This window comes from Mordavella massiliensis, from assembly GCF_016901695.1.
Lineage (GTDB): Bacteria > Bacillota > Clostridia > Lachnospirales > Lachnospiraceae > Claveliimonas > Claveliimonas massiliensis_A.
Map to the genome: position 1 here is coordinate 115344 of NZ_JACJKS010000003.1, position 57671 is coordinate 173014.

The window sequence follows — 57671 nt, forward strand, 5'->3', positions numbered from 1 at the left end:
AAGGCTGCACAGTCCGCCCGGAATACCGGGAGCGATTTGAGGCGCTGCCGGAAGAGTACTCCCACCTGTATCTCGCCATTGAAAAGGAACTTGTCGCGGTGATCTGCATCGAAGATCCGCTGCGGGAAGAGGCGGCGGATATGATCCTTGCGCTGAGAGCCCACGGGGTACAGAAAACGGTCATGATGACCGGGGACAGTGAGAAGACCGCGGCCGCTGTCGCCCGCCGGGTCGGCGTGGACGAGTATTATGCGGAGGTGCTGCCGGAAGAAAAGGCAGGATTTGTGGAGCGGGAGAAAGCGCTGGGACACAAGGTCATCATGATCGGGGACGGGATCAATGATTCGCCTGCCCTGTCTGCCGCTGACGCCGGCATTGCCATCAGCGACGGCGCAGAGCTTGCAAGAGAGATCGCCGACATCACCATTGCGGCAGAAGATCTGGCGGAACTGGTCGTGCTGAAGCGTCTTGCTAACGGGATGATGAAACGGATCGGGAAAAATTATCACCAGATCATCGGGATCAACGCAGGACTGATCGTGTCTGGCATTGCCGGCGTGCTCCAGCCGACGACTTCGGCGCTGCTCCACAACACATCCACTCTGCTGATCAGTTTAAGAAGCATGAGGAATCTTCTGACAGAAGAATAGCGGGCCGGTTAAAAATTTTTGACTGATGTTTTCCGTGACGATTTGTTGCAGAAAACATCAGTTTTTTGCTTTTGAGAAAAAATATCAATAAAATTTGCGAAGGGTTATTGAATGCTAACTATAGTTAGCGTATACTAATCAATGGAATAAAAGGAACAGGACGGAGGGATAGTGATGAGTGACGTGATTATCATGATCGTGATCCTGATCGTTCTCATCTTTGCGGTGAAGGGGTCATGGAAGCATTTCAAAGGAGAGGGGGCATGCTGCGGTGGCGGATCCGGCAGCGTGAAACCGAAAAAGCCGAAAAAGAAAACGCTTGACGGTCCTGTGATCGGACGCCGCACGATCCGCATTTCAGGCATGCACTGCCAGAACTGTGTGAACAGCGTGACCAGTGCGCTTAACGCGATAGACGGGGTTTCCGCAAAAGTAAACCTGAAAGATAACAGTGCGGAAGTTTCCTATGACCGGCCGGTGGATGTAGCTGACCTGAAGCGGGCGGTGGAAAGAGCGGGTTTTAAAGTGGACGGTATTTTGCAGGAATAAGGCGGGGATAACGTGAGCAGGAAAGATGCGATCATTGAGAGATTAAAAGAAAACGGATGCAGGATTACAAAGCAGAGGAAGATCCTGATCGATATTATCCTGGAAAACGACTGCACAAGCTGTAAAGACATCTTTTATAAAGCATCGCGGGAGGACAAAAAGATCGGTGTCGCGACTGTCTACCGGATGATCAATGCGCTGGAGGAAATCGGGGCGATCAGCCGGAAGAACATGTACCGGGTCGCATGCGGGGAAGAATGTGAGAATGAAGATGGATGCGAGATCATCCTGGAGGACGATACGGTTTTCCGGATGCCAAAGGCGAAGCTGGATCAAATCGTTCAGGATGGTGCCAGGCAGAGAGGGTATCTGTCTGCAGGCAAGAAAATAGCAAAGATTATTTATCATGACAGGCAGACATAGCTGACGGAGCGGTATATGGGATGAAAAAAATTGACAATAAGCATAAACCTTCCTATAATATATTACATAAACAGTAAACATATGAGGGGGGGGTGAAGATGCCGTTGTTTTATGAAAAACTGAAAGAAAGAGCAAAAGAACTGGGAATGGCCCGGGAAGAGTTCGCCTTATACGCGGCAAAAAGACAGGGGGAGTTTACGGTGGATGATTACCGCAGACTGCCGGATGAGGTGAGGGCCGAGCTCATCGACGGGGAGCTGATCTATATGGAAGCGCCAGACTATATGCATCAGGAGCTGATCATGGAGCTGTCCGTTGCGTTTGTGAACTGTATCAGGGCGAACAAAGGGACCTGCCGGGTTGCCTTGTCCCCTCTGGATGTGCAGCTTGACTGTGACGACAGGACAATGGTGCAGCCGGATCTGGTGGTGATCTGCGACGAGAAGAAGATTGTGAGGAAAGGGATCTGCGGCGCGCCGGATCTGTGCGTGGAGGTCCTGTCGCCCTCCACCAGGAAGAAGGACTGTACGCTGAAAGTGCAGAAATATATGAACGCAGGCGTGCGGGAATACTGGATCGTAGATCCGGACAAGAAGGCGGTCCTTACGTATCGGTTTGAGGGGGAGGACAGTCCGTGCATCTCCATGTATACCTTTCAGGACAAAGTGCCTGTAGGGATCTTCGGAGGCTGTCCCGGGATAGATTTCCGGGAGATATCCGGGAGACTCCTCTTTTGAAGAAACCGCTGTTGACACAGGAGGCTCCTTTGACTATACTTGTATTATAATATTAATACAAGCGAGGAGAGGGACAGCCTATGTTGGAAGTGCAGGGACTTCGGAAAATGTACGGAAAGAACCTGGCGGTGGACCAGGTCAGCTTTTTTGTGCCGGACGGGCAGATCGGCATCCTGCTGGGGCCAAACGGCGCGGGGAAATCCACGATCATCAAGAGCATCGCAGGGCTGCTGCGGTATGAGGGGATGATACGGATCCAGGGGATCCCGTCCCGGGAGCTGGAGGCGAAGCGGATCTTCGGCTATGTCCCGGAGATCCCGGCCATGTTCGAGGCGCTGACCGTGCGGGAGCATATCACCTACATCCGCATGGCCTACAGAAGCAGCATCACAGACGGGGAAGTGGAGGAGCTTCTCGCCCGGTTCGATATGACGGACAAGGCGGACAAGCTGGGCAGCGAGCTGTCCAAGGGCATGATGCAGAAAGTGAGCATCCTCTGCGCCCTGGCGGTGAAGCCCCGCGTCATCCTCTTTGACGAGCCCATGGTAGGGCTGGATCCGCAGGCGATCCGGGAGCTCAAGGCAGTCATCCTGGAGCTGCGGGAACAGGGGGTGACAGTCCTCATAAGCACCCACATGCTGGAGATGGTAGAGGAACTGTGGGATGTGATGTTTGTGATGGAGAGGGGACGGATCAAGGCATCCCTGCGTAAGGAGGATGCAGGCGACAGGGACCTGGACGACCTGTTCTTTGAAGTGACAGGCGGTGAGAAGAGATGAGGGCGCTTTTCTATCTGACAAAGAGAACCCTGATCAACCGGGTGAAGAAGGCGGTGCGCAGACCGGCGACCTACCTGTATCTTGCGCTGGCTGTCTTCTATATCGTGAGCATCCTGGTCGCCTTCGGCTCCCTGGCCGTCGCCGGCGGCATCGCGTACAGGGAGGGGATCGTCTATGTCATGACCGTGTGGATCTACTTTCTGTTCTGCGCCAACTTTCTGTCCTACGCGAAGCTAAAAGGCGTGATCTTCCGTCCCGGACACGCCCATTTTGTCTTTACGGCGCCTGTCAGCTCCAAGCTGGTGCTGCTCCACGCAGCCTCCCTCAATTACCTGATGGCGCTTTGCGGCAGCCTGCTTTTTTCCGTGGCGGCTGCTGTGATCTTCCATGTGGAACCGCTCCGGGCGGTGCTCCTCTTTGTGTGCAGTTTCGTGATGGAGACGGCGCTGGAGACGAGCCTGATGGTCTTCCTGTATTCCGGGGAGGAGAGGTTCCGGTGGCTGATCCGGCTCCTGCGCCTTGTGATCTTTGCCATGGTGGGCGCGGTCCTTGCTGTGATCGCCTGGTATTTCATGAGCCGGGGCATCAGCGGGGACGCTGTGGTGGATTTCTTCCGCTCGCCGGCGCTGAAGCTTCTGCCGGTGGCAGGCTGGGAAGTCTCGGCGGTGAGCCTTCTCGTGATGGGACCGGATCCGTGGAATGTCACCGGAACGGTGCTGTTCGTCCTCGCCTGCGGCGGCCTGTGCCTTGTGGCGGCAAAGATCCGCTGCACGGGCGCCTACTATGAAGATGCGGCAAAATTCGCGGACGACTACGCGGAGATCCGCAGGAGGAGCAGGAAGGGGGAAAACACGATCGGATTTGGCAGAAAAAAGCTGAAGAAGGTCTCCCTGTCCGGCTGGGGCAGCGGGGCGCGCGCCATCTTCAGCCGCCAGATGCTGGAATACAAAAAGGAACGGTTCTTTATCTTTACAGGCTTTACCCTGGCAGCCCTCGTCGGGGCCGTCGTCTGCATTGCCTTTGTGGGCCGGCCGGAGGAATTCCCGCCCCGGATGGTCCTGATGGGGATCGCCGTGTACATGGTGTTCGTGGGTACGGGCTACATGGGGAAATGGGGCAAGGAGCTGGATCTCCCGTACATTTTCCTCATTCCGGAGAGCGCGGCCCGGAAACTCTGGTACGCCACCTGCACGGAGCATCTCAAGGCGCTTGTGGACGCAGTGATCTTCTTCGTGCCCGTGGGCATCGCCTGGGGGACCGCGCCCTGGCAGATCCTGAGCATTATCCTGACCTATGTGGCTTTGCAGGCAAACCGTCTCTACATCAAAGTGCTGGGGGACAGCCTTCTCGGAAATACGCTGGGGATCACGGGGAAGCAGTTCTTCCTGCTGGGCGTGCAGGGCGGGATCCTGGGGATCGGCGCCCTGGCGTGTATCCCGGCTTCCCTGCTGATAAATGCAAATTTGGTCTTTTTAATCGCGCCGGTTTATAGTATGATAATTACAGTGCTGATCGCTGCGCTTACAGTCCCGAGATTCGAGTGTATGGAGCAGTGGGAGTAGAGAAGACGGACAACATGCAAGGAGGACGAACAGATGTTGGAGCAGGAATTTGTCACGATGGAGATCGGCAAGACGAAGCATATCGCCCTGGTGGCTCACGACGGGAAAAAGCAGGAGCTGGTGGACTGGTGTGACCGGAACAAGGAGATACTGAAAGGGCATTTCCTCTGCGGGACCGGCACGACGGCCAAGCTCATCGCCGAGAAGACCGGACTCCCGGTCAAAGGGTTCTGCAGCGGCCCGCTGGGAGGAGACCAGCAGATCGGAGCTAAGATCGTGGAGGGGCAGATCGATTTTATGATCTTTCTGTGGGACCCGCTTGAGGCGCAGCCCCACGATCCGGACGTGAAGGCGCTGCTCCGCATTGCGGTGGTCTACGACATCCCCATCGCCAACAACCTGGCCACGGCGGATTTCATGCTCCATTCACGGTTCATGTCCGAGCCTTACGCGAGGAAGATCGAGAACTTTAACCTGACGATCCAGCAGCGTGTGGAGAGGATGAAATAAGTGGCGGAAGCGTACGGAAGTTTTGCGGCTGTCTACGACACCTTCATGGACAATGTGCCCTACGGGGAGTGGGCCGCGTATATCAGAAAAAAACTGTGGGAGCACGGGATCGGGGACGGCCTTGTCCTGGATCTGGGCTGCGGCACAGGCGGCATGACGGAAGAGCTGGCGGATGCCGGCTACGACATGATCGGCGTGGACGGATCCCCGGAGATGCTGGAGCAGGCCCTTGAGAAGCGGGAGAGGAGCGGGCATGACATCCTGTACCTGATGCAGGATATGCGCGCGTTTGAACTCTACGGTACGGTGCGGGCCGTGGTGAGCGTCTGCGACTGCCTGAACTATGTGACAGACCCGGAGGAGCTCGTGCAGGTGTTCCGGCTGGTCAACAACTACCTGGACCCGGACGGCCTCTTCATCTTTGACTTCAACACGGAGTACAAGTACCGGGACGTGCTGGGGGAGCAGACCATTGCCGAGGACCGGGAGGACTGCAGTTTCATCTGGGACAACTACTATGATCCGAAAGACCGGATCAACGAGTATGAGCTGACGCTGTTTATCCGGGAGGAGCAGGGGCTCTACCGGAAATACCAGGAGCAGCATTTCCAGCGGGCGTACACCCTGGAGGAGATGCGGGATCTGGCAGAGCGGGCCGGCATGCTGGTCGATGGGGCCTTCGAGGCGTACACGGATGCGCCGCCCGGGCCGGAGACGGAAAGAATAACGATGGTTTTGAGGGAGCGCGGAAAATGAGCCGCGCTCCCTTGTCAAATGTAGGGAAAAAAGTTACAATATTGCAAGAGAAAAGCAGAAAGGAATCATGGATTTATGACAGATTATATAGTAAGAGCCACGGCGGCTGACGGCCAGATCAGAGCCTTTGCGGCCACCACGAGAGACCTGGTGGAGGAGGCAAGGAGCCGCCATGCCACAAGCCCGGTGGCCACGGCGGCCCTGGGCCGGCTTCTCACGGCAGGCGTGATGATGGGGAGCATGATGAAGAACGACACCGATGTGCTGACATTGCAGATCAACGGGGACGGCCCCATCGGCGGCATCACCGTGACGGCGGACAGCAAAGGGGATGTGAAGGGCTATGTGCAGAACCCGGACGTGATCCTGCCGCCGAAGAACGGCAAGCTGGATGTGGGAGGCGCCGTGGGGATCGGCCTTCTCACGGTCATCAAGGACATGGGCCTCAAGGAGCCCTACTCGGGACAGACGATCCTTGTGACGAGCGAGATCGCGGAGGACCTGACATACTATTTCGCCAACTCGGAGCAGGTGCCCTCCTCCGTGGGACTTGGGGTTCTCATGGAGAAGGACAACACGGTGAAATGCGCCGGCGGCTTCATCGTGCAGCTGATGCCCTTTGCCCGGGAGTCCGTCATCAGCCGCCTGGAGGAGAACGTGGGGAAGATCACGTCCGTTACGAAGCTTCTGGAGGCGGGATACACGCCGGAGCAGCTCCTTGCGGATCTGACGGAAGGGCTGGATCTGGAGATCACGGACACGATGCCGGCCCGGTTTTACTGCAACTGTTCCAAGAAACGGGTGGAGCGGGCAGTGGCCAGCATCGGGGAGAAGGAGATCCGGGAGATGATCGCGGACGGGAAGGACATTGAGGTGAAATGCCACTTCTGCAACACCGCGTACACATACACGGTGGAGGAACTGCAGGAGATCTTGAAAAGAAGCAGAAGATAAAGGAGGAAGCAGATCGTGAGACATGGTTTTGTGAAGGTGGCTGCGGCCACGCCGGACATCCGCGTGGCGGATGTGGCATACAATCAGGAGCAGATCGGCCGTCTGATGGAGGAGACGGCGGCGCAGGGGGCGAAGATCGTTGTCTTCCCGGAGCTGGCCCTCACAGGGTACACGTGCGGGGATCTTTTTACCCAGGATGTGCTCCTTGCGAAGGCCGGGGAGGCCGTAAGTGCTCTCGCCAGGCTGTCGGAGACGCTGGATGCCCTGTTCTTCGTCGGGCTTCCCCTGGCGGTGGACGGGGAGCTCTACAATGTGGCGGCGGCCCTGAATCGGGGCAGGATCCTCGGATTTACAACGAAGACATTCCTCCCCAACTACGGGGAGTTCTATGAGATGCGGCAGTTCCGGGAGGGCCCGGAGACGGTGCGCCAGATCCGCTTTGGCGCAGAGTCCGTGCCCTTTGGCCCGCAGATCCTCTTTGAGGCGTGCGGCATGCCGGAACTCGTCGTCTCTGCAGAGATCTGCGAGGATGTGTGGTCCCCGGTGCCGCCCAGCATCCGTGCGGCCCGGGAGGGAGCCACCGTCATCGTCAACTGCTCTGCCAGCGATGAGACCATCGGGAAGGCGGCCTACCGGCAAAGCCTGATCGGGGGGCAGTCCGCCCGCCTGATCTGCGCCTATATCTATGCCAATGCAGGCGAGGGCGAGTCCACCACGGATCTCGTGTTCGGCGGCCACAACCTCATCGCGGAGAACGGGACGGTGCTTGCACAGGCCAGGAGGTTCCGGAACGGCGCTGTCTTTGCGGATATTGATGTGAAGCGCCTCCTTGGCGAGCGCAGGAAGAATACGACTTTTAAGACGGCATCCGGCAGATGCCTGCTCCGCGTCCCCTTCCAGGTGGAGATCGGGGAGACGGCGCTGACAAGAGCCTTCCCGTCCAGGCCCTTTGTCCCGGATGAGCGGGAGGAGAGGGACAGACGGTGCGAGGAGATCCTCACCATCCAGGCCATGGGGCTTAAGAAACGGCTGGCCCACACCCATGCAAAGAGCGCGGTGGTGGGGATATCCGGCGGCCTGGATTCCACGCTGGCCCTCCTTGTGACGGCCCGGGCCTTTGACATGCTCGGGATGGACAGAAAGCAGATCGTGGCTGTCACCATGCCCTGCTTCGGAACGACGGACCGGACTTACAGCAACGCCTGCAAGATGGCTGTGAAGCTGGGAGCCAGCCTGCGCGAGGTGCGGATCGCGGACTCCGTGGCCGCTCATTTCCGGGATATCGGACATGACATGGAGGATCACAGCGTGACGTACGAGAACGCCCAGGCAAGGGAGCGGACCCAGGTGCTCATGGACATCTCCAACCAGACCGGCGGCCTGGTCATCGGCACCGGGGACATGTCGGAGCTGGCCCTCGGCTGGGCCACCTACAACGGGGATCACATGTCCATGTACGGCGTCAACGCCTCCGTGCCAAAGACGCTGGTGCGCCATCTGGTGCAGTACTGCGCTGACACGGAGGAGGACAGGGAGCTTGGGGAGGTGCTGTGCGACGTGCTGGACACGCCGGTGAGCCCGGAGCTCCTTCCTCCCAAAGACGGGCAGATCGCCCAGAAGACGGAGGATCTGGTAGGCCCCTATGAGCTGCATGATTTTTACCTTTACTATTTCCTGCGCTTCGGGTACGAGCCGTCCAAGATCTACCGGATCGCGAAGCTGGCCTTTGCGGGCGAGTACGACAGCGGGACGATCCTGAAGTGGCTTCAGACGTTCTGCCGGCGGTTCTTCAGCCAGCAGTTCAAGCGCTCCTGCCTGCCGGACGGCCCGAAGGTGGGGACGGTGGCCCTCTCCCCGAGAGGGGACTGGCGCATGCCGAGCGACGCTTGCGCGGCTGCCTGGCTTGCGGATCTTGAGAAGGCGGCAGAGGAAGAGTAAGAGACAGAATAGACCGGAAGGAGAGATGACAGAATGACGATCGAAGAAATGGACCAGGTGGATCAAAGGGAAGTGGACCGGCGGGTGCGGAACTACCGTCTGCAGAAATATCTGGGATGGGCGGGATTCGCCCTCGTGGCGGCGCATCTTCTGTACATGCTGCTGGCCGTGGCGCCCCTGTACTACTGGGTGGGATTTTACGGGCGGACGATGACGGATATCTGCCTTCTGATCGCCCACTTTGCCCTGCTCCTTGTGCTGGCTCTCACGGCCAGGGGAGCGGACCGGTGGATCTACAGCGCGCTGCAGACAGCCTGCGACCCGTTCCTTTTTGAGGCCTGTGTCTACCACATGGGTTTTTGCGGCAACAGCAACCTGAAGCAGTTGAACCTGGCGGTCGCCCAGTACTATCAGGGCAGCTTCCGGCAGGCCATGGATACGGTCATGCACACAGATCCATCCTCCTTTAAGAAGACCAACCGGCTGAACTACTATATCATAAAGAGCGCGCTTTTCTTCCGCTTCGGGGAGAAGGAGCAGGTGAGCGGGCTGGAAAATGAGTTTCAGAGAAGGATCAGCGGCAGGGAGGATCAGAAGAACATGCGGATCCTCTGCGCAGTGAACAACTTAAAGCGGGCCAGGGAGAACGGGGACCTGGAATTCGCGTGGAAATTCTTCTGGGAGTATCTTGCCCTGGCAGACCGGGGCAGCCAGGAGCAGTGGGCCAAGGTGAGCAGGGCCTGGCAGGCGGGCCTCCTGGAGGAGGAGAGCGGCAGCGATACGGCGGCCCGGAGCGCCTACGCATATGTGGAGGCCCACGGAAACCGCCTGATGTTTGTGCGGGATGCGAGAAGATACCTGCATCCGGAGGAAGCGGTACAGGCAGAGCATCAGCCTGGCCCGCAGCCAGTACCGGATGACAGGGAGAAGGAAGGAGAGAAGAAGGATGGAGGAACTGAAGCTTCAGGAGAAGGCGAGGGCCAACTTTAACAAGATATACAACTGCTGTCAGGCTGTGGCCTGCACAGCCTGCGAACGGTACGGGGTGAGCCGGGAGGACATGTTCCGCATGACGGAGGGGTTCGGGTCCGGGATCGGAGGCCTGAAGGACACATGCGGCGCGGTCATGGGCATGTTCCTTGTCATCAGCCTGGCCAACAGCGCCGGGGACATGGGGGATCCCACCCGCACGAAGCTGGATACATACGCCAAATTCCAGGAGGCAGCCCGCCTTTTTGAGGAGAGAAGAGGGTCCCTCTACTGCCGGGACTTAAAGACGCAGGACGGGCCCCAGCCCCTGCCGTGCTGCATGGCCTGCGTGGAGGAAGCGGCGCAGATCCTGGAAGATCTTCTGAAAAAATGGGATCTTCTGCCATAATTTTGTCATAAAAGGAGAAACGGCGGCATATACATGGTCACAGGAGGATACGGATATGCTGAAGAAGGGAAAAGGATACAAAAGCCGGCTTGCCGGGCAGGCCCGGATCGTGCGGGCCAATTTTGTAAGCGCCCTTCCTGTGATCTGTTTTTTCCTGTTCCTGTTTTATACGGTCATCCTGATCTTCGGGGCACAGTACACGATGGTGGTGTCCCTTGCCACGCTGCTGTTCCAGACAAACTACCGGCAGAGGAAGTCCTGGGACAGCCTTGTGCACATGGCGCTTGTGCAGCTTGCCATCAGTGTGGCGGCCTATCTGGCCACGCTTTCTTTCCCGCTGTCTGTGGGACTTAATCTTGTTCTGCCATTTGGTCTTGTGTTCCTCCGGACAAGCCGTTTTAACAAGATGGGGTATTTCTCCGGTCTTATGACGTTTACATTCCTGCAGCTCATCCCCCTTGACTTCCGCGGTTTCCTGATCCAGACAGGGGCTTTCGTGTACAGCCTTGTCTGGTTTTTTGTGCTGGTGAAGCTCTATCAGAAGATGTATCCGGCCCGGTCAGACTACAGCCGGCAGCAGGAAGGACTGCGCCTCCTGGCGGACTGCCTGCGCCAGCAGCTGGACGGGCAGGAGAAGTCCCCGGAGATGCTGCGGGACATCTACAGGCTGCAGCAGCTCCAGTACCAGGAGACTTACGCGAAGCGGGGAAGCCGTCAGATCGCGACCCGGGAGGGAAAGATCGCCTACATGTTCGCGCTTTTGTTCCAGCGTGCTTCCTACTTTATCAGCTGCAGGTTTGAACCGTCCATGCTGGAGGACTCCGGCACGAGGGAGCTCCTGGAGCGCACGGCTGTGTGCCTTGCGCAGGCGGCGCAGGCGCGCTTCTGGGAGAGAGAAGCAAGGGCAGCCCTCAGGGAGGAGGGGGAGGGGATCCTTGAGATGGCGGAGGCCTCGGAGGATGAACTGCACCATTCTGTCAGCAGCTTCCTCATCCCCTTCCTCATCATCCTGCGGAAATTTGATGAGCGGGATGCGGCCGAGCAGGGCGCGGAATGGCTCATGCCGCGCCACCAGAGACCGCTTGGCAAACTGAGGTTCCAGATGAAGCCGGACGGGTTTGAGATGCGGTTTGCCCTGCGCATGAGCGCGGTGCTTACCCTGTCCTTCCTGTTCGTGCATGTGAGCGGGGCGGACCGGGCGTACTGGCTGCCGCTGAACGCTTTCCTCCTCCTGCGGCCCATGTACGAGGACAGCCGGTACAGGATGCTGACGCGCTTTATCGGCACAGCGGCCGGATGCGTGATCATGAGCGCGCTCCTGCCGTTCCTCGGCGGGATGGAGGGGCACTTCCTCATGGCCGGTCTTATGGCGGCCTGCATGTATACCGCCACGCCCGGGACCTGCGTCCACGCCTCTTTTGTCACCTGTTTCGCGCTCTCGGTGGTGACGCTGGCCATGCAGGAGGAGACGGCTGTTGAACTCCGCATGATCTATGTGATGGCGGCGGTGGTGCTTGTACTTGTGATCAACCGGTTCTTTTTTCCGACAAGCGCGGGACAGCAGTTCCGCTTTAACCTGTCGGAAGTGCTGCGCATGCATCACCTGTACCTGCAGATGCTGGAAGAGGCCCTGGACGTACAGACGGACTACGGGACCATCTGCGACGCCCAGACAGAGTACCATCTGATCCACGGCCAGGTGATGGAATACCTGGGGAAGAGGAACGGACCGCCGTGGGAGATGTACCGGCAACTGATGGGCATATCCTGGGACATGGTTTCCGAGATCGAACAGATCCTCCTCTTTGTCAATTCGGGGCATCTGGGGGAGAGCGGGAGACGGGAGATGGAGAATTATACCGCCCACGCCCGGTATGTGCTGGCCCAGATCCAGGATGTGCTCGGGTTTAAAGGGGAGAAAAACCTTCCGCCTGCAGAGAGGATCACGTACAGACGCGGGGCGGAAGGGGAAATGGAGCTGTCCTACTTCCTCACGGCGTACGCGAAAAATCTGTCAAAGATGTACAGGATCGTGCTGGAAAACAAAGAACAGTAAAAGAGAGGATGCAGGTCAGCCTGCATCCTCTCTTCATTTTGAACTGTAACAGCCTAGAGTTTGATGTTTTTGAACAGATCGCCCAGGTTTGTGCCGATGCTCTCAGACTTGGGGATGTCGACTTTGATGTCCGCCTCCTCTTCCTTCTCCTCGAGAGCCTTCATGCTGAGGCTGATCTTGCCGTCCTTGAGGCCGATGATCTTCACCTTCACCTCGTCGCCGACAGAGAGAACGTCCTTGGGGGATTTGACCCGCTTCCGGCTGATCTGGGATACGTGCACCAGGCCGGAGAGGCCGTCCTCAAGGCGCACGAAAGCGCCGTAATTCTGCAGGCTTTCCACTTTGCCGGTGACAACGCTGCCGATCTTCACATTGGCGATCCTTTCCTCCATGGCCTTCTTTTCCTTCTCGCGGAGGATCTCCCGGGCGGAGAGGATCAGGCGGTTCTCGGCCTGGTTGACCTCGATGACGCGCACCTCAATGTCTTTCAGGAGATATGTCTCCAGATCCTCGATATAGGATAAGGATAACCGGGATGCAGGGATGAAGCCGCGCAGGCCCTCCACCATGGCGATCGCGCCGCCGTTCACGATTCCCTCCACCTTGACCGGGAGGACGGTCCTGTTCTCCATGTAGCGCTGTACCACGTTCCACGGATTGGCGTCGTCCAGATGTTCTTCGTAGTCTGCCATTGTCTCTTCCGGTCTGTTTTCCTCTTGTAATAATTCTTCGCTCATACTGTCTGTCCTTTCTCATCACCGTATTTATGTGTTTCCACATACTGTTATCAGTATAGCACGAAACCGGGCTTTTGTTCAAAGAAAAAAGCAAAGAAGTGGATTTTTTTGGTTGACTGGGGATAAAAAAGATGGCAATCTTAATCTGAGAGAAAGAAGATGTACATACAGGAGTTGATTATAATGAGAAAAGTCTATGTGGTAGGGCACAAGAACCCGGATACAGACTCCATCTGTTCCGCCATCGCCTACGCGAACCTGAAGCGTGAGATCACAGGGAAGGAGTACGTGGCAAGGCGGGCCGGCCAGATCAACGAGGAGACGCAGTACGTGCTGCGCAGGTTCAAGGTGGACGCGCCGCGGCTTCTGGCGGACGTGAAGCTGCAGGTGAAGGACCTGGACATCCACAGGATCGAGGGCGTGGAGCCGGGCGTCTCCATCAAGGAGACGTGGGAACTCATGAAATCCCAGGCCGTCAAGTCCATCCCGGTCCTCAAGGACGGGGAGCTGGTGGGACTGATCTCCACCGGCGACGTGGCGAAGTCCTACATGGATGTATATGACAATACGATCCTGGCCAAAGCCAGGACCCAGTACCGCAACATTGTGCGGACGCTGGACGGGGAGCTGATCACCGGGAACGAGCACGGCTACTTTGTGCGCGGGAAGGTGGCGGTGGGAGCCTCCACGACGGAGTCCATGGAAGAATTCATCGAGCAGGACGACCTGGTCATCCTGGGAGACCGCTACGAGAGCCAGGAGTGCGCGGTGGATATCAATGCAAGCTGTCTCGTGATCTGCAACGACGCGGACATACCGGAGGAGCTGCTGCGCAAAGCGGAGGAGCAGAGCATCGTGATCATCCGGACCCCCCACGATACGTTCACGGCGGCCAGGCTTATCAACCAGAGCATCCCGGTCAAGTATTTCATGACGGAGGGAACCCTCACCGTGTTCCACATGGACGACTATGTGGACGATATCAAGGACGAGATGACGAAGAAAAAGTTCCGTGATTTCCCCATCCTGGACAGGCACGGCAACTTCAAGGGCTTTATCTCCCGGAGGCGCTTCCTGGACGCCCGGAAGAAGCAGGTGATCCTGGTGGACCACAACGAGAAGTCCCAGGCGGTGGACGGCATCGAGGAGGCGGACATCCTGGAGATCATCGATCACCACAGGCTGGGCAGCATAGAGACCATGGGACCGGTCTACTTCCGCAACCAGCCGGTGGGCTGCACGGCGACCATCGTCACACAGATGTACGAGGAGAACGGCGTGGAGATTACCCCCTCTGTGGCAGGGCTTCTGTGCTCCGCCATCATCTCGGACACCCTGCTGTTCCGCTCGCCCACCTGCACGGCGCTGGATACGGCGACCGCCGAGAAGCTGGCGGCTATCGCAGGCGTGGAGCCGGAGAAGCTGGCAGCGGAGATGTTCAACGCGGGCAGCAACCTGAAAGGGAAGAGCGCGCAGGATATCTGCTTCCAGGACTTCAAGCAGTTCACCGTCAACGGCGTGGTGTTCGGGGTCGGGCAGATCAACTCCATGAGCAGCAGCGAGCTTGCGGAGATCCGGAAAAAGCTCGTCCCCTATCTGGAGGAGGCGCGCAAAGGCCACAATCTGGACATGATCTATTTCATGCTGACCCACATCCTGGATGAGTCCACGGAGCTTCTGTGCAGCGGGTCCCAGGCCAGACAGACGGCCCAGGACGCCTTTGAACTGCCGGACGACGAGGGACCCATCCGGTTAAAGGGCGTCGTGTCCCGGAAGAAACAACTGATCCCCGCCCTCATGGGCGTGCTGCAGCAGTAGGAGGGATACGATGGGAAAACAGATCTGGAAGCCGGGCAACATGCTCTACCCCCTGCCTGCCGTGATGGTGAGCTGCGGGGACCGGCAGGGACATACGAATATCATCACCGTGGCCTGGACGGGGACCGTCTGCACGAACCCGGCCATGGTCTACATCTCCGTGCGGCCGGGGCGCTACAGTTACGGCCTTCTTAGGGACAGCGGCGAGTTCGTCATCAACCTGACCACGAACAGGCTGCTCCGGGCTGCCGACTGGTGCGGCGTCCGCTCCGGCCGGGATGTGGACAAGTGGGAAGCCATGCACCTGACACGGGGCAGGGCGTCCGCCCTTGCGTACGCGCCCCTCATCCAGGAGGCGCCCGTCAATATCGAGTGCCGGGTGACGGAGATCAAGGAACTGGGAAGCCACCATATGTTTCTTGCGAAGGTGGAGGCGGTCCAGGCGGACACGGCCTACATGGACGACAGCGGCCGTTTCCGTCTCAACGATGCCGCCCTTGTGGCCTACTCTCACGGCGAGTACCTGGAGCTGGGGCGGAAGAAGGGCAGCTTCGGGTACAGCGTGAAAAAGCACAGGGCAAAGACAGCGCCCTGCCCGGCCAGAAGCCCCCACAGATAGCCCCGGATCCCGAAGGCAGGGACAAGAAGGAAGACGCTCCCGATGCGCAGCAGCAGGCCGGCTGCGTTGAAGAGGAAGGTAAGATGCGTCTTCCCCAGGCCGTTCAGGATGCTCAGGAGGCAACTGTTCGTGTAGAGGAACGGGCACATCCAGGCCAGGGTGGCGATGAGGCGACCGGCCATCCTGCTGTGGAACAAGAGCTGCCCGAGCATGTTCCCGCCCGCGGCCATGAGAAGACCGAAAAAGAGGCCGAGGGAAAAGCAGGAGAAAAATACGTTCCGGACGATCTCCTGCATGGCGCGCCTGTCCCCGGAAGCCTGTATCTGCGCCGCGGCCGGCAGGAGCATGGCAGAGACGGAGCTGGTCAGGGCAGAGGGAAACAGGATGCAGGGCAGGGCCATGCCTGTCAGCGCCCCGTAGACGGTCAGGGCGCCCCCGGCCGTGAGGCCGGCCGCCTGGAGTTTGAGCGGAATGGACACGGCTTCCACGCTCTGCAGGATATTGAGAAGCACACGGTTCCCCGTGAGAGGGACTGCGGTGGAGAGGATCTCCCCCAGTCCCTTTTTGTATGCCGTGAAGGAGAGGATGCCGCGGGAACCGGAGCCTTTGCCGCGCATCCTGACAAGGCAGTAGAAGGCGGCGGACGCCTCGGCGGCGACGATGCCGCCGGCTGCCAGTGCAATGCCGGGCCGGATGCCCCGGCTGTCCAGGATGTGAAAGAGGAGGACAACGCTGCCCACCCGCACCGCCTGCTCCAGAAGCTGGGAGAGGGCGGGGAGGCGCGTGCTCTTCCTGCCGAGGCAGTGGCCGCATATGCAGGCGTGCACGCATGCAAAAGGGAGGGCGAGGATGAGTACGCAAAGCAGGGGCGCGCAGCGGGGGTCCCCCAGGAGCTGCCCTGCCAGGAAACCGGCGTTCCCCTGGACAAAAAACAGGGCGGCAAAGGACAGGAGCACGGAGAGGGAAAGGCCGCTTTGGAAGGCGGCCCGGACCCGGAGGGGATCTCTCACGGCAAGGCCCGCAGCCGTACTGCGGGATATAGCTGTCTCCACGCCGGCGGCGCAGACGGAAAAGCAGAGGGCGTAGACGGGGAAGGCAAGCTGGTAGAGCCCGACACTTTCCCCGCCGAAGGCGCGGCCCAGGAACATGCGGTAAAAAAAGCCGATGAAGCGGGTGGCCGCACCGGACAGGGTGAGGATGAAAGCGCCCCGTATCAGGGCATGGTTTCGCAGCATGGCTCGCTCCCGGAAGGATTTGCTAGAGTGTATGCGCCGGGGGCCCGGCCTATGCCTGCCTTGTTTTTTTAAAAGAACTTGACAGGAAAAGATGGGGATGCTATCCTACTAACAGAAATCCCAGTAAAACACTAGGGATTTGGGAGAGGAGAATACCAATGAAGCTATCCACAAAAGGAAGATACGGGCTTCGCGCCCTTGTGGATCTGGCGAGGTACTGCGGGGAGGAGCCGGTCTCTATCAGCAGCATCTCCGCCAGGGAGGATATATCCGAGAGATACCTGGAGCAGCTAATGTCGCTCCTTAGAAAAGCCGGCCTTGTAAAGAGCATCCGGGGCGCTGCCGGCGGCTACGTGCTGGCCCGCCCGGCGGGGGAGATCTCTGTGGGGGACGTCCTGCGGGCCCTGGAGGGAAAGCTGGAGCCGGCCGAATGCGCGGCCTTCCATCCCGAGGAGGGATGCGAGGCGGCGGAGAGCTGCGTGACAAAATATGTCTGGAAGAAGATCAACGACAGCATCAACGATACAGTCAACGGGATCATGCTGGACGCGCTCGTGGAGAAGAGCAGGCAGCTCGGGCCCGGCAAGACAGACTGCGGGAAAGCCTGCAGCAGCAGATAGAAGGAGGAAGAATAAATGGACAGACTGATATACCTGGACAATGCGGCGACGACGAGGACAGCGCCGGAGGTGGTGGAGGCCATGCTCCCGTACTTCAGCGAGAGCTACGGGAACCCATCCAGCGTCTACAGCTTTGCCGCAAAGAACAAGGACGCGGTGACAGGGACGAGGGAGACCATCGCGAAGATCCTGGGAGCGGACACAAGCGAGATCTACTTTACAGCCGGGGGGACGGAGAGCGACAACTGGGCTCTCAAGGCCGCGGCGGAGGCCTATGCCTCCAAAGGGAAACACATCATCACCACAAAGATCGAGCACCATGCCATCCTCCACACCGGGGCGTACCTGGAAAAGAGAGGGTATGAGGTGACCTACCTGGATGTGGATGAGAACGGGGTCGTGAGCCCGGCTGCAGTGGAGGCGGCCATCCGGCCGGACACCATCCTCATCTCCGTCATGTTTGCCAACAATGAGATCGGCACCATCGAGCCCATCCGGGAGATCGGACAGATCGCGCGGGCCCACGGGGTGCTGTTCCACACGGATGCGGTGCAGGCCTTCGGGCAGATCCCGATCCGGGTGGACGACTGCTGCATCGACATGCTCAGCGCCAGCGGCCACAAACTGAACGGCCCCAAGGGGATCGGGTTCCTCTATATCCGCAAGGGCGTGAAGATCCGCTCCTTTATCCACGGGGGCGCGCAGGAGAGGAAGCGCCGGGCAGGCACGGAGAATGTGCCGGGCATCATCGGCCTTGGAGCGGCGGCGCAGCGGGCCGCCCGGAGTATGGAAGAGCGGACTGCAAAGGAGCGGGAACTGCGGGATCACCTGATTGGGCGCGTCCTTGCGGAGATCCCCTACAGCCGGCTCAACGGCCATCCGACGGACCGGCTGCCCAACAATGCCAACTTCAGCTTCCGGTTCATAGAAGGGGAATCCCTCCTCATCATGCTGGATATGAAGGGTATCTGCGCATCCAGCGGCTCGGCCTGCACATCCGGATCCCTGGATCCGTCCCATGTGCTCCTGGCCATCGGGCTGCCCCATGAGATCGCCCACGGCTCCCTGCGGCTGACCCTCGGGGAGGAGACGACAAGGGAGGACATCGACTATGTGGTGGACGCCCTGAAGGAGATCGTGGCGCGGCTAAGGGACATGTCCCCGCTCTATGAGGATTTTGTAAAGAAGAACAGGCAATAGAAGTATCTGCAAGGAGGAACAGACAATGTACACAGAGAAAGTGATGGATCATTTTCAGCATCCGAGAAACATGGGAGAGATCGAGAACGCCAGCGGCGTAGGCACGGTGGGCAACGCGAAGTGCGGCGATATCATGCGCATCTATCTGGACATCGACGAGAACCAGATCATCCGGGATGTGAAATTCAAGACATTCGGCTGCGGCGCCGCGGTGGCGACAAGCAGTATGGCCACAGAGCTTGTGAAAGGGAAAAATATACAGGAGGCCATGGAAGTGACCAACAAGGCGGTCATGGAGGCGCTGGACGGACTGCCGCCGGTGAAGGTGCACTGCTCCCTCCTGGCGGAGGAGGCGATCCATGCGGCCCTCTGGGACTACGCCCAGAAGAACGGCATTGTGATCGACGGCCTGGAAAAGCCCAAGTCAGACATCCATGAGGGCGAGGAAGAGGAAGAAGAGGAGTATTGATCCGAAGGGGCGGAAAGATGGAGATGAAGAAGATTGTGGTGGGCATGTCGGGGGGCGTGGATTCCTCCGTGGCAGCCTGGCTTTTAAAAGAGCAGGGATATGATGTGATCGGCGTCACCATGCAGATCTGGCAGGATGAGGAGGAGACGGCCCTGGAGGAGAACGGGGGCTGCTGCGGCCTCCAGGCGGTGGACGATGCCAGGAGAGTGGCGGCCATGCTGGACATCCCCTACTATGTGATGAATTTCAAACCCCAGTTCCGGCATTCCGTCATCGATTATTTCATAGAGGAATATACATGCGGCAGGACGCCGAATCCCTGCATCGCCTGCAACCGGTATGTGAAGTGGGAGGCGCTCCTTGACCGCAGCATGGCCATCGGGGCGGACGGCATCGCCACCGGACATTACGCCAGGGTCTGCCGTCTCCCGAACGGGCGGTATACGCTGCGCACCTGCGCGGCCGGGATCAAAGACCAGACCTACGCCCTCTACAGCCTGACCCAGGAGCAGCTGGCCCGGACGCTCATGCCGGTGGGAGCCTACGCAAAGGAGGAGATACGCCGCATGGCGCAGGATCTGGGACTGCCGGTGGCGTCCAAGCCGGACAGCCAGGACATCTGCTTTGTGCCGGACGGAGACTACGCCTCCTTTATTGAGGAGACGACCGGAAAGACGTTCCCGCCGGGGAATTTCGTCCTCTCCGACGGCACGGTGGTGGGGCGCCACAGAGGGATCGTGCACTACACCGTCGGACAGAGAAAAGGGCTGGGCCTGTCGCTGGGCCGCCCGGTCTTTGTGCAGGAGATCCGGCCAGAGACAAACGAGATCGTGGTAGGGGGCGGCGAGGAATCCCTCTCCCGTTTCGTGCAGGCGGAGCGTGTAAACTTCATGGCGGTGGAGGATATCGCGGAGCCGGTGCGGGCGTTCGCCAAGATACGCTACAACCACAGGGGCGCCTGGTGTACGGTGGAAAAGACGGGGCAGGACAGGATCCTGTGCACCTTCGACGAGCCGGTGCAGGCCGCCGCGCCGGGGCAGGCGGTGGTCCTCTACGAGGACGGCTGCGTCCTGGGCGGGGGAACGATCACAGGCAGCAGGTAGCTTTATATTGGAAAGGGTGACAGACAGATGAGAGCAGACGTGCACATGCACACTTCCTTCTCCCACGACTCGGAGGCACAGCCGCGGGAGATGATCGAGGGCGCGATCCGGAAAGGACTGGAAGTGATCTGTTTTACAGACCACTACGACAAGGATTACATGGGCTGGGGGGATGAGAGTATCTTCGATGCGGACCGGTATTTTGAGACCCTCCGGCCGCTGCAGGAGGAGTACAGGGGCCGGATCGATATCCGCATCGGCGTGGAGCTGGGGATGCAGCCCCGGCTGGGTGGCTTTTTCACGGAGTTCACGGCAAAGTATCCGTTTGATTTCGTGATCGGCTCCCTCCATGTGGTGGACGGGGACGATCCGGCCCTGGGCACGGTCTTTGAGGGAAGGACGGACGAGGAGGTTTACAGGCAGGCCTTCCGGGAAATGCTCGCGGACATAGAGAACACGCCGGACTTCGATGTGCTGGGCCATATCGACTATGTGGTGCGCTACGGAAGGCGCGGCGCGGCGGACTATTCCTACCGGAAGTACCAGGATGAGATCGACGCCATCCTGCGGGCGGTCATTGAGCGCGGGAAGGGCATCGAGCTCAACATGGCCGGCCTCAAATACGGGCTTCCCTTCGCCCATCCCCATCCGGATGTGCTGCGGCGCTACCGGGAACTGGGCGGGGAGATCATCACCGTGGGGGCGGACGGACACCGGCCGGAACACATCGCCTGGGAATTCGGCAGGGCGGATGAGATCCTGAAGTCCTGCGGATTCCGATATTACACGGAATTTAAGGAGAGGAAGCCTGTTTTCAAACTCCTTGCATGAAAATGGAAAATGCTCTTGAATTTTTGTACCAGATTTAGTACAATTGTTAATGGTTGAGAGTTCTTTAACAAAGTTGAAGGACGAAAGAGCTGTGAAACAGTAAATTGACTTTAGGAGGAATGTAATCATGGCAGTAAAAGTAGCAATCAACGGATTTGGACGTATCGGACGTCTCGCTTTCAGACAGATGTTCGGCGCAGAGGGATATGAGGTAGTTGCCATCAACGACCTGACAAGCCCGAAAATGTTAGCTCACCTGTTAAAGTATGATTCTTCTCAGGGCAAATACGCTCTGGCTGACAAGGTAGAGGCTACAGATGATTCCATCATCGTTGATGGAAAAGAGATCAAGATCTACGCTATGGCAAACGCGGAGGAGCTTCCGTGGGGCGAGATCGGCGTAGACGTTGTTCTGGAGTGTACAGGTTTCTATACATCCAAAGCAAAAGCATCTGCCCACATCAAGGCAGGCGCAAGAAAGGTTGTTATTTCCGCACCGGCCGGAAACGATCTGCCGACTATCGTATATAATGTAAACCACGAGACACTGAAAGCTGAGGACACCGTTATCTCTGCAGCTTCCTGTACGACAAACTGCCTGGCTCCGATGGCTAAGGCCCTGAACGATCTTGCACCGATCAAATCCGGTATCATGTGCACGATCCACGCTTACACAGGCGACCAGATGACTCTGGACGGACCGCAGAGAAAGGGTGATCTGAGAAGATCCCGCGCGGCTGCCATCAACATCGTTCCCAACAGCACAGGCGCTGCCAAGGCGATCGGCCTTGTTATCCCCGAGCTGAACGGCAAGCTCATCGGCGCTGCACAGCGTGTTCCGACCCCGACAGGATCCACCACGATCCTGACAGCAGTTGTAGAGGGCAACGTGACAGTTGATCAGATCAACGCTGCCATGAAGGCTGCTTCCACAGAGTCCTTCGGATACAACACAGACGAGATCGTATCCAGCGATATCGTAGGCATGAGATATGGTTCTCTGTTCGACGCTACACAGACCATGGTGCTTCCGCTTGAGAACGGCACAACAGAGGTACAGGTTGTTTCCTGGTACGACAACGAGAACTCCTACACAAGCCAGATGGTAAGGACAATCAAATACTTTGCAGAATTAGCATAATTCAGACTCACGAAAGGGTCCGGTCTTGTTGGGCCGGACCCTTTTTTTTACAAGATTTATTTTAAGGAGGCATCGATATGCTCAACAAAAAATCAGTAGACGATATCAATGTAAAAGGCCAGAGAGTGCTCGTAAGATGTGACTTCAACGTACCGCTCATCGACGGGAAGATCACGGACGAGAACCGTCTCGTGGCTGCGCTGCCCACGATCAAGAAGCTGATCGCAGACGGCGGAAAGATCATCCTGTGCTCTCACCTCGGAAAGCCGAAGGGAAAACCGGTGCCGGAGCTCTCCCTTGCCCCTGTGGCAGTGCGCCTCTCCGAGCTTCTCGGACAGGAAGTGAAGTTTGCGGCGGACCCCGAGGTCGTTGGCGCAAACGCAAGGGCGGCTGTGGAGGCCATGCAGGACGGAGATGTGATCCTTCTTGAGAATACGCGCTACAGAGCAGAGGAGACAAAGAATGAGGACAACTTCTCAAAGGAGCTTGCCTCCCTGTGCGACGTGTTTGTAAACGACGCGTTCGGAACAGCCCACAGAGCGCACTGCTCCAACGTGGGCGTGACAAAATATGTGGATACGGCTGTTGTCGGATACCTGATGCAGAAAGAGATCGATTTCCTCGGAAACGCGGTCAACAACCCGACAAGACCCTTCGTGGCCATCTTAGGAGGCGCGAAAGTGTCCAGCAAGATCTCCGTGATCGAGAACCTGCTTGACAAGGTGGACACGCTCATCATCGGCGGCGGCATGGCTTACACATTTGCCAAGTCCCAGGGCGGCAAGATCGGCGTATCCCTCTGCGAGGACGACTACCTCGAGTATGCGGCAAACATGCTGAAAAAGGCGCAGGAGAAGGGCGTAAAGCTTCTGCTTCCCGTTGACAACCGCATCGGCGATGAGTTCTCCAACGACGCCAACATCAAGATCGTTCCCACCGGCGAGATCCCGGACGGATGGGAAGGCATGGATATCGGACCCGAGACAGAGAAGATCTTTGCAGACGCAGTGAAGGATGCCAAGACAGTTGTCTGGAACGGACCGATGGGCTGCTTTGAGATGCCCAACTTCGCCCACGGCACAGAGGCCGTTGCACAGGCGCTGGCTGAGACAGACGCTGTGACGATCATCGGCGGCGGCGATTCCGCTGCGGCTGTAAACCAGCTCGGATACGGCGACAAGATGACCCACATCTCCACAGGCGGCGGTGCATCCCTTGAGTTCCTGGAAGGCAAAGAGCTTCCGGGCGTAGCAGCCGCTAATGATAAGTAAGCACTTAATGAGCCCAAGTCCGCAGGACGCCGGGCGAATTCCAGTGCGCACTTAGTTCACCGCACTTGGCGAGGGCAAGTCCGCCAGGGCGCAGGCTGAGCCTAGTAAGGTGAACATCCCGCTTAATGAGCCCAAGTCCGCAGGACGCCGGGCGAATTCCAGTGCGCACCTGGTTCACCGCACTTAGTGAGGGCAAGCCCGCCAGGGCGCAGGCCGAGCCTGGTAAGGTGAACACCCCCCCCATTTATAATATTTGAAAGAAAGAGTGAAATAAAATGGCAAGAAGAAAGATTATCGCAGGAAACTGGAAAATGAACAAGACTCCCAGCGAGGCGGTCGCTCTTGTAGAGGAGCTGAAGCCGCTGGTAGCCACAGAGGACGCGGACGTTGTATTCTGCGTGCCGGCCATCGACATCATCCCGGTTGTTGAAGCCTGCAAGGGAACAAACATCCAGGTCGGCGCCGAGAACATGTACTTTGAGGAGAGCGGCGCCTACACAGGAGAGATCTCCCCGGCTATGCTCACAGACGCGGGCGTAAAGTATGTCGTACTCGGACACTCTGAGAGAAGAGACTACTTTGGCGAGACGAACGAGGACGTGAACAAGAAGGTGCTGAAGGCATTCGAGCACGGCATCACACCGATCATGTGCTGCGGCGAGACGCTGGAGCAGAGAGAGCAGGGCGTGACCATGGACTTCATCCGCCAGCAGGTGAAGGTTGGCTTCCAGAACGTGACAGCAGAGCAGGCGAAGACGGCAGTCATTGCCTACGAGCCGATCTGGGCCATCGGAACCGGCAAGACAGCTACGACCGAGCAGGCCGAGGAGGTCTGCGCAGGCATCCGCGCATGCATCGCTGAGATCTATGATGAGGCGACAGCGGAGGCCATCCGCATCCAGTACGGCGGATCCGTAAACGCAGGCAACGCGGCAGAGCTGTTCGCACAGGCGGACATCGACGGCGGACTTGTGGGAGGCGCTTCCCTGAAGGCTGACTTCGGCAAGATCGTAAACTACAAATAAGACAGAGTGCAAAATCACCCGCAGAGGGCTTGAAATACCAGTCCCTGCGGGATTTTGGGTTCCGGGAGGCAAAAAAATGATACTGAAAACAATAAATCTGAAAGAACATGGATCCCTGCCGGACGCCCATGTGGTCTTCTATATTCTGGACACGCCGGGGGAGAAGCTGCACATACAGAGCAGACCCTTTGTGATCCTCTGTCCCGGCGGCGGCTATGAGAGGACGAGTTTCCGCGAGGGGGAGCCCATCGCCATGCAGTTCCTGCGGCGGGGGTACCATGTAGCGGTCCTGCGTTACTCCACAGCCCCAGCCGTATTTCCGGCAGCTCTTCTTGAGCTGGGGAGGACAGTGCTTCTGATCCGCGCCCATGCAGAGGAGTGGAAGGCGGATCCCTCTCAGATCTTCGTGCAGGGGTGCTCGGCGGGGGGCCATCTGGCAGGGTGCCTTGGCACCATGTGGGATGAGCCGTTTCTCGCAGAGGCCCTGCAGACAGAGCCGAATCTTCTGCGGCCGGAGGGGATGATCCTCTGTTACCCGGTCATCTCTTCTGTCAGGGGGACGGCCCACAAAGACAGTTTCCGCGCGCTGCTTGGCACGGACAGGGAAGAGGCATGGGAGCCCCTCTCGCTTGAAAAGCGGGTGAAGGAGACGACGGTGCCTGCCTTCCTCTGGCACACGTTTGCGGACGGCACCGTGCCGGTGGAAAATTCCCTTGTCATGGCGCAGGCGCTTCACTGCGCCCGCGTGCGGACAGAGCTCCATGTGTTCCAGGAGGGAGTGCATGGGCTGGGAGCGGCGGACGAACTTTCCAGAAGACAGGATGGAAGCGGCGTGGAACCAGAGTGCCAGTGCTGGACAAAGCTGGCATGCCGCTGGATGGAACAGATCCGGCGTCAGGACGGCTTTTTGACGACCACAGAATTATGAATTAGAAGGAGAATGGAAGATGAGTAAAAAACCAACAGTGCTTATGATCCTGGATGGCTACGGGCTTAGAGATAAGAAAGACGGCAACGCGGTGGCGGAAGGGAAAACCCCTGTCATGGACAGGCTGATGGCTGAGTGCCCCTTTGTGAAGGGCAACGCCAGCGGCATGGCGGTGGGACTGCCGGAGGGCCAGATGGGCAACTCCGAGGTGGGTCACCTCAATATGGGCGCCGGCCGCATCGTGTACCAGGATCTGACCAAGATCACAAAGGCGATCCAGGATGGGGACTTTTTTGAGAACAAGGCGCTCCTTGCAGCGTGCGCGAATGTGAAGGAGCATGACTCTGCCCTCCACCTGATGGGACTTGTGTCCGACGGCGGCGTGCACAGCCACAACACCCATATCTACGGGCTTCTGGAGCTGGCAAAGCGCCAGGGGATTGAGAAGGTGTACGTGCACTGCTTCCTGGACGGCCGTGACACACCGCCGGAGTCCGGCAGGGAATACGTAGAAGAGCTTGAGGCAAAGATGAAGGAGATCGGCGTTGGCGAGGTGGCAACCGTGATGGGACGCTACTACGCCATGGACCGCGACAACCGCTGGGACCGTGTGGAGAAGGCCTACAGAGCTCTCGTGTACGGCGAGGGGGAGAAGGCAGTCTCCGGACCTGCAGGGATCCAGACATCCTACGACAGGGAGACGACTGATGAGTTCGTCCTGCCCACCATCGTGGAGAAGGACGGTGCGCCGACAGCCACCATCAAGAGCGGCGACTCCATCATTTTCTTTAACTTCCGCCCGGACCGCGCAAGAGAGATCACACGGACCTTCTGCGACGACGAGTTTACAGGCTTTGACAGAGGAGAGCGCATCCGGACAACCTACGTGTGCTTTACAGATTACGATGTGACCATCGGCAATAAACTGGTGGCCTTTGTGAAAGAGGAGATCACCAACACCTTCGGCGAGTTCCTGGCGGCAAACGGCCTGAAGCAGGCCCGCATCGCCGAGACGGAGAAGTACGCCCATGTGACATTCTTCTTCAACGGCGGCGTGGAGGAGCCCAACGAGGGGGAGGACCGCATCCTCGTGAAATCCCCGAAGGTCGCAACGTACGACCTGAAGCCGGAGATGAGCGCTTACGAGGTGTGCGACCGGCTTGTGGAGGCCATTAAGTCCGGCAAATACGATGTAATCATCATCAATTTTGCCAACCCGGACATGGTGGGCCACACAGGCGTGGAGGCAGCCGCCATCAAGGCCATCGAGGCTGTGGACGAGTGCGTCGGCAGAGCTGTGGACGCGATCAAAGAGGTGGACGGCCAGATGTTCATCTGCGCGGACCACGGAAACGCGGAGCAGCTCATCGACGAGGAGACAGGGGAGCCCTTCACGGCCCACACCACGAATCCGGTGCCGTTTATCCTTGTCAACGCAGATCCCTCCTACAAGCTTAGAGAGGGAGGCTGCCTGGCGGATATTGCTCCGACGCTGATCGAGATGATGGGCATGGAGCAGCCGAAAGAGATGACAGGAAAATCTTTGATCGTAAAGTAGGAACAGAAAATAAATAAATGAAAGAAAATTCCCGGCAGAACTTCCTGCCGGGAAATTTCTTTGAAAAAATCAGTGGAAAGTAATAAACTATGCACCCGAAGAGTTCTGTCTTGTGTATTCTGTGTAGAAGAAGACACAGACTTTCATGAGGGGCGGAGATGGAATAGGAAGAAAGGAGTGCTGTCCGCTGCCCTGGCCCTGGCGCTGAAGCGCTGGGGGACAGGCGGGATCAGTCTGAGACTTTACCCCTGAAGCCGTCCAGACAATTCTCGTATAAAAATTTTTTCAATGCGTCAGCCTGCGCCTCATCTTCGTAGTAGGAGATAAGGAGAGTGAAAAACTTTTCAAGCTGGTCCTGTGAGACAGACAGGACGCCGCAGCCGTGCTGGATGAGCAGCTTGTTGGCAGCGAGCATGGCGATCCGCTTGTTCCCATCGTAAAAAAGCTGGCTCTTTGTCAGATACAGCATGAGGTTCAGGGCTATTTCCGTCCACTCCCGGCCGGAGGAAAGGATTTCCCGAATTTTCTTTTCTGCAAGAGCTTCTGTGGGAATCGGAGGGATGTAGCTGCTCCCGGCGATCCGGACCTCATCCATTCGAAGCGTACCCGAATTGATCACGGTCATCTTTCCTATGATGAGATGAAGCTTTTTGATATAGGCCAGATCCAGTTCCTCGTTGATGGATTCAAAGACCATCTGCCACCCGTGTTTGAGCTGTACGATGCTGTTGATGTCGTCTATGCTCTTTCCCTGGATGCTGATGCCCTCAACGATCGTCTGCGTCTCCGGGAAGGTGACGCCAATCCCTTCCAGATTGGCGCTCTTCCATATATAGTCTACAAGGTTTCTCTTTGCCCAGAAGATATTTTCTTCCTGGGACATGACATATTTCTTTTCAAACATAAGACTTCCTCTCTGGCCTGCGCCCCCTCTAGCCGGCCATCTCTTCCTTTTCGCTTTCCGCGTCTTTCCCGAGGTTTTTGTTTGCCGTAGACAGCATTAGCTTGATGCGGTTGAGCTGGTTTACCTCGCTGGCGCCGGGATCGTAGTCAATGGCCACAATGTTGGCAAGCGGGTAGCGGCGGCGCAGCTCCTTGATGACGCCCTTGCCGACCACGTGGTTCGGCAGGCAGGCGAAGGGCTGCGTGCACACGATGTTCGTGGCGCCGCTGTGGATGAGTTCCAGCATCTCGCCGGTGAGGAACCAGCCCTCGCCGGTCTGGTTGCCCAGGGAGACGATCTCGGAGGCCATCCGGCCAAGATCCTCGATGTGGGCCGGCGGGGCAAAGTGTTTGCTCTGGGCAAAGGCCTCGCTGGCCGGGGAGCGGAACCACTCCAGGGCCCGGATGCCCAGGTTGGCCAGGACGGCTTTGGACTTTGCAAAGCCCAGGTTTTTCACCTTAAAGTTCTGGTTGTAGAAGCAGTACAGCAGGAAGTCCAGAAGGTCGGGCACGACCGCCTCGGCTCCCTCGCTCTCCAGCAGATCCACCAGATGGTTGTTGGCGGCCGGGAGGAACTTGACGAGGATCTCGCCCACTACGCCTACCCGGGGTTTTTTGATGTCCAGAAGCTCGATGTTGTTGTCAAAATCCTGGATGATGTCCCGGCAAAGCTTCTTAAACTGGCGCCTGGACGGATAGCCCTGGGACACAAAGTCCGCGCACACCTTTACCCATTTGCGGTGCATCGCCTCCACGGAGCCTGGCTGCGCCTCGTAGGGGCGGAGCCGGTACACGCATTTCATGAAGATATCGCCGAACACCGCCGCGTAGATGCCGCGCAGGGCGAGCATGGGCGTGATCTTGAAGCCGGGATTCCCCTCCAGTCCGCTCAGGTTGATGGAGATCACCGGGATGTGCTCATAGCCGGCCTTTTTCAGCGCCCGGCGTATGAAGCCGATGTAGTTGGAGGCGCGGCAGCCGCCGCCGGTCTGGCTGATGATGACGGCGATCTTGTCTGTGTCATACCTGCCGGACAGGATGGCCTCCATGATCTGTCCCACCACCATGAGGGACGGATAGCAGGCGTCGTTATTTACATATTTAAGCCCTACATCCACGGCCTGCTTGTTGTCGTTGGGCAGGACCTCCACATGGTAGCCGGAGGCTCTGAAGGCCGGCTCCAGCAGCTCAAAGTGGATGGGGGACATCTGCGGGCAAAGGATCGTGTAATCCCTGCGCATCTCTTTTGTGAAGGGCACCTTGTCGATGGCGGAAGAGTGGATGTCCCGCTTCTGCTCCCTCTGCTCCCGCACGCGGATGGCCGCCAGCAGGGAGCGGATGCGGATCCGGGCAGCGCCCAGGTTGTTGACCTCGTCGATCTTCAGGGAGGTGTAGATCTTGTCGGAGCCGGTGAGGATGTCCGCCACCTGGTCCGTCGTCACGGCGTCCAGGCCGCAGCCGAAGGAGTTGAGCTGGATGAGGTCCAGATTGTCCTTTGTCTTCACGAAATTGGCCGCCGCATAGAGGCGGGAGTGGTACATCCACTGGTCCATGACGTTTAAGGGCCGCTCCACCTGGTGAAGGTGGGAGACGGAGTCCTCGGTCAGCACGGCGATGTTGTAGGAGTTGATGAGCTCCGGGATGCCGTGGTTGACCTCCGGATCGATGTGGTAGGGGCGCCCTGCCAGGACAATGCCCCGGTTGCCGGTCCGGTCCAGGTAGGCGACGGTCTCCTCGCCTTTCCTGCGCATATCGTCCCGGCACTCCTCCAGCTCGACCCAGCCACGGTGCACCGCATCTTTGATCTCGGCTGCCGTGATGGAGAATTTCTCACCCAGCTCCTCTGTGAGCCTTGCGCAGAGTGTCTCCTCGCTGGCGAAGGAGAGGAAGGGATGGATGAAATCCACCTCGCCGTGGACGATGGGATCCATATTGTTCTTGATGTTCTCCGGGTAGGAGGTCACGATGGGGCAGTTGTAGTGGTTGTTTGCCTCTGTGAACTCGTTGCGCTCGTAGGGGACGGACGGATAAAAAATGTGCCGGATCCCCTGGTTTATGAGCCACTGCACGTGTCCGTGGGCCAGCTTGGCCGGGTAGCACTCCGACTCGCTCGGGATGGATTCGATCCCCAGTTCATAGATCTTCCGCGTGGAAGCGGGGGAGAGGATCACCCGGAAGCCGAGGGTGGTGAAGAACGTGTACCAGAAGGGATAGTTGTCGTACATGTTCAGCACCCTGGGAATGCCGATGACGCCGCGCGATGCGGCCTCCTCTGACAGGGGCAGGTAGCCGAGGTAGCGCTGGCTCTTGTAGGCAAAGAGGTTGGGGAGGGTGTTTTCCTTCTTCTCTTTCCCGAGGCCGCGCTCACAGCGGTTGCCGGTGATGAACTTCCGCCCGCCGCTGAAATGGTTGATGGTCAGGCGGCAGTTGTTGGTGCAGCCTTTGCACTTTGTCATCGTGGTGCGGTACTCCAGGCTCTCGATGTCTTCGATGGAGAGCATGGTCGTGCCCTCGCAGTCCACATACCGCTCCCTGGCGATGAGGGCCGCGCCGAAGGCGCCCATGATGCCGGCGATGTCCGGGCGGATCGCCTCGCAGCCGGCGATCTTCTCAAAGCTGCGAAGCACCGCGTTATTGTAGAAGGTGCCGCCCTGTACGACGATATGTTTCCCCAGCTCGGAGGCGTCGGACACCTTAATGACTTTGAAAAGTGCGTTCTTGATGACAGAGTAGGCCAGGCCGGCGGAGATGTCGGACACTTCGGCTCCCTCTTTCTGCGCCTGCTTCACCTTGGAGTTCATGAACACGGTGCACCGGGTCCCCAGATCGATGGGATTGTGGGCAAAGAGCGCCTCCTGGGCAAAATCCTCCACAGTATAGTTCAGGGATTTGGCAAAGGTCTCGATGAAGGAACCGCACCCGGATGAGCAGGCCTCGTTGAGCTGCACGCTGTCCACGGTCTGGTTCTTGATCTTGATGCACTTCATATCCTGCCCGCCGATGTCCAGGATGCAGTCCACGTCGGGCTCAAAGAAGGAGGCGGCGTAGTAGTGCGCCACCGTCTCCACCTCCCCCTCGTCCAGCATGAGGGCGGCCTTGATGAGGGCCTCCCCGTAACCGGTGGAGCAGGAGTGTACGATCTCCACTTCCTCCGGGAGCTGGCTGTAGATGTCGCGGATGGCGGAGATGGTTGTCCCAAGCGGGTCTCCCTCGTTGTTGTGGTAGAAGGAGTAGAGGAGGGTGCCGTCCTCGCCCACGAGCGCCGCCTTTGTCGTCGTGGAGCCGGCGTCGATGCCGAGGAAAGCCTTCCCCTTATAGGAGGCCAGATCCCGGACCGGAACCTGGTGCTTCGCATGGCGGGAGATGAAAGCGTTGTAGTCCGCCTCGGTTGCGAAGAGGGGCTCCATGCGCTCCACCTCAAACTCCATCTGGATCCTTCTTGCCAGCCGCTCCTGCAGTTCGCGGATGGGGACTACCGGCTCCTTTGTGGAGTTGAGGGCAGAGCCCACCGCCGCAAAAAGGTGGGAGTGGTTCGGCGCGATGGTGTGCTCGTCATCCAGCTTCAGAGTGCGCACGAAAGCCTCCCGCAATTCGGAGAGGAAGTGTAAGGGGCCGCCCAGGAAGGCCACATGTCCCCGGATCGGCTTGCCGCAGGCGAGTCCGCTGATGGTCTGGTTCACAACAGCCTGGAAGATGGAGGCTGCCAGATCCTCCTTGGACGCGCCCTCGTTGATGAGGGGCTGGATGTCAGACTTGGCAAACACACCGCAGCGGGCCGCGATGGAGTAGAGCGCCTTGTAGTTCTTTGCATATTCGTTGAGGCCGGCCGCGTCCGTCTGCAGAAGGGAGGCCATCTGGTCGATGAAGGAGCCGGTGCCGCCGGCGCACACCCCGTTCATGCGCTGCTCGATGCTGCCGCCCTCGAAGTAGATGATCTTGGCGTCCTCGCCGCCCAGTTCGATGGCCACGTCCGTCTGGGGGGCGTAGTCCTGCAGGGCAGTGGACACGGCGACTACTTCCTGGACAAAAGGAACGCCCAGGTGCTTGGCCAGCGTCAGGCCGCCGGATCCGGTGATGACCGGCGACACATGGATGGAGCCAAGCTTGTAGATGGCCCTGCCGAGCAGGTCGGAGAGGGTCTCCTGGATGTTGGCAAAATGCCGCTCGTAGTCGGAGAAGACGACGTCGTTCTGGTCGTCCAGGATCGCGATCTTGACCGTCGTGGATCCGATGTCGATCCCCAGTGTGAATAATTCCTGTTGACTCATATTATGTACTCCTTATTTCTGAAATGAAAATCGGTTCTTTTCTTATTAAAAAGCAAAAGGGCTTTTCAGCCTGTAACATTATACGACAAAATATTTGAAATGACAATTAACAAATGTAATAGAAAAATGAAATTAGAGTAAAACTTAGGTGCTATAATTGACAAACCTATACCGAGACGGTAGAATGAAAACAGCTATTTGCCAAATTCAGAGACAACGGGGAGGCCTTAATTAATATGAGCTGGTTGGACAGACTGGAGCGCAGGTTCGGACGCTACGCCATCCATAACCTGATGTATTATGTTATTATTCTGTACGTTGTGGGGCTGGCGCTGCAGCTCCTTGTGCCCAATTTCTACTATCAGTATCTGTGCCTGGATGTGAACGCCATCCTCCACGGACAGATCTGGCGGATCGTGACCTTCATCATCCAGCCGCCCCAGTCCAGTTATATCTTTATGATCTTTGCCCTGTATCTCTATTATATGCTCGGCAGGACGCTGGAGAACACGTGGGGGGCGTTCCGCTTCAACCTGTATTTCTTTGCGGGTATGTTCTTCCATGTGATCGCGGCCTTTGCGGCCTACTTTATCACTGGGGTGTCCTTCCCCTTAGGAACCTGGTATCTGAATATGTCCCTCTTCCTCGCCTTTGCGGCCATCTATCCGGACATGGAGTTCTACCTGTTCTTCATGATCCCGGTGAAGGCGAAGTGGCTGGGATGGCTGGACGGCCTGTATTTTCTTTACACCATCGCCCAGGCGTTCCTCCCGGCTTACGGGGGAAGCGTGTTCGGCTTTGTCTACAAATCCAACGCCATTGCGGCGGCTGTCTCGATCCTGAACTTTGTGATCTTTTTCCTCGGGTCCAGGAATATGCGGCAGTTTGCCCCGAAGCAGCAGAGGAGAAAGCAGCAGTTCCAGAAGAAGATGCGCCCGGAGCAGCACTACGCCGGCGGCGCCAGGCACCGCTGCGCGGTCTGCGGGCGGACAGAACTGGACGATCCGACGCTTGAGTTCCGGTACTGTTCCAAGTGCAACGGCAACTACGAGTACTGCCAGGATCACCTGTTTTCACATATCCATGTGAAATAAAACGGACATTTACGGGCATTTCGCGCGCCCGGCAACATACATGAAATGAGAAGTGGAGAAAGGAAAAGAGAGAAATGAGTATGAAAAAAACAAAGATCATCTGTACGATGGGGCCTGCGACCAACGATGAGAATGTGATGCGGGAGCTGATCCGAAGCGGCATGGATATCGCCCGCTTCAACTTCTCCCACGGAGACCATGCGGAGCAGAAGATGCGCATGGACATGCTCAAGAAGGTGCGGGAGGAGGAGAACAGGCCGACAGCCATCCTTCTCGACACGAAGGGGCCGGAGATCCGCACCGGCGTCCTGAAGGGCGGGAAGAAGGTCCAGATCCTGACCGGAGAGAAGTTCACGCTCACGACAGAGGAGATCGAGGGGGATGAGACGAGAGTGTCCATCAGCTACACCGGCCTTGTGGACGATGTGACCGTGGGCAGCACGATCCTCATTGACGACGGCCTGATCGGACTTGAGGTGACGGGCAAGACGGACAGGGAGATCGCCTGCCGGGTCGTGAACGGCGGGGAGCTGGGCGAGAGAAAGGGCGTCAATGTGCCCAACGTTCCGGTGCGTCTCCCGGCCATCACGGACAAGGACAGGGAGGATCTGAAGTTCGGCGTGGAGCAGGGCATTGACTTTATCGCCGCCTCCTTTGTGCGCAACGCGGAGTGCATCATGGAGATCCGCGCTTTCTTAAAGACATGCAACGCGCCCTACATCCCGATCATCGCCAAGATCGAGAATGCGGAGGGCATTAAGAATATCGATGAGATCATCCGCTGCGCGGACGGCATCATGGTCGCGAGAGGCGACCTGGGCGTGGAGATCCCGGCCGAGGAGGTGCCGTACCTGCAGAAGATGATCATCCAGAAGTGCAACTACTACTACAAGCCGGTCATCACGGCGACCCAGATGCTGGATTCCATGATCCGCAATCCCCGCCCCACAAGAGCGGAGGTGACGGATGTGGCCAACGCGGTCTACGACGGCACGGACGCAGTCATGCTCTCCGGCGAGACGGCGCAGGGCAAGTACCCGCTGGAGGCGCTGCGGATGATGGTGCATATCGTCCGCAGCACAGAGGAGCATCTGGACTATGACATGCTCCTTAAGAAGGCGGAGGAGCACCGCATGAAAGGCATTTCCACCGCCATCGGGCACGCCTCTGTGACGACAGCCTACAACCTGGGCGCGAAGTGCATCATCACGCCGTCTGTGTCCGGCGCGACAGCCAGGGTTGTGTCCAAGTTCAAGCCGAAGACAATGGTGATCGGCGTGACGCCGGATGAGCGCACGCTGCGCCGGATGCAGATCTACTGGGGTGTGCTTCCCATGAAGTCCATCCAGTTCAACTCCACGGAGGATATCTGCTCCAGCGCCATTGAGCTCGTATGCGCAAAGGAATATGCGGAGACAGGGGACATCGTGATCCTCACGGCAGGACTGCCGTCCCGCAATGCGGACAAAGGCAGGGAAGGCGCCAGCAACATGATGCGCATCGCAGTCATTGAGTAAAACAGCAGCAGACAGAACAGGAGAGAGAGTACATGACGAAGAGACCATTTGTGACAAAGGAACAACTGGAAGAGATCGTGAAGGAGTATCCCACGCCTTTCCACCTCTATGATGAGAAGGGGATCCGCAGGAACGCGCAGGCGCTGAAGGAGGCCTTCGCCTGGAACAAGGGGTACAGGGAATACTTTGCAGTGAAGGCGACACCGAACCCGTTCCTCATGGAGATCCTGAAGGAGTACGGCTGCGGCAGCGACTGCTCCTCCTACACGGAGCTGATGCTCTCCGACGCGGTCGGCATTTCCGGGGAGGGAATCATGTTCTCCTCCAACGATACACCGGCGGAGGACTTCCAGCTTGCGGACCGGCTGGGGGCCATCATCAACCTGGATGACATCACCCACATTGAGTTTCTGGAGAAGGCCATCGGCCGCATCCCGGAGACCATAAGCTGCCGGTACAACCCGGGCGGGATCTTCAAGATCAGCAACGACATTATGGACAATCCGGGGGACGCCAAGTACGGGATGACCACGGAGCAGATCTTTGAGGCGTTTAAGATCCTGAAGGCGAAGGGGGCGAAGGAGTTCGGCATCCATGCCTTCCTGGCCAGCAACACGGTGACGAACGACTACTACCCGCTGCTCGCCAAAGTGCTCTTTGAGCTGGCGGTAAAACTCCACGAAGAGACAGGCGCGCACATCAAATTCATCAACCTGTCAGGCGGCATCGGCATTCCCTACAAACCGGACCAGGAGCCCAATGACATCCGCGTCATCGGGGAGGGCGTCCGGCAGGTGTATGAGGAAGTCCTTGTGCCGGCAGGCATGGGGGATGTGGCGATCTACACGGAGCTGGGAAGATTCATGCTCGGCCCTTACGGCTGCCTTGTGACGAGAGCCGTGCACGAGAAGCATACCTACAAGGAGTACATCGGCGTGGATGCCTGCGCCGCCAACCTGATGCGGCCCGCCATCTACGGCGCCTACCACCACATCACGGTGATGGGGAAGGAGGACGCGCCCTGCGACCACCTCTACGATGTGACCGGATCCCTGTGCGAGAACAGCGACAAGTTTGCGGTGGACCGGCACCTGCCGAAGATCGATATCGGGGATCTCCTTGTCATCCACGATACCGGCGCCCACGGATTTTCCATGGGATACAACTACAACGGAAAGCTCCGGTCTGCGGAAGTGCTCCTGAAAGAGGACGGAAGCACGCAGCTCATCCGGCGCGCGGAGACGCCGAAAGACTACTTTGCAACGTTTGATTGTTTTGAAATCGGTAAAAAACTTGTAAAATAAATAGACAATTCCCTCCTAGTGAGTTAAAATGTATATAATTCATTTTACTTTACCGAGGAGGGATTTTTTATGAAAAGGAAAAAGAAACTGCTTGTCCTGCTCCTTGCGGCCGCGATGCTGGCCATGTCCGCCTGCAAAGGCCTGACGCCGGACGACGCGAAAACCTACGTACAGTCTGTGCTGGACGCAAGCTACAAGGCGGATTTCGCCGAGTACACAAAACAGACCGACTCCACAGAGGAGGAGGCCCGGGCGCTCTACGATGAGAACATGGACAATATCATGGAGATGGGCGGCTTTAACGACGCGGGGCTGTCGGAGGAACTGACAGCGAATTACCGGCAGCTTTTCCAGGACATGCTTGCCAAGGCAAAGTATGAAGTGGGGGAGGCAGCGGAAGATGAGGACGGCAATTTCACCGTGCAGGTGAGCGCGGAGCCCTTCGCCGGATTTGACGGGCTTGAGGACGAGGTGATGGCCGCCGTGGAGGCTGAGTTTGCAAATATCACGGATATCTCCCAGTTCCCCAGCGATGAGGAGATCAATGAGATGGTGTTCCAGATGATGTACGACATCCTCGTGGAGCGCATGGAAAACCCGGCCTACGGGGAAGCGCAGACTGTGGAACTGCATGTGGAGCTTGCAGACAATGTCTACTCGGTCAATGAGGATGACCTGACAGCGCTGGATGGGATCCTTTTCCCGTCAGATAATTTCTAAGTGAAAAGATATGCGGAGGCAGAACAATCGGTTCTGCCTCCTTTGTGCGTGATCGAGGAACAATACAGACATATGTCTGATAAATGCATAAATAAGGAAGCGAGCAAGCCTTCGTCGTGCTTATCAGAGACGTCAGAGCCCACAAAGACGAGCTGGATAAGACCAAGCTCGGCTACAATTCCCTGATCAGTATGATCGCAAACTTCTTTGATACGCTGGGAATCGGCAGCTATGCCATCGCCACCTCGGCGTGGAAGTTCAACAAGTCCGTACACGACGACCTGATCCCCGGCACCCTGAATGTCGCTTTCGGCATTCCGATCTGCGTGGAGGCGACCATCACCATGACGAGGATCGAGATGGATTCCCTGACCCTTGTCCTGATGATCGCGGCGGCCATCATCGGATCCATCCTCGGCGCCAAGATCATCTCCAGGATGGACATTATGAAGATCCGGGTGGTGATGGGCGTGGCCCTCATCATCGTGGCTCTGATCACTCTGTGCAAGATCAATGCAGTCGGACCTTTCGGCATCCTCGGTACAGCCAGGGGACTGGAGGGCGGCATGCTGGCACTGGGCGTGATCGCCAACTTTATCCTCGGCATCCTCATGACAGCCGGCATCGGCCTGTATGCGCCCTGTATGGCGATCGTCCTGCTGCTCGGCATGAGCGCGGACGTGGCCTTCCCGGTTATGATGGGATCCTGCGCGTACCTGTGTCCTGCCTGCGGCATCACGTTCATCAGGGAGGGCAAGTACAACAGGGCGTCCACGATCCCCATGATCATCACCGGCTCCATCGGCGTCCTCATCGCCGGATTCATCGTGACAAGCCTGCCCCTCACCGTACTTACATACCTTGTCTGCGTTGTCATGGTGATCTGCGCGATCATGTTCTTCCACGACGCGGCAAAGCAGAAGAAGTAGACAAAGCAGCGACACGAAAAAAGCGCCCCGAAAGGAGCGCTTTTTTCATGCCGCTGATGGGACTCGAACCCATATGGTTTCCCGTACGATTTTGAGTCGTATGCGTCTGCCAGTTCCGCCACAGCGGCAGGTGGTCCGGCCTCTGACCGAGACTGGAATAAATTATAGCACACGGGAACTCCCGTGACAATCTTTTTTTGCCTGCATTCGCATTTATACCTTTAAAAAAAGCCGGCTTTGTTGTATAGTAAATAGAAGTATTGTCATGCAACCAACTGATCTGAATGGAGAGAACATATGGCGGAAAAGATAGTTTTGATAGACGGACACAGTATCTTAAACAGGGCCTTCTTCGGGCTGCCGGACCTGACGAACGCAGAGGGACTCCACACGAACGCTGTCTACGGCTTCCTGAATATCATGCTGAAGATCCTGGAGGAGGAGAAGCCCCAGTACCTGACCGTGGCGTTCGATGTGCATGCGCCTACCTTCCGGCACGAAATGTACGACCAGTACAAGGGGACGCGAAAGCCCATGGCGGAGGAGCTGCGCCAGCAGGTGCCGGTCATGAAGGACGTGCTGACAGCCATGGGGGTCCGGGTGATCGAGCAGGCCGGGCTTGAGGCGGACGACCTGATCGGAACCATCGCAAGGCGGTGTGAGGCCGCCGGGATGGAGGTGTCCGTCATCAGCGGGGACAGGGACCTCCTGCAGCTTGCCACGGAACACACGCAGATCCGGATCCCCAAGACAAAGCGGGGCGGGACGCAGATCGAAGACTACTATGCGGCGGATGTGAAGGAAAAGTACGGGGTCACACCCCTTGAGTTTATCGATATGAAGGCCCTCATGGGAGACGCATCCGACAATATCCCGGGTGTGCCGGGCATCGGCGAGAAGACGGCGGCCAAGATCATCGCCGCGTACCATTCCATCGAAGAGGCCCACGCCCACGCGGAGGAGATCCGGCCGCCGCGGGCGTCCAAAGCCATCACCGAGCACTGGGATCTGGCGGTCATGAGCAAGGAGCTGGCGACGATCCGGGTGGATGCGGATATCGACTATGAGGTGAGCGGGGCAAAGCTTGGCAACCTCTTTACGGAGGAGGCATACACCCTGTTCCAGCGGCTGGAGTTCAAAAACCTGCTTGGCAGATTTGAGGTGCAGGCCCCGGGGAGCGGGGTGGAGGACTCGTTCTGCACGGTGGAGGACAAAGACCGGGCCCTTGAGGTCTTCGCGCGGGCAGCCGCATCTGACAGGGTGGGGGCCGCCATCCTGCGGGATACAAAAGAAGTGCTCCCCCTCTTTGCGAAGCAGGCGGGCGTGTCGGGCGCGGCCCTGTGCTTCGGGGAGGAAGAGATCTTCTGCATCCGTGCGGGCGCAGGTCTTAAGCCGGAAGAGATCCTCTGCCATCTGGAGGAGCTGTCCGGGAAAACCGGTTGTTTTTCCATGTTCTCGCTGAAGGAGAAGATGGATTTTGTGACGCCGCAGGCGCCAAAGCGCTGCTTTGACGGGATCATCGCCGCGTACCTTCTCAATCCTCTGAAGAGCGACTACCGCTTTGAGGATGTGGCGAGAGAGCAGTTGGATCTTCTCCTGGACGACAGGATGGAAGATGAGAAGCGGGCCTGCTTCGAGGCCTACACAGCCTGGAAGGCCATGCCCATCCTGGAAGAAAAGCTGGACGGGGCGGGCATGCTCCCGCTGTTTCAAAAGATCGAGATGCCGCTTGCCTTCACTCTCTATGAGATGGAGCAAAACGGGGTGAAAGTGGAGGCGGGCGCCCTGAAGGCTTACGGGGACCAGCTTGCCGTGCAGATCGGCAGGCTGGAGCAGGAGATCTACGGGGAGTCCGGCGAGGTGTTCAACATCAATTCCCCGAAGCAGCTCGGCGTGATCCTCTTTGAGAAGATGGGCCTCAAAGGCGGGAAGAAGACGAAGACAGGCTACTCTACAGCGGCGGATGTGCTGGAGAAGCTGGCGCCGGAGTCCCCCTTTGTGACGAAGATCCTGGAGTACCGGCAGCTTGCGAAGCTGAAATCCACCTATGCGGACGGCCTGGCCGCGTTTATCGGCGAAGACGGGCGGATCCACGGCAAGTTCCACCAGACGGTCACCGCCACGGGGCGGATCAGCAGCGCGGAGCCGAACCTGCAGAACATTCCGGTGCGGATGGAGCTTGGCAGGCTGATCCGCAAGGTGTTTGTCCCGGAGGAGGGCTACCTGTTCGTGGATGCGGACTACTCCCAGATCGAACTGCGGGTGCTGGCCCACTGTTCCGGAGACCGGCAGTTGATCGGGGCCTACCGGGAGGAGAAGGACATCCACCGGATCACGGCCTCCCAGGTCTTCCACACCCCCTTCGACGAGGTGACGGACCTGCAGAGGAGCAATGCCAAGGCGGTCAACTTCGGCATCGTCTACGGCATCAGCTCCTTCGGCCTCAGCCAGGACTTAAGCATCACGAGAAAAGAGGCGGCTCAGTATATCGAGCAGTACTTCAGGACCTACCCGGGCATCAAGGCATTCCTGGACCGGGCGGTGGCGCAGGCAAAGGAGCAGGGGTATGTGACGACCCTCTTCGGCAGGAGAAGGCCGGTGCCGGAGCTCTCCTCCAGCAATTTCATGCAGCGCTCCTTCGGCGAGCGGGTGGCCATGAACTCGCCGATCCAGGGGACGGCGGCTGACATCATGAAGATCGCCATGATCGGCGTGGAGCGGCGGCTCAAGGAGGGCGGCATGCGCTCGCGCCTCGTGCTGCAGGTCCACGACGAACTGCTGGTGGAAGCCCATGAGAGCGAAGTGGAGCAGGTGAAGGAGATCGTAAGAGACGAGATGGAGCACGCGGCGTCCCTGGAGGTGCCGCTGGAGATAGACATGCATACCGGCAGGAACTGGTATGAAGCGAAATAGAGGTGACGCAGGATGAAGATCATAGGGATTACAGGCGGGATCGGAGCAGGGAAGAGCCAGGTGCTCTCCTATCTGAAAGAAGAGTACGGCGCCGTTGTCTGCCAGGCAGACCAGGTGGCAAAGCGGCTGCAGAAAAAAGGGACAAGGTGTCACAGAAGGATCACCGAGCACTTCGGGACGGGGATCCTGGATGAGACGGGCAGGCTGGACCGGGCAAAGCTGGCGAACATCGTGTTCTCCAACCAGGCGCAGCTTCGCGTTCTCAACGAGATCGTGCACCCGGCGGTGAAGGAGAAGATCCGGGAGACGATCCGCAGGGAGGAAAAGAAAGGGACAGCCGTGTTCGTCCTGGAGGCGGCGCTCTTCATAGAAGAAAAATATGATGCGCTGTGCGATGAAGTGTGGTATATTTATGCGGATGAGGAGACGAGGAAGAAGCGTCTCATGGCCTCAAGGGGCTACAGTGAGGAGAAGATAAAAGGCATCTTCGCCTCCCAGATGTCTTCCTCCGACTTCTTTACATACTGCGATAGAGCTGTCGACAACTGCAATTCCTTCCAGGAGACATGCGGCGAGATCGACGGGATCATGGCGCAGCTCCATATAGGGAAAACGAGAAATTAACAGGCAGGAGAGATGACAGACGATGAGACTGTGCAGCATAGCGAGCGGCAGCAGCGGAAACTGTATTTATGTGGGAAGCGACCGCACCCACCTTCTGGTGGATACGGGGATCAGCCGGAAGCGGATCGACGAGGGGCTTCACACGCTGGGCATAAAAGGGGAGGAACTGGCAGGGATCCTCATCACCCATGAGCACTCGGACCACATCCAGGGACTGGGCGTGTTCAGCCGGAAGTACGGCATCCCGGTGTACGCCACGAAAGGGACCCTGCGGGGCATTACGGAGTACCGGAGCCTTGGCAGGATGCCGGAGGGGCTGCTCAGGGAGATCCACACGGACACGGAGTTTGACCTGGGGGATCTGAAGATCCGTCCCTTCTCCATCTCCCACGATGCCTACGAGCCGTCCGGGTACAGGATTGCCTGCGGGCAGCGGTCGGTGGCGGTGGCTACGGACCTGGGCGTGTATGACGACTACACGGTGGAGAACCTGAAGGGGCTGGACGCCGTCCTTCTGGAGGCGAACCACGACATACATATGCTGGAGGTGGGGCCCTACCCGTATCCGCTGAAGCGGCGCGTCATGGGGGAGAAAGGGCATCTCTCCAACGAGTCCTCCGGAAGACTTCTGTGCGACATTCTCCACGACGGGCTCAGGCATGTGATCCTGGGGCACCTGAGCAGGGAGAACAACTACGCAGAGCTGGCCTACGAGACGGTGAAGCTTGAGGTGACAGTGGGGGACAACCCGTACAGGGGGGAGGACATCCCCATGATGGTGGCTGCCAGGGACAGCGTGTCAGAGGCGGTCACCGTATAGAAAAAGAGGACAGAGAGGAAAGAAAGAGATATGAGTAAAGTGGCAGTCATGACAGACAGCAACAGCGGCATCACCCAGAAGGAGGCGCAGCGGCTCGGCATCCGGGTCGTTCCCATGCCGTTCTATATTGACGGGGAGCTGTATTACGAGGATATCACCCTGACGCAGGAGGAGTTTTACGGGCATCTCTCCGGCGAGGCGGATATCTCCACGTCCCAGCCATCCCCCGGGGATGTGATGGAGATCTGGGAGGAGCTCCTTGACACGTACGACGAGGTGGTGCACATCCCCATGTCCAGCGGCCTGTCCAACTCCTGTGAGACGGCCATGGCGCTGGCCCGGGATTTTGACGGGAAAGTGCATGTGGTGAACAACCAGAGGATCTCAGTCACCCAGCGCCAGTCCGTGCTGGATGCGCTTGCACTGGCGGGGCAGGGGCGCACCGGGCAGGAGATCTGCGACATCCTCATGCGGGAGAAGCTGGAGGCCAGCATCTACATTACGGTGGACACACTGAAATACCTGAAGAAGGGAGGGCGCGTGACGCCTGCTGCAGCAGCGCTCGGCACAGTCCTCAACTTAAAGCCGGTCCTCACCATCCAGGGCGAGAAGCTGGATGCCTTCGCGAAGGTGCGGGGCATGAAATCCGCCAAAAAGGTGATGAAGGAAGCCATGAAGAAGGACCTGGACACCCGGTTTGCAGGCAGGAAGGTCCACCTGGAGATCGCCCACACCTGCCCGGAGGAGGAAGCGCAGGCGTGGAAGGAGGAGCTGGAGGCATACTTCCCCGGCTATGACATCCACATGGACGCACTCTCCCTGAGCGTGGCCTGCCACATCGGGCCCGGCGCCCTCGCCGTGGCGTGCAGCCGGCAGGTGGAAGAACTGGAAGACAGGTAAGAGAAGATAAGAGGGCAGAAAAAGGCAGCAGGCCGTCAGACGATGACGACCTGCTGTCTGCATTCGTGGATAAAAGGAGTCCGGAACTTATCCGTTACGACGGATTCATACAGGTTGGCGGCGTAGAGGTCGCTCTCGAACATGCGCCGGGCGCAGCCGGAGAGGGAGGCCCGGGACGGCTTCGTGACAAGGGGGATGGCGCTTGTCTTCTTGAGAAGATTAAGAAGAGGCGCCGCATCCCTGCGAAAGCCGAGCACGCGGGCGTAACCGCAGCCGCCGGCCGCCCGGAAGGCGTCCATGTCCGTCCCCCGGATGCCGAGAAGGATGTGGAGGAGGCAGCGGCTGATGCGAGCGTAGGTCATCTCCTTTGTCTTTAACAGGGAGCAGAACTGCGCAAAGGAGAGGTATCCGTTAAGCCGGCCCGCGATCCGGTTCGCCAGGTCCTCTGTGACGTCCGCGAAGGAGGCCAGGCCGGCGGCGCTCTCTGTAAGGAGTCGGTATTTGAGAAGAAGGGAAAAGTCGTCCGCATACACGGGATAGCGGGAACCGTACGACTCCGCAAGGATCCGCGCTGACGGGGCGGGAACCTGATCCCGGAGGGCCGCGGGAAGGCCGTCCTTGCCGGCCTCCAGGATCAGGCGGCGGATGGCGGTGGCGGAACTGTAGGATGGATCCGGCGCCTGGTCGTGATACCCGCTCCCCTCCCGGCGGACAGTTGCCGGCTCAAGCCGGCTGCCCCGGCGCAGGATGGCCCGGATGTACTCCACCCCCAGGATGTTGTTCGGCTCCTCCATGACAGCTCCGGCGTCCGCGCTGCCTGCGCAGGATACCAGGGCCTCCTGCCTGGCCCGGGGGAAGGAGAGCCCGCGGCTAAGAGCGGCTTTCAAGGCGGCCCGGAAGTCTTCCGGCTCCTCCTCCAGGATGCGGGCGGCCCGGGAGAGGGAAGGCAGATCCCCGCACTCGCTCCCAAAGCAGAGGCTGTCCACGCAGCCGAGCTGGTCTAAGACAGATACGGCGCCGGAGGCGAAATACTCCGCGCTCCCGCAGGCGCACCAGACGGGAAGCTCCAGCACAAGGGAGACGCCGGCTTCCAGCGCCATGGCGGCCCGCAGGTGCTTGGGCAGGAGGGCGGGAGCCCCCCGCTGGACGAAGTCCCCGCTCATGACGGCGATCACCGCGTCCGCCCCGGTCTGTTCTTTTGCCTTCCCGATATGGTACAGATGTCCCCTGTGAAACGGGTTGTACTCTGCGATCACTCCGACAATTTTCATGGAAATCTCCTTGTATATCTTTTTGAAATTGATTATACTATATGAGGACATTTACGGCAACTGCGGGAAGATCCGGGATTTTCCCGCACATGGACAACAGGCGGAAGGAGGATACATATGGAGAACCGGGACAGGAATGAAGAGCTTGCATATGAGACGGAAGAGAAGGAAAAGCTGACGGAAGAACGTATCCTCCAGATGCTGGACGAGAGAAAATACAAGGAGCTCAAAGAAGAGCTGGAGAACATGTATCCGGTGGATCTGGCGGAACTGATGGAGGATTTCTCCCAGAAGCAGCTCGTCATGGTATTCCGTCTCCTGGCGAAGGAGGAGGCGGCTGAGACCTTCACCGAGATGGACAGCGACATGCGGGAGATGCTGATCGGCGGCCTGACGGACTCGGAGCTGGAGGAAGTCATGGAGGAGATGTATCTGGACGATACGGTGGACGTGCTGGAGGAGATGCCGGCCAACGTAGTGGACCGTCTTCTCATGGCGACGGACGAGGAGACGCGCCAGCAGATCAACCAGTTGCTCCAGTACCCGGAGGACAGCGCCGGAAGCGTCATGAACGTGGACTACATCGCCCTGCGAAGGGAGATGACGGTGGCGGATTCCATCCTGAAGATCCGGCAGGTCGGACTCAACAAGGAGACCATCTACACCTGCTACGTGACGGAGAAGCGCAAGCTCATCGGCATGGTGGATGTAAAGGAGCTCCTCACAACAGGTGAATCCAGAACCATCGAAGAGATCATGGACACCAACGTGCTCTATGCCCACACGACGGACGACCAGGAGGAAGTGGCCCAGATCATCAACAAGTACGGTCTGATCGCCCTCCCCATCGTGGACCACGAGATGTGCATGGTGGGTATTGTCACCGTAGACGACGCCATGGACGTCCTGCAGGAGGAGACGACGGAGGATATCAGCATCATGGCCGGCGTAAACCCCAGCGACGACTCCTACTTTGAGACTACGGTGGTGGAGCACGTCAAAAGCCGTCTTCCCTGGCTTCTGTTCCTCATGCTCTCCGCCACGGTGACCCAGATGATCATGAACCACTATGAGAGCGCGCTGGCCGTCATGCCGCAGCTTGCCGGGTTCATCCCCATGCTGACCGGCACGGGCGGAAACTGCGGCTCCCAGAGTTCCACCCTGGTGATCCGCGGACTTTCAGTGGGGGAGATCGAGTTCGGCGACCTGTTCCGGGTGATCTTTAAGGAGATCCGGGTGGCGGTCCTGATCAGCCTGATCCTGTCTGTTGTGAACGGGATCCGCATCCTTGTCATGGGACAGGGGGATGTGCTGGTGGCCCTCACCATCGGGCTTACCATGGCCTGCACCATCGTGATCGCCAAGGTGGTGGGCTGCACCCTGCCCCTGGTGGCGGAGAAGATCGGCCTGGACCCGGCCATCATGGCCACGCCGCTCATCTCCACGCTGGTGGATATCAGCACGATCAGCGTCTATTTCGCCATCGTCAGCGCCGTGTTTGCGCTCTGATCCGGCCGGCTTTGCCTGATAAAAATTTGACAGGAATTGTACGCCAAAAGAGACATCAGATTGCCAAAAGAACCCTTGTTTGCAGGGGTTCTTTGTATTATAATGAAAACAGTGAGAAAAAATGGAAAGGAGTCTTTCAGTCATGGGATTTATAGATGAGATGAAAGCAAAAGCAAGAGCAGACAAAAAGACGATCGTTCTCCCGGAGTCCGAGGACGAGCGCACCTACAAAGCCGCTGAGACGGTGCTCAGGGAAGGGATCGCCAACGTGGTCATCGTCGGCAGCGAGGAGGAAGTCGCAAAGAATAAGGGCAGCTACGACATCAGCGGCGCCCGGATTGTGGATCCCGCCACGAGCGACAGGACAGCCGCCTATATCGACAAGCTCGTGGAGCTCCGCCAGAAGAAGGGGATGACGCCGGAGCAGGCGCGTGAGATCCTTCTTACCAATTACCTGTACTACGGCGTTATGATGGTCAAGATGAAGGATGCGGACGGCATGGTTTCCGGCGCCTGCCACTCCACAGCGGACACGCTGCGCCCCTGCCTCCAGATCCTCAAGACAAAGCCTGGCACAAAGCTCGTATCCGCTTTCTTTGTGATGTGCGTTCCGGACTGCGAGTACGGTGAGAAGGGCGTGTTCGTGTTTGCGGACTGCGGCCTGAACCAGAATCCCACATCCGAAGAGCTGGCGGCTATCGCAGAGTCTTCCGCCCAGTCCTTTAAGATGCTGGTCGGCGCGGAGCCGAAGGTTGCCATGCTCAGCCACTCCTCCAAGGGAAGCGCCAAGCACGCGGATGTGGACAAGGTGACAGAGGCTGTCCGGATCGCAAGGGAAGCGGCCCCGGACCTGATGCTGGATGGGGAGCTGCAGCTTGACGCGGCCATCGTTCCCAGCGTGGGAGAGTCCAAGGCTCCCGGAAGCCCGGTGGCAGGCCATGCGAACGTGCTCGTGTTCCCGGATCTCGACGCCGGCAACATCGGCTACAAGCTTGTGCAGAGACTTGCGAAGGCGGAGGCGTACGGCCCGATGACACAGGGCATCGCCGCTCCTGTCAACGACCTGTCCAGAGGCTGCTCCGCGGAGGACATCGTGGGCGTGGTAGCCATCACGGCAGTGCAGGCGCAGAACCAGTAAGGATGAGAGAATAGCATACGGAAAATCCGGAGGAGATTGAGAAAATGAATGTATTAGTAGTAAACTGTGGAAGTTCATCCCTGAAATTCCAGTTGATCAATTACGATAACAGAGACGTGATGGCAAAGGGCATCTGCGAGCGCATCGGCATCGACGGACGCCTTGTGTATGAGCCCAAGGGAGGGGAAAAGGAAGTGACCGAGGCCGCCATGCCGGATCACACAACCGCGATCCAGATGGTGCTGGACGCCCTTGTCAATGAGAAGACGGGCGTCATCGGATCCCTGGAGGAGATCGACGCCATCGGCCACCGCGTCCTTCACGGCGGCATGAAGATCACCAACTCCGTCATCATCGACGACGAGGTCATCAAGGTGATCGAGGAGTGCGCGGACTTAGGACCGCTCCACAACCCGGCCAACCTGATGGGCATCAATGCCTGCATGAAGCTCATGCCCGGCGTTCCCAACGTGGCTGTATTTGACACGGCGTTCCATCAGACCATGCCCCCGAAGGCATATATGTACGGGATCCCGAAGGAGTACTATGAGAAGTACGCGATCCGCAAGTACGGCTTCCACGGCACATCCCACAAGTACGTTTCCGCCCGCACGGCGGCTTTCCTCGGAAAGGACATCAGGGATCTGAAGATCATCGTATGCCACATGGGCAACGGCGCGTCCCTGTCCGCTGTAAAGAACGGCAAATGCGTGGATACATCCATGGGACTTACACCACTTGAGGGCGTGATCATGGGCACCCGCTCCGGCGATATCGATCCCGCCTTTGTGGAGTACCTCTGCAACAAAGAGAACCTGACTGTGTCTGAGGTGCTGAACATCCTCAACAAGAAGTCCGGCATGCTCGGCATGACAGGAATCTCCAGCGACTACCGCGATGTGTCCGCGGCTGCGGAGGCAGGCAACCAGGATGCCATCAACTGCCTGGAGGCGTATGCATACCGCATCGTCAAGTACATCGGCTCCTACATTGCAGCCATGGGCGGCGTGGACGTGATCACCTTTACCGCAGGACTCGGCGAGAACGCCATCCCGCTGCGCAAGGAGATCTGCGAGGCGTTCGGATTCATGGGTCTTCAGTTCGACGATGAGGCCAACAACTGCCGCGGCAAAGAGGTCATCATCACGAAACCGGAATCCAGCATCATGGCATGCGTGATCCCGACAAACGAGGAGATTGCCATCTGCGAAGAAACTGTAGAACTGGTAAAGAAAAATCTTGACAAATAGTGACTGAAAAGATATACTTTATAAAGTGTGGTTAGGAGAGCGTTATGCTGATAGAACTGACGAAGGTTTTGGAACAGGATGACAAGGTCATCCGCCAGGAAGCGCACCTTGAGCAGGATACGATCCGGGTGGCCGGAAAGGATTACAGGCTCAGCGAACTGGAGCCGGCTCTGTTTGAGATCACCAATCTCGGGAAGAAGCAGGTGCAGGTGAAGGGGAGCGCGAAGATAAAGACCGTCGTCCCATGCGACAGATGTCTGGAGGACGTGGAGCAGATATTCGATCTGTCCTTTGAGAGGGAGATCGACATGAAGCTTGACGAGGAAGAGCGAAGACAGTCCGAGGAAGAGTACAACTTCATGGACGGGACATGCCTTGACACAGACGTACTGGTGCAAAACGAACTCCTGGTCAACTGGCCAATTCGGGTGCTGTGCAGGGAAGACTGCAAAGGGCTGTGCAGCATTTGTGGTGCTAATCTCAATCATGGTGAATGTGGCTGTGACAGAGAGGTATTAGACCCGCGGATGGCAGCCTTTCAGGATATATTCAGCAAGTTTAAGGAGGTGTAAAGTATGTCCATCTGTCCAAAGAATAAAACATCCAAAGCCAGAAGAGATAAAAGAAGAGCAAACTGGAAAATGAGCGCACCAAATCTGGTAAAGTGCAGCAAGTGCGGTGAGCTGATGATGCCCCACAGGGTATGCAAATCCTGCGGCTCCTACAACAAGAGGGAGATCATCGCTCAGGACTAATTGAATTGACAAAACGAGATGGAGGAGATCAGCTATGGTCTCCTTCATTTTACTAGGAAGAAAAGGGGGAACCAGTATGGTCAGAAAATACCGGCTGACAAAGAAGATAGAAGAGGAGATGGCGCAGGAGATCTTAAAAGAGGTACAGCAGCTTGAGAATGTAAAGAGCGCTTCCTTCTCAGAGGACCTGTCTCAGCTTGCGATCGGCACAGAGGATAACGAGTACGGCGCGGTCATGAACCGGACTGTAAACATCTGCCGCAGGATCGGCGGGGGCTGCGACCTGAGTTTTGACGGATTTGTGGTTGAAGAGTAATCCGGAGGGTCCCGCAGTGCGGGATCTTCCTTTTTTGATTGCAAAATGTTATAGTATGAGTTATACTAATAACAAAAGAGAGAGTTCCGCTTCGCGGAAATACAGACAAGGCGGGAGGGACAGCCATGGCTGCAGATCATCTGTCTGAAAAAATGAAAAACGTCATCTGGCCGGAATTTCGCGCGCATTTCAGGAGCGCGGCGAGCGCGGCCTCATACTGGAGCGATCTGTGTGAGTTTGCGCAGATCACGGGGGCGGACCTGACGCAGGCGCGTGAGCAGGATGTGCAGGCATACTACCGGATCATGACAGAGAGGTGCGAAGGAGGGGAGATCCAACAGGGGACGCTCGCCAAGAAGTTCCGGGAACTGCATTCCCTGGCTGATTTCATGTGCAGGAGGACGGACGCATACGGGCTGCCTTCCTCGTTCCAGGACTTATTTTACCCGTATCTGCCCGGTCTGGCCGGCCAGGACAGATACGCGGATGTGGCGCCGGTGGAGGAGATTGACCGGCTGCTTGAAGCGGCGCAGGGCGACCGCCAGGCATACACGGTCATCACGCTCCTCTACCGGGTGGGCCTTTCCTCCACCGAGATCTGTGCCCTGAAGCGGGAGGATATCGGGCTGTATGAGAACGGCGCCTATCTTGCGCCGGAAGGAAGGCAGGAGGGGGTCTATGTGCCGGAGGACGCACTGCAGGTGCTGGAGAGCTATCTGGAGGGCGCCGGGGAGCACCCGACCCTTTTTTACAACCGGCGGGGCGATCCGCTCAATCCCATGTACATATCCAGGATGCTGCGCAGATACAGTGAACTTGCCGGCATTCCCCCCTGCAGCGCCAGAAAGCTGCGAAGCGCCTGCGCTTACAACCTCTTTTCCTACGAGGCGGGCGCCCGGCAGGTAGCCGCGCATATGGGGATCACGAAGACCCATGTAAACCGGTACAGGAAGAAGGCATACAAGGAGCAGCTATCGAGAGCCGCAGGACGCCTTGTCAGGATCCGCGTGGAGGATCCCTTCGGGCGGGAAGAGCTGTAAGAGTTCACAAAACAAAATATTGATTTTTGAAGTAATGTTTAGTAGAATAATCTCTAGTAGTGATGGAGGAAAGAGATTATGGCAGAACTTACGAAGATTGCGCTGGATGCCATGGGCGGCGACAACGCCCCTGTGGAGATGGTCAAAGGCGCGGTTGACGCTGTCTCCAGGGAGAAGAACATCAAGGTGTTCCTCGTGGGACAGGAGGAAGTTGTCAAAAGAGAACTTAAGAACTACACCTACGATGCAGAGCGCCTCGAGGTGGTAAATGCCACGGAGGTCATTGAGACGGCGGAGCCGCCGGTCAACGCCATCCGCAGGAAGAAGGACTCATCCATCGTGGTGGGCATGAAGATGGTCCGCGCAGGCGAGGCGGACGCCTTCGTATCAGCCGGAAGCTCCGGGGCTGTCCTCGTGGGCGGCCAGACGATCGTGGGCAGGATCAAAGGGGTGGAGAGGCCGCCTCTCGCGCCGCTCATCCCCACAGAGAAAGGCGTGTCCCTTCTGATCGACTGCGGCGCCAATGTGGACGCAAGGCCGTCCCATCTGGTGCAGTTCGCGAAGATGGGGTCCATTTACATGGAGCACGTGATGGGCGTGAAGAACCCGAAGGTGGCGATCGTGAATATCGGCGCCGAGGAGGAGAAGGGCAATGCCCTTGTCAAGGAGACGTTCCCGCTTTTGAAGGCGGAGAAGGGGATCAATTTCACCGGCAGCATTGAGGCCAGGGAGATTCCCCACGGCCAGGCGGATGTCATCGTGTGCGAGGCGTTTGCGGGCAATATCATCCTGAAGCTCTTCGAGGGTGTGGGCGCTGTCCTGATCAGCAAGGTGAAGCAGGGCATGATGAGCAGCCTGCGCAGCAAGATCGGGGCGCTTCTCGTGAAGCCGGCCCTGAAGGAGACGCTGAAGAGCTTTGACACGAGCGAGCACGGAGGCGCGCCGCTTCTGGGGCTTCGGGGGCTTGTCGTGAAGACGCATGGAAGTTCCAAGGCCAGGGAGGTATCCAATTCCATCCTCCAGTGCCTGACCTTCCGGGAACAGAGGATCAATGAGAAGATCCAGGAGTGTATTCAGGCGGACTTGTCCGATGAATAGATAGAAAGCAAGAAAAAGGAGATGAAGGAATGGAATTTGAAAAACTGCAGGAAATTATAGCTGACGTTCTCAATGTGAACGCAGACGAGGTCACGATGGAGACAAAATTTGTGGACGATCTCGGGGCGGACTCGCTGGATATCTTCCAGATCATCATGGGAATCGAGGAGGCCTTCGATATAGAGATCGACAATGATGACGCGGAGAAGATCGTAACAGTAGGCGACGCCGTGGAGCAGATCAAAAACGCAACAAACTAGGCAGAAAGGAGAAAAAGCCCGGGTGCGGGCTTTTTCTTTTATGAGGTATACAATGAGTCGAAAGCTGAGTGAACTGGAGAGGGAGATCCGGTATTCCTTCCGGGACCGGGCGCTCCTTGAGCGTGCTATGATGCACAGCTCCTATGTGAATGAAAAGCACCTTCCCAAGTATGCGTGCAACGAGAGACTGGAATTTCTGGGCGACGCGGTGCTGGAACTGGTGTCCAGTGAGTTCCTGTTCCATGAGGATGAAAAGATGCCGGAGGGGGAGCTGACAAAGACGAGGGCGAGCATGGTGTGCGAGCCGGCGCTTGCGTACTGCGCCAGATCGATCTGCCTGGGCGACTATCTCCTGCTTGGAAAGGGAGAGGATATGACAGGGGGACGGAAGAGGGATTCCGTCACATCCGACGCCATGGAGGCGCTGATCGGTGCTATTTATCTGGATGGTGGTTTTGCTAGTGCAAAAGAGTTTGTCCTCGGGTTTGTCTTGAATGACCTGGAGCACAAGAAGCTCTTTTATGATAGCAAGACTATCCTGCAGGAGATCGTGCAGGCAGAATTTGAACAGCCGGTCGTCTATGAACTTACCGGGGAGGAGGGCCCGGACCACGACAAGACCTTCCATGTGGCCGTCCATATAGGGGAGAAGGCATACGGATCCGGGAGCGGGAGGACGAAGAAGGCGGCAGAGCAGGACGCCGCCTACCGGACGATCCTCCTCCTTCGCGAAAAAGAAGATAAAGCAGGTGACACATGTATTTAAAGAGTATCGAGATACAGGGATTCAAGTCCTTTGCAAACAAGATCGTATTCGATTTTCATAACGGGATCACGGGCATCGTCGGACCGAACGGAAGCGGAAAGAGCAACGTGGCGGACGCCGTGCGCTGGGTTCTGGGCGAGCAGCGGGTCAAGCAGCTCCGGGGCGGCAGCATGCAGGACGTCATCTTTTCCGGCACGGAGAGCCGGCGCCCCCTGAGCTACGCTTCTGTGGCCATCACGCTGGACAACTCGGACCGCCAGCTTGCGGTGGATTACGGGGAAGTGACCGTGACAAGGAAGCTCTACCGTTCCGGCGAGAGTGAGTATCTGCTGAATGGAAGTGCCTGCAGGCTCAAGGATATCAACGAGCTTTTCTATGACACCGGAATCGGAAAGGAAGGATACTCCATCATCGGCCAGGGGCAGATCGACCGGATCTTAAGCGGCAAGCCGGAGGAGCGCAGGGAGCTTTTTGACGAGGCGGCCGGCATTGTGAAGTTTAAGCGGCGCAAGAGCATGTCCGTAAAGAAACTGGAGGACGAGAGGCAGAATCTGCTGCGTGTCAACGACATCCTGGCCGAGCTGGAGAGGCAGTTGGGGCCGCTGAAGAAGCAGGCGGAGACAGCCAGGGAATATTTAAATAAGAAGGAGCGGCTGCGGACCTTCGACATCAATATGTTCCTTCTGGAGACCGAGCGGCTGAAGGAGCAGATCCGGGACGCGGAGGAGAAACTTACCGGCGCGAAGGCTGAGATGGAGGAGGCGGACGCCTCCTACAGCGCGATGAAGGAGGAGTACGAGTCCATCGAGGAGCAGATGGATGAGATCGATGACGCGATCGAGCGGGCGAAGAGCCAGCGCAGCGAGACGAACCTTCTGAAACAGCAGTTGGAGAACCAGATCGAGCTTCTGAAGGAGCAGATCAACAGCGCCCGCATGACGGACGAGCACTTCGGTCAGCGGTGGCAGGCCATCGAGCAGGAGATCGCGCAGAGAAAAGAAAATCTTGCTCAGTTCGGGAAGGAGAAGGATGAGCTGGAAGGCGGCCTGCGGGAGAAGATACAGGCGCGGGAAGAGGCGGCTGCGCGCCTTGTGGAGGTGCAGAGCCGCATCGCCTCCCTGACAGACCAGATTGAGAAGAACAAAAACGACATCATCGAGATCTTGAACAACCGGGCTTCCACCCAGGCAAAGATCCAGCGGTACGACACCATGATGGAGCAGATCCAGGTCCGCCGCTCCCAGATGAACCAGCGGCTGATCAAGGCGCAGAGCGAGGCCCAGGAGGAGCAGGAGCACCAGGAGGAACACCGGGCGAAGCTGGAGGAGATCTCTGCCTCGATCCGGGAACTGACGGAGGAGAACAGCCGCTTTGAGGAGAAGATCGAAGCGCTCCAGAAAGAGCTTGCCGGGAAGACGGAACAGTTGCGGGTAGGGCAGAGTGCCTACCACAGGGAGGCGTCCCGGCTGGAGTCACTCAAGAACATCACAGAGCGGTACGACGGGTACGGCGGCAGCATCCGCCGCGTCATGGAGCAGAAAGAAAAGGAAAAAGGCATCCTCGGCGTGGTGGCGGACATCATCAAGGTGGACAAGGCCTATGAGGTGGCGATCGAGACGGCGCTGGGCGGCAGCATCCAGAATATTGTCACAGATACCGAGGAGACGGCCAAGCGCATGATCGATTTCCTGAAGCGGAACCGGTACGGGCGCGCCACTTTTCTCCCCCTCACCGGCATCACGGGGGGCAAAGGCCCGGCCAGACCGGAAGCGCTGCGGGAAAAAGGCGTGGTCGGACTGGCCAGCACGCTCGTGCGGGCGGACGAAAAGTACAAGGGCCTGGCGGAGAACCTGCTCGGCAGGACGATTGTTGTGGACCACATCGACAACGGGATCGCCATCGCGAGGAAATACAGGCAGACGCTGCGTCTTGTGACCCTGGAAGGGGAGCTGCTCAACCCGGGCGGTTCCATGACCGGCGGCGCCTTCAAAAACTCCAGCAATCTTCTCAGCAGAAGGCGGGAGATCGAGGAGTTTGAGAAGACTGTCCGCTGCCTGAAGCAGGAGATGGAAAAAACAGAGCAGGAAGCTGACGCGCTCCGCCAGGAGCGCTCCGCCTGCTATGAGGCGATCGACGGGATCCAGCAGAAGTTGCAGAAGGCATATGTTGTCCAGAACACGGCGAAGATGAATCTTGACCAGGCAAAGGAGAGGATCCGCCTTTCCCTGGAGACGACAGAGGCCATCCGGAAGGAAAACCAGGAGCTGGACCAGCAGATCACGGATATCAGCAACAACCAGGAGTCCATTACAGTGGAGCTGGATACATCCACCGCCCTGGAGCAGGAGATAGCCAGGAACTCCGAGGAGGCGCAGGCGCTCCTGGAGAAGGAGAAGGCGGCGGAGGCCGGGTGCCAGAAGGCCTCGGAGGAGGCCCAGCTTGCCTGCGCGGGACTTGAGCAGAAGCAGGCGTTCCTTCTCGAGAACGAGGAGCGTATCAGAGAGGAGATCGCCAAATTCGAGGAGGAGATGGCCGGCCTTGACGCCAGCAAGGAGGATGCTTCCAGAGAGATCCAGGAGAAGGAAGAGCAGATCGGGAAGATCCGCCTGACGATCGAGGATTCCCGGGAGGTGTTCGCGGAGATCGAGGAGCAGATCCGGGAGGGGACGCAGAAGAAAGAGGAGCTGGGAAGGCAGCACAAGGCGTTCCTCGGCAAGCGGGAGGAGCTTTCCCGCCACATGGCCGATCTGGACAAGGAGATCTTCCGCCTGGAGAGCCGGAAGGAGAGCTGTGAGGAAGCCTCGGAGAAGCAGATCAACTACATGTGGGAGGAGTACGAGATCACGTACAGCCACGCCCTTGAACTGCGGGATAAGAACCTGACGGATCTTGCCTATATGAGAAAGCAGATCCAGACCCTCAAAAATGAGATCCGGGGACTCGGCTCTGTCAACGTCAATGCGATCGACGATTATAAAGAAGTCTCGGAGCGCTACGAATTCCTGCACGGGCAGCACGCGGATCTCGTGGAGGCGGAAGCCACCCTTGAGAAGATCATCGCGGAGCTGGATGAGGCCATGCGCCGGCAGTTCACAGAGCAGTTCGGCAGGATAGCGGCCGAGTTTGACAAGGTGTTCAAGGAGCTCTTCGGCGGCGGGAAGGGCACGCTGGAACTGATGGAAGACGAGGATATCCTGGAGGCCGGCATCCGCATTATCGCGCAGCCGCCGGGCAAGAAGCTGCAGAACATGATGCAGCTCTCGGGAGGAGAGAAGGCGCTGACGGCCATTTCCCTTCTGTTTGCCATCCAGAACCTGAAGCCGTCCCCCTTCTGTCTTCTCGATGAGATCGAGGCGGCGCTGGATGATTCCAATGTGACCCGGTTTGCCCAGTACCTGCACAAACTGACAAAGAATACGCAGTTTATCGTGATCACCCACAGGCGCGGCACCATGACGGCAGCCGACCGCCTGTACGGCATCACCATGCAGGAGAAGGGCGTATCCACGATGGTGTCTGTCAGCCTGCTGGAACATGAACTGGACGAGATGGAAAAGCAGCACACGGCCGGATAGGAGGAGAATGATGGCAGAGGAAAAAGGTTTTTTTAAAAGACTTGTATCGGGACTTACAAAGACCCGGGATAATATCGTGTCCGGCATGGACAGCATTTTTCACGGGTTCAGCAACATAGATGAGGACTTCTACGAGGAACTTGAAGAAGTCCTGATCATGGGAGACTTAGGCGTGCAGGCGACGGAGGAGATCCTTGACGACCTGCGCGGCAAGGTGAAGGAGAGACATATCAAGGAGCCGGCTGACTGCCGGCAGATCCTGATCGACAGCATCAAGGAGCAGATGGATGTGGGCGAGACGGCCTACGAGTTCGAGGACAGGACTTCCGTCGTGATGGTGGTCGGCGTCAACGGTGTCGGAAAAACGACGACCATCGGGAAACTGGCCGGGAAGCTCCGGGCACAGAACAAGAAAGTCATTCTGGCTGCCGCGGACACCTTCCGGGCGGCTGCGGGCGAGCAGCTTAAGGAGTGGGCGAACCGGGCCCAGGCGGAGCTCATTGGCGGACAGGAGGGATCGGATCCGGCGGCCGTTGTCTACGACGCGGTCCAGGCCGCGAAGGCGCGGCATGCGGATGTGCTCCTCTGCGATACGGCCGGGCGGCTCCACAACAAGAAGAACCTGATGGAAGAGCTGCGCAAGATGAACCGCATCATTGACAGGGAGTACCCGGAGGCTTTCCGCGAGACGCTGGTGGTCCTGGATGCAACCACCGGGCAGAACGCCCTGCAGCAGGCGAAGGAATTCAAAGATGTGGCTGACATCACGGGCATCATCCTGACCAAGATGGACGGGACCGCCAAGGGCGGCATCGCGGTGGCGATCCAGGCCGAGCTTGGGATCCCGGTGAAGTACATCGGCGTGGGAGAGACGATCGAGGATCTGCAGAAATTCGACGCGGATACGTTTGTGGACGCGCTTTTTGCAGTTCCGGAAGAAAAAGAATAGAAAGAGAGGCAGAAGACATGATGGAGAAACTGACGCTGGAACATTTTGAAGAGGCAAGCGAACTGGTGAAGAGAGTAACACTCCCTACAGATCTCATGTACAGTGAGTATTTCAGTTCACAGACGGGCTGCAAAGTGTATCTCAAACCGGAGAACATGCAGTATACAGGCGCTTACAAGATCCGGGGCGCGTACTACAAGATCAGCACCCTCACGGACGAGGAGCGCGAGAGGGGCCTCATCACAGCTTCTGCCGGCAACCATGCCCAGGGCGTGGCGTTCGCGGCGCAGAAGTTCGGCTGCAGGGCAACGATCGTCATGCCGACGGTCACGCCTCTTATCAAGGTGAACCGGACAAAGAGCTACGGCGCGGAGGTAGTCCTTCACGGGGATGTGTATGACGATGCCTGCGCTTACGCGATGGAGCTAGCCAAGGAGCAGGGCCTCACCTTTGTACATCCCTTTAATGACCTGGAGGTGGCGACCGGACAGGGGACGATCGCTATGGAGATCGTGCAGGAACTGCCCACGGTGGACTACATTCTGGCGCCCATCGGCGGGGGCGGCCTGATCACAGGCGTCGCAACCCTTGCGAAAATGCTCAACCCGAAGATCAAAGTCATCGGCGTGGAGCCCGCCGCAGCTGCCAGCATGAAGGCGGCCCTGGAGGCAGGCGAGCCTGTCACGCTTCCAAGCGCCAACACCATCGCCGACGGCACGGCCGTAAAACGGGTGGGAGATAAGGTGTTCCCCTATGTGCAGGAGAATGTGGACGACATCATCACGGTGGAGGATGACGACCTTGTGGGCGTCTTCCTTGATATGGTGGAGAACCACAAGATGATCGTGGAAAATTCCGGTCTCCTC

General features: G+C 58.1%; 52 protein-coding genes and 1 tRNA gene (2 of these 53 cut by a window edge). 47 read left to right on the forward strand and 6 right to left on the reverse strand.

Annotation, left to right across the window (positions count from 1 at the left end; translation table 11 throughout):
• From H6A20_RS03030 to H6A20_RS03090, 13 genes are all read left to right on the forward strand, one after another.
• A protein-coding gene (locus tag H6A20_RS03030; RefSeq protein ID WP_204905688.1) for a heavy metal translocating P-type ATPase crosses the window boundary here: on the forward strand, positions 1-650 show its 3' end. Its footprint begins 1432 nt before the window's first position; 650 of the gene's 2082 nt are visible here — the last part of the coding sequence; its start codon lies beyond the left edge, outside the window; the stop codon is at positions 648-650.
• A gap of 174 nt (positions 651-824) precedes the next feature.
• Positions 825-1199 (forward strand): heavy-metal-associated domain-containing protein, encoded by a 375-nt coding sequence (locus H6A20_RS03035; protein WP_204905689.1) that lies wholly within the window; start codon positions 825-827, stop codon positions 1197-1199.
• 12 nt (positions 1200-1211) lie between these two features.
• Complete coding sequence (locus H6A20_RS03040) at positions 1212-1622, forward strand: transcriptional repressor (RefSeq protein ID WP_204905690.1); 411 nt, start codon at positions 1212-1214, stop codon at positions 1620-1622.
• Positions 1623-1720: 98 nt separating this feature from the next.
• Positions 1721-2359 (forward strand): Uma2 family endonuclease, encoded by a 639-nt coding sequence (locus H6A20_RS03045; protein WP_204905691.1) that lies wholly within the window; start codon positions 1721-1723, stop codon positions 2357-2359.
• Positions 2360-2439: 80 nt separating this feature from the next.
• Positions 2440-3138 (forward strand): ABC transporter ATP-binding protein, encoded by a 699-nt coding sequence (locus H6A20_RS03050; protein ID WP_204905692.1) that lies wholly within the window; start codon positions 2440-2442, stop codon positions 3136-3138.
• Positions 3135-4700, forward strand: coding sequence for a putative ABC exporter domain-containing protein (locus H6A20_RS03055; protein ID WP_204905693.1), 1566 nt, complete (start codon positions 3135-3137; stop codon positions 4698-4700). Before H6A20_RS03050 ends, H6A20_RS03055 begins: the two co-directional genes overlap by 4 nt.
• A 33-nt stretch (positions 4701-4733) precedes the next feature.
• Entirely contained in the window at positions 4734-5210 is a 477-nt protein-coding gene (locus H6A20_RS03060; protein WP_204905694.1) for a methylglyoxal synthase, read from the forward strand.
• Positions 5211-5966 (forward strand): class I SAM-dependent DNA methyltransferase, encoded by a 756-nt coding sequence (locus H6A20_RS03065; RefSeq protein WP_338106562.1) that lies wholly within the window; start codon positions 5211-5213, stop codon positions 5964-5966.
• Positions 5967-6041: 75 nt separating this feature from the next.
• The gene (gene hslO, locus H6A20_RS03070; protein ID WP_204905695.1) at positions 6042-6920 is read left to right on the forward strand and encodes an Hsp33 family molecular chaperone HslO; all 879 of its coding nucleotides are present in this window, start codon (positions 6042-6044) and stop codon (positions 6918-6920) included.
• A gap of 15 nt (positions 6921-6935) precedes the next feature.
• Complete coding sequence (locus tag H6A20_RS03075) at positions 6936-8858, forward strand: NAD(+) synthase (RefSeq protein ID WP_204905696.1); 1923 nt, start codon at positions 6936-6938, stop codon at positions 8856-8858.
• A 33-nt stretch (positions 8859-8891) separates the two neighbouring features.
• Positions 8892-9848, forward strand: a complete 957-nt coding sequence (locus H6A20_RS03080; protein WP_204905697.1) for a hypothetical protein — start codon at positions 8892-8894, stop codon at positions 9846-9848.
• Complete coding sequence (locus tag H6A20_RS03085; RefSeq protein ID WP_204905698.1) at positions 9805-10236, forward strand: C-GCAxxG-C-C family protein; 432 nt, start codon at positions 9805-9807, stop codon at positions 10234-10236. Before H6A20_RS03080 ends, H6A20_RS03085 begins: the two co-directional genes overlap by 44 nt.
• Positions 10237-10291: 55 nt before the next feature.
• On the forward strand, positions 10292-12292 hold the full coding sequence (locus H6A20_RS03090) for an FUSC family protein (RefSeq protein WP_204905699.1): 2001 nt from the start codon (positions 10292-10294) through the stop codon (positions 12290-12292).
• A gap of 53 nt (positions 12293-12345) precedes the next feature.
• Here H6A20_RS03090 and H6A20_RS03095 read toward each other — a convergent pair whose 3' ends face one another.
• Positions 12346-12984 (reverse strand): S1 RNA-binding domain-containing protein, encoded by a 639-nt coding sequence (locus tag H6A20_RS03095; protein WP_338106563.1) that lies wholly within the window; start codon positions 12982-12984, stop codon positions 12346-12348.
• 228 nt (positions 12985-13212) lie between these two features.
• On the opposite strand from H6A20_RS03095, the gene H6A20_RS03100 reads away from it, so the two are divergent.
• Positions 13213-14847 carry a putative manganese-dependent inorganic diphosphatase gene (locus H6A20_RS03100; RefSeq protein ID WP_204905701.1) on the forward strand — a complete coding sequence of 545 codons (1635 nt, stop codon included), beginning with the start codon at positions 13213-13215 and terminating at the stop codon, positions 14845-14847.
• A 10-nt stretch (positions 14848-14857) separates the two neighbouring features.
• Positions 14858-15466 carry a flavin reductase family protein gene (locus tag H6A20_RS03105; RefSeq protein WP_204905702.1) on the forward strand — a complete coding sequence of 203 codons (609 nt, stop codon included), beginning with the start codon at positions 14858-14860 and terminating at the stop codon, positions 15464-15466.
• Here H6A20_RS03105 and H6A20_RS03110 read toward each other — a convergent pair.
• Positions 15358-16701: an oligosaccharide flippase family protein gene (locus tag H6A20_RS03110; protein ID WP_204905703.1), complete on the reverse strand. Its 1344-nt coding sequence runs from the start codon at positions 16699-16701 to the stop codon at positions 15358-15360. The two genes, H6A20_RS03105 and H6A20_RS03110, sit on opposite strands and share 109 nt — an antisense overlap.
• Before the next feature lie 158 nt (positions 16702-16859).
• Between H6A20_RS03110 and H6A20_RS03115 the strand changes: the two genes are divergently transcribed.
• From H6A20_RS03115 to gpmI, 10 genes are all read left to right on the forward strand, one after another.
• Positions 16860-17321 carry an RrF2 family transcriptional regulator gene (locus H6A20_RS03115; protein ID WP_204905704.1) on the forward strand — a complete coding sequence of 154 codons (462 nt, stop codon included), beginning with the start codon at positions 16860-16862 and terminating at the stop codon, positions 17319-17321.
• A gap of 15 nt (positions 17322-17336) precedes the next feature.
• On the forward strand, positions 17337-18521 hold the full coding sequence (gene nifS, locus H6A20_RS03120) for a cysteine desulfurase NifS (RefSeq protein ID WP_204905705.1): 1185 nt from the start codon (positions 17337-17339) through the stop codon (positions 18519-18521).
• Positions 18522-18546: 25 nt separating this feature from the next.
• Positions 18547-18990: a Fe-S cluster assembly scaffold protein NifU gene (nifU, locus tag H6A20_RS03125; RefSeq protein ID WP_204905706.1), complete on the forward strand. Its 444-nt coding sequence runs from the start codon at positions 18547-18549 to the stop codon at positions 18988-18990.
• 17 nt (positions 18991-19007) lie between these two features.
• Entirely contained in the window at positions 19008-20093 is a 1086-nt protein-coding gene (mnmA, locus tag H6A20_RS03130; protein WP_204905707.1) for a tRNA 2-thiouridine(34) synthase MnmA, read from the forward strand.
• A 27-nt stretch (positions 20094-20120) separates the two neighbouring features.
• Positions 20121-20924: a histidinol-phosphatase HisJ family protein gene (locus tag H6A20_RS03135; RefSeq protein WP_204905708.1), complete on the forward strand. Its 804-nt coding sequence runs from the start codon at positions 20121-20123 to the stop codon at positions 20922-20924.
• 127 nt (positions 20925-21051) lie between these two features.
• Positions 21052-22065 (forward strand): type I glyceraldehyde-3-phosphate dehydrogenase, encoded by a 1014-nt coding sequence (gene gap, locus H6A20_RS03140; protein ID WP_204905709.1) that lies wholly within the window; start codon positions 21052-21054, stop codon positions 22063-22065.
• Between the two features lie 77 nt (positions 22066-22142).
• Positions 22143-23336 (forward strand): phosphoglycerate kinase, encoded by a 1194-nt coding sequence (locus H6A20_RS03145; RefSeq protein ID WP_204905710.1) that lies wholly within the window; start codon positions 22143-22145, stop codon positions 23334-23336.
• Positions 23337-23611: 275 nt separating this feature from the next.
• Positions 23612-24361 (forward strand): triose-phosphate isomerase, encoded by a 750-nt coding sequence (gene tpiA / locus H6A20_RS03150; protein ID WP_204905711.1) that lies wholly within the window; start codon positions 23612-23614, stop codon positions 24359-24361.
• Positions 24362-24437: 76 nt separating this feature from the next.
• Positions 24438-25289 carry an alpha/beta hydrolase gene (locus tag H6A20_RS03155; protein WP_204905712.1) on the forward strand — a complete coding sequence of 284 codons (852 nt, stop codon included), beginning with the start codon at positions 24438-24440 and terminating at the stop codon, positions 25287-25289.
• A gap of 19 nt (positions 25290-25308) precedes the next feature.
• Positions 25309-26847 carry a 2,3-bisphosphoglycerate-independent phosphoglycerate mutase gene (gene gpmI / locus H6A20_RS03160; protein WP_204905713.1) on the forward strand — a complete coding sequence of 513 codons (1539 nt, stop codon included), beginning with the start codon at positions 25309-25311 and terminating at the stop codon, positions 26845-26847.
• A gap of 229 nt (positions 26848-27076) precedes the next feature.
• Here gpmI and H6A20_RS03165 read toward each other — a convergent pair whose 3' ends face one another.
• Positions 27077-27751 carry a Fic family protein gene (locus H6A20_RS03165; RefSeq protein ID WP_204905714.1) on the reverse strand — a complete coding sequence of 225 codons (675 nt, stop codon included), beginning with the start codon at positions 27749-27751 and terminating at the stop codon, positions 27077-27079.
• Between the two features lie 28 nt (positions 27752-27779).
• The gene (locus H6A20_RS03170) at positions 27780-32057 is read right to left on the reverse strand and encodes a 2-hydroxyacyl-CoA dehydratase (protein ID WP_204905715.1); all 4278 of its coding nucleotides are present in this window, start codon (positions 32055-32057) and stop codon (positions 27780-27782) included.
• Positions 32058-32293: 236 nt separating this feature from the next.
• Here H6A20_RS03170 and H6A20_RS03175 point away from each other — a divergent pair, with 236 nt between their 5' ends.
• The 5 genes from H6A20_RS03175 (at position 32294) to H6A20_RS03195 (ending at position 37621) form a co-directional block, all read left to right on the forward strand.
• A complete protein-coding gene (locus H6A20_RS03175) occupies positions 32294-33151 on the forward strand; it encodes a hypothetical protein (protein WP_204905716.1) in 858 nt (285 codons plus the stop codon).
• 80 nt (positions 33152-33231) lie between these two features.
• A complete protein-coding gene (gene pyk / locus H6A20_RS03180; protein ID WP_204905717.1) occupies positions 33232-34668 on the forward strand; it encodes a pyruvate kinase in 1437 nt (478 codons plus the stop codon).
• A 32-nt stretch (positions 34669-34700) separates the two neighbouring features.
• The gene (locus H6A20_RS03185) at positions 34701-35972 is read left to right on the forward strand and encodes a diaminopimelate decarboxylase (protein ID WP_204905718.1); all 1272 of its coding nucleotides are present in this window, start codon (positions 34701-34703) and stop codon (positions 35970-35972) included.
• A 69-nt stretch (positions 35973-36041) separates the two neighbouring features.
• Positions 36042-36692, forward strand: a complete 651-nt coding sequence (locus tag H6A20_RS03190; RefSeq protein ID WP_204905719.1) for a hypothetical protein — start codon at positions 36042-36044, stop codon at positions 36690-36692.
• Between the two features lie 116 nt (positions 36693-36808).
• Positions 36809-37621, forward strand: a complete 813-nt coding sequence (locus H6A20_RS03195; RefSeq protein ID WP_204905720.1) for a sulfite exporter TauE/SafE family protein — start codon at positions 36809-36811, stop codon at positions 37619-37621.
• Positions 37622-37669: 48 nt separating this feature from the next.
• Here H6A20_RS03195 and H6A20_RS03200 read toward each other — a convergent pair.
• Positions 37670-37749: transfer RNA gene (locus H6A20_RS03200), tRNA-Leu, on the reverse strand.
• Between the two features lie 169 nt (positions 37750-37918).
• Here H6A20_RS03200 and polA point away from each other — a divergent pair.
• Genes polA through H6A20_RS03220 form a run of 4 tightly spaced genes read left to right on the forward strand, consistent with a single transcriptional unit; the run spans position 37919 to position 42878 of the window.
• Positions 37919-40534 (forward strand): DNA polymerase I, encoded by a 2616-nt coding sequence (gene polA, locus H6A20_RS03205; RefSeq protein WP_204905721.1) that lies wholly within the window; start codon positions 37919-37921, stop codon positions 40532-40534.
• A 12-nt stretch (positions 40535-40546) separates the two neighbouring features.
• Positions 40547-41158 carry a dephospho-CoA kinase gene (gene coaE / locus H6A20_RS03210; RefSeq protein WP_204905722.1) on the forward strand — a complete coding sequence of 204 codons (612 nt, stop codon included), beginning with the start codon at positions 40547-40549 and terminating at the stop codon, positions 41156-41158.
• Positions 41159-41180: 22 nt separating this feature from the next.
• On the forward strand, positions 41181-41978 hold the full coding sequence (locus tag H6A20_RS03215) for an MBL fold metallo-hydrolase (RefSeq protein ID WP_204905723.1): 798 nt from the start codon (positions 41181-41183) through the stop codon (positions 41976-41978).
• Positions 41979-42008: 30 nt separating this feature from the next.
• Complete coding sequence (locus H6A20_RS03220; protein ID WP_204905724.1) at positions 42009-42878, forward strand: DegV family protein; 870 nt, start codon at positions 42009-42011, stop codon at positions 42876-42878.
• A 35-nt stretch (positions 42879-42913) separates the two neighbouring features.
• On the opposite strand, the gene H6A20_RS03225 is transcribed toward H6A20_RS03220, so the two are convergent.
• Positions 42914-44149 (reverse strand): nucleotidyltransferase, encoded by a 1236-nt coding sequence (locus tag H6A20_RS03225; RefSeq protein WP_204905725.1) that lies wholly within the window; start codon positions 44147-44149, stop codon positions 42914-42916.
• A 117-nt stretch (positions 44150-44266) separates the two neighbouring features.
• Here H6A20_RS03225 and mgtE point away from each other — a divergent pair, with 117 nt between their 5' ends.
• The 13 genes from mgtE to ilvA form a co-directional block, all read left to right on the forward strand.
• Entirely contained in the window at positions 44267-45658 is a 1392-nt protein-coding gene (gene mgtE, locus H6A20_RS03230; protein WP_204905726.1) for a magnesium transporter, read from the forward strand.
• A 121-nt stretch (positions 45659-45779) separates the two neighbouring features.
• Positions 45780-46796 carry a phosphate acetyltransferase gene (gene pta / locus H6A20_RS03235; RefSeq protein ID WP_275952114.1) on the forward strand — a complete coding sequence of 339 codons (1017 nt, stop codon included), beginning with the start codon at positions 45780-45782 and terminating at the stop codon, positions 46794-46796.
• Positions 46797-46840: 44 nt separating this feature from the next.
• The gene (locus H6A20_RS03240) at positions 46841-48046 is read left to right on the forward strand and encodes an acetate kinase (protein ID WP_204905728.1); all 1206 of its coding nucleotides are present in this window, start codon (positions 46841-46843) and stop codon (positions 48044-48046) included.
• A 44-nt stretch (positions 48047-48090) separates the two neighbouring features.
• Complete coding sequence (locus tag H6A20_RS03245; protein WP_204905729.1) at positions 48091-48618, forward strand: YceD family protein; 528 nt, start codon at positions 48091-48093, stop codon at positions 48616-48618.
• Positions 48619-48621: 3 nt separating this feature from the next.
• Positions 48622-48801, forward strand: a complete 180-nt coding sequence (gene rpmF, locus H6A20_RS03250) for a 50S ribosomal protein L32 (RefSeq protein WP_204905730.1) — start codon at positions 48622-48624, stop codon at positions 48799-48801.
• 76 nt (positions 48802-48877) lie between these two features.
• On the forward strand, positions 48878-49117 hold the full coding sequence (locus H6A20_RS03255) for a hypothetical protein (RefSeq protein WP_204905731.1): 240 nt from the start codon (positions 48878-48880) through the stop codon (positions 49115-49117).
• Positions 49118-49242: 125 nt separating this feature from the next.
• A complete protein-coding gene (locus H6A20_RS03260; RefSeq protein ID WP_204905732.1) occupies positions 49243-50157 on the forward strand; it encodes a tyrosine-type recombinase/integrase in 915 nt (304 codons plus the stop codon).
• Positions 50158-50235: 78 nt separating this feature from the next.
• On the forward strand, positions 50236-51255 hold the full coding sequence (gene plsX, locus H6A20_RS03265) for a phosphate acyltransferase PlsX (protein WP_204905733.1): 1020 nt from the start codon (positions 50236-50238) through the stop codon (positions 51253-51255).
• Positions 51256-51284: 29 nt separating this feature from the next.
• Positions 51285-51515, forward strand: a complete 231-nt coding sequence (gene acpP, locus H6A20_RS03270; protein ID WP_204905734.1) for an acyl carrier protein — start codon at positions 51285-51287, stop codon at positions 51513-51515.
• 52 nt (positions 51516-51567) lie between these two features.
• The gene (gene rnc, locus H6A20_RS03275; protein WP_204905735.1) at positions 51568-52281 is read left to right on the forward strand and encodes a ribonuclease III; all 714 of its coding nucleotides are present in this window, start codon (positions 51568-51570) and stop codon (positions 52279-52281) included.
• Positions 52272-55856 (forward strand): chromosome segregation protein SMC, encoded by a 3585-nt coding sequence (gene smc, locus H6A20_RS03280; RefSeq protein WP_204905736.1) that lies wholly within the window; start codon positions 52272-52274, stop codon positions 55854-55856. The genes rnc and smc overlap by 10 nt, the downstream gene beginning before the upstream one ends.
• Positions 55857-55863: 7 nt before the next feature.
• On the forward strand, positions 55864-56805 hold the full coding sequence (gene ftsY / locus H6A20_RS03285; protein WP_204905737.1) for a signal recognition particle-docking protein FtsY: 942 nt from the start codon (positions 55864-55866) through the stop codon (positions 56803-56805).
• A 17-nt stretch (positions 56806-56822) separates the two neighbouring features.
• A protein-coding gene (gene ilvA, locus H6A20_RS03290) for a threonine ammonia-lyase (RefSeq protein ID WP_204905738.1) crosses the window boundary here: on the forward strand, positions 56823-57671 show its 5' portion. The gene runs 375 nt beyond the window's last position; the window shows 849 of its 1224 coding nt (coding positions 1-849); it begins with the start codon at positions 56823-56825; the stop codon falls past the right edge of the window.

Bases quoted from the DNA above. Each gene is read 5' to 3' on its own strand.
- H6A20_RS03035 (WP_204905689.1), top strand. From the start codon at position 825: ATGAGTGACGTGATTATCATGATCGTGATCCTGATCGTTCTCATCTTT.
- H6A20_RS03045 (WP_204905691.1), top strand. From the start codon at position 1,721: ATGCCGTTGTTTTATGAAAAACTGAAAGAAAGAGCAAAAGAACTGGGA.
- H6A20_RS03050 (WP_204905692.1), top strand. From the start codon at position 2,440: ATGTTGGAAGTGCAGGGACTTCGGAAAATGTACGGAAAGAACCTGGCG.
- H6A20_RS03055 (WP_204905693.1), top strand. From the start codon at position 3,135: ATGAGGGCGCTTTTCTATCTGACAAAGAGAACCCTGATCAACCGGGTG.
- H6A20_RS03060 (WP_204905694.1), top strand. From the start codon at position 4,734: ATGTTGGAGCAGGAATTTGTCACGATGGAGATCGGCAAGACGAAGCAT.
- hslO (WP_204905695.1), top strand. From the start codon at position 6,042: ATGACAGATTATATAGTAAGAGCCACGGCGGCTGACGGCCAGATCAGA.
- H6A20_RS03080 (WP_204905697.1), top strand. From the start codon at position 8,892: ATGACGATCGAAGAAATGGACCAGGTGGATCAAAGGGAAGTGGACCGG.
- H6A20_RS03085 (WP_204905698.1), top strand. From the start codon at position 9,805: ATGGAGGAACTGAAGCTTCAGGAGAAGGCGAGGGCCAACTTTAACAAG.
- H6A20_RS03090 (WP_204905699.1), top strand. From the start codon at position 10,292: ATGCTGAAGAAGGGAAAAGGATACAAAAGCCGGCTTGCCGGGCAGGCC.
- H6A20_RS03095 (WP_338106563.1), bottom strand. From the start codon at position 12,984: ATGGCAGACTACGAAGAACATCTGGACGACGCCAATCCGTGGAACGTG.
- H6A20_RS03100 (WP_204905701.1), top strand. From the start codon at position 13,213: ATGAGAAAAGTCTATGTGGTAGGGCACAAGAACCCGGATACAGACTCC.
- H6A20_RS03105 (WP_204905702.1), top strand. From the start codon at position 14,858: ATGGGAAAACAGATCTGGAAGCCGGGCAACATGCTCTACCCCCTGCCT.
- H6A20_RS03110 (WP_204905703.1), bottom strand. From the start codon at position 16,701: ATGCTGCGAAACCATGCCCTGATACGGGGCGCTTTCATCCTCACCCTG.
- H6A20_RS03115 (WP_204905704.1), top strand. From the start codon at position 16,860: ATGAAGCTATCCACAAAAGGAAGATACGGGCTTCGCGCCCTTGTGGAT.
- nifS (WP_204905705.1), top strand. From the start codon at position 17,337: ATGGACAGACTGATATACCTGGACAATGCGGCGACGACGAGGACAGCG.
- nifU (WP_204905706.1), top strand. From the start codon at position 18,547: ATGTACACAGAGAAAGTGATGGATCATTTTCAGCATCCGAGAAACATG.
- mnmA (WP_204905707.1), top strand. From the start codon at position 19,008: ATGGAGATGAAGAAGATTGTGGTGGGCATGTCGGGGGGCGTGGATTCC.
- H6A20_RS03135 (WP_204905708.1), top strand. From the start codon at position 20,121: ATGAGAGCAGACGTGCACATGCACACTTCCTTCTCCCACGACTCGGAG.
- gap (WP_204905709.1), top strand. From the start codon at position 21,052: ATGGCAGTAAAAGTAGCAATCAACGGATTTGGACGTATCGGACGTCTC.
- H6A20_RS03145 (WP_204905710.1), top strand. From the start codon at position 22,143: ATGCTCAACAAAAAATCAGTAGACGATATCAATGTAAAAGGCCAGAGA.
- tpiA (WP_204905711.1), top strand. From the start codon at position 23,612: ATGGCAAGAAGAAAGATTATCGCAGGAAACTGGAAAATGAACAAGACT.
- H6A20_RS03155 (WP_204905712.1), top strand. From the start codon at position 24,438: ATGATACTGAAAACAATAAATCTGAAAGAACATGGATCCCTGCCGGAC.
- gpmI (WP_204905713.1), top strand. From the start codon at position 25,309: ATGAGTAAAAAACCAACAGTGCTTATGATCCTGGATGGCTACGGGCTT.
- H6A20_RS03165 (WP_204905714.1), bottom strand. From the start codon at position 27,751: ATGTTTGAAAAGAAATATGTCATGTCCCAGGAAGAAAATATCTTCTGG.
- H6A20_RS03170 (WP_204905715.1), bottom strand. From the start codon at position 32,057: ATGAGTCAACAGGAATTATTCACACTGGGGATCGACATCGGATCCACG.
- H6A20_RS03175 (WP_204905716.1), top strand. From the start codon at position 32,294: ATGAGCTGGTTGGACAGACTGGAGCGCAGGTTCGGACGCTACGCCATC.
- pyk (WP_204905717.1), top strand. From the start codon at position 33,232: ATGAAAAAAACAAAGATCATCTGTACGATGGGGCCTGCGACCAACGAT.
- H6A20_RS03185 (WP_204905718.1), top strand. From the start codon at position 34,701: ATGACGAAGAGACCATTTGTGACAAAGGAACAACTGGAAGAGATCGTG.
- H6A20_RS03190 (WP_204905719.1), top strand. From the start codon at position 36,042: ATGAAAAGGAAAAAGAAACTGCTTGTCCTGCTCCTTGCGGCCGCGATG.
- polA (WP_204905721.1), top strand. From the start codon at position 37,919: ATGGCGGAAAAGATAGTTTTGATAGACGGACACAGTATCTTAAACAGG.
- coaE (WP_204905722.1), top strand. From the start codon at position 40,547: ATGAAGATCATAGGGATTACAGGCGGGATCGGAGCAGGGAAGAGCCAG.
- H6A20_RS03215 (WP_204905723.1), top strand. From the start codon at position 41,181: ATGAGACTGTGCAGCATAGCGAGCGGCAGCAGCGGAAACTGTATTTAT.
- H6A20_RS03220 (WP_204905724.1), top strand. From the start codon at position 42,009: ATGAGTAAAGTGGCAGTCATGACAGACAGCAACAGCGGCATCACCCAG.
- H6A20_RS03225 (WP_204905725.1), bottom strand. From the start codon at position 44,149: ATGAAAATTGTCGGAGTGATCGCAGAGTACAACCCGTTTCACAGGGGA.
- mgtE (WP_204905726.1), top strand. From the start codon at position 44,267: ATGGAGAACCGGGACAGGAATGAAGAGCTTGCATATGAGACGGAAGAG.
- pta (WP_275952114.1), top strand. From the start codon at position 45,780: ATGGAAAGGAGTCTTTCAGTCATGGGATTTATAGATGAGATGAAAGCA.
- H6A20_RS03240 (WP_204905728.1), top strand. From the start codon at position 46,841: ATGAATGTATTAGTAGTAAACTGTGGAAGTTCATCCCTGAAATTCCAG.
- H6A20_RS03245 (WP_204905729.1), top strand. From the start codon at position 48,091: ATGCTGATAGAACTGACGAAGGTTTTGGAACAGGATGACAAGGTCATC.
- rpmF (WP_204905730.1), top strand. From the start codon at position 48,622: ATGTCCATCTGTCCAAAGAATAAAACATCCAAAGCCAGAAGAGATAAA.
- H6A20_RS03255 (WP_204905731.1), top strand. From the start codon at position 48,878: ATGGTCAGAAAATACCGGCTGACAAAGAAGATAGAAGAGGAGATGGCG.
- H6A20_RS03260 (WP_204905732.1), top strand. From the start codon at position 49,243: ATGGCTGCAGATCATCTGTCTGAAAAAATGAAAAACGTCATCTGGCCG.
- plsX (WP_204905733.1), top strand. From the start codon at position 50,236: ATGGCAGAACTTACGAAGATTGCGCTGGATGCCATGGGCGGCGACAAC.
- acpP (WP_204905734.1), top strand. From the start codon at position 51,285: ATGGAATTTGAAAAACTGCAGGAAATTATAGCTGACGTTCTCAATGTG.
- rnc (WP_204905735.1), top strand. From the start codon at position 51,568: ATGAGTCGAAAGCTGAGTGAACTGGAGAGGGAGATCCGGTATTCCTTC.
- smc (WP_204905736.1), top strand. From the start codon at position 52,272: ATGTATTTAAAGAGTATCGAGATACAGGGATTCAAGTCCTTTGCAAAC.
- ftsY (WP_204905737.1), top strand. From the start codon at position 55,864: ATGATGGCAGAGGAAAAAGGTTTTTTTAAAAGACTTGTATCGGGACTT.